Origin of the sequence: Phytomonospora sp. NPDC050363 (genome assembly GCF_040655735.1) — a bacterium.
In the GTDB taxonomy this organism is placed as follows: Bacteria; Actinomycetota; Actinomycetes; order Mycobacteriales; family Micromonosporaceae; genus Phytomonospora.
In genome coordinates, this window is record NZ_JBFAKK010000004.1 from 404,488 (window position 1) to 458,361 (window position 53,874).

58 protein-coding genes and 1 pseudogene (2 of these 59 cut by a window edge) are annotated in these 53,874 nt (G+C 71.2%); 28 read left to right on the plus strand and 31 right to left on the minus strand.

Annotation, left to right across the window (positions count from 1 at the left end):
* The 4 genes from AB0I28_RS13265 to mltG form a co-directional block, all read right to left on the minus strand.
* Positions 1 to 48, minus strand: partial view of a hypothetical protein gene (locus tag AB0I28_RS13265; protein ID WP_357492818.1) — the beginning only. 609 nt of this gene lie to the left of the window's left edge; the window shows 48 of its 657 coding nt (coding positions 1-48); it begins with the start codon at positions 46 to 48; its stop codon lies off the left edge, out of view.
* Between the two features lie 56 nt (positions 49 to 104).
* Positions 105 to 341: a hypothetical protein gene (locus AB0I28_RS13270; protein ID WP_357492820.1), complete on the minus strand. Its 237-nt coding sequence runs from the start codon at positions 339 to 341 to the stop codon at positions 105 to 107.
* On the minus strand, positions 338 to 1,588 hold the full coding sequence (locus tag AB0I28_RS13275) for an MFS transporter (protein WP_357492822.1): 1,251 nt from the start codon (positions 1,586 to 1,588) through the stop codon (positions 338 to 340). Before AB0I28_RS13275 ends, AB0I28_RS13270 begins: the two co-directional genes overlap by 4 nt.
* A 98-nt stretch (positions 1,589 to 1,686) precedes the next feature.
* Entirely contained in the window at positions 1,687 to 2,838 is a 1,152-nt protein-coding gene (gene mltG / locus AB0I28_RS13280) for an endolytic transglycosylase MltG (protein ID WP_357492824.1), read from the minus strand.
* Positions 2,839 to 3,700: 862 nt separating this feature from the next.
* Here mltG and AB0I28_RS13285 point away from each other — a divergent pair.
* Entirely contained in the window at positions 3,701 to 3,880 is a 180-nt protein-coding gene (locus tag AB0I28_RS13285) for a hypothetical protein (protein ID WP_357492826.1), read from the plus strand.
* A gap of 46 nt (positions 3,881 to 3,926) precedes the next feature.
* Here AB0I28_RS13285 and AB0I28_RS13290 read toward each other — a convergent pair whose 3' ends face one another.
* The 4 genes from AB0I28_RS13290 to AB0I28_RS13305 all read right to left on the minus strand — a co-directional run bounded on the left by AB0I28_RS13290 (position 3,927) and on the right by AB0I28_RS13305 (position 6,542).
* Positions 3,927 to 4,577: a response regulator transcription factor gene (locus AB0I28_RS13290; RefSeq protein WP_357492828.1), complete on the minus strand. Its 651-nt coding sequence runs from the start codon at positions 4,575 to 4,577 to the stop codon at positions 3,927 to 3,929.
* A complete protein-coding gene (locus AB0I28_RS13295; RefSeq protein ID WP_357492830.1) occupies positions 4,562 to 5,872 on the minus strand; it encodes a histidine kinase in 1,311 nt (436 codons plus the stop codon). Before AB0I28_RS13295 ends, AB0I28_RS13290 begins: the two co-directional genes overlap by 16 nt.
* 45 nt (positions 5,873 to 5,917) lie before the next feature.
* Positions 5,918 to 6,160: a hypothetical protein gene (locus tag AB0I28_RS13300; RefSeq protein WP_357492832.1), complete on the minus strand. Its 243-nt coding sequence runs from the start codon at positions 6,158 to 6,160 to the stop codon at positions 5,918 to 5,920.
* Positions 6,161 to 6,359: 199 nt separating this feature from the next.
* Positions 6,360 to 6,542 (minus strand): hypothetical protein, encoded by a 183-nt coding sequence (locus AB0I28_RS13305; RefSeq protein ID WP_357492834.1) that lies wholly within the window; start codon positions 6,540 to 6,542, stop codon positions 6,360 to 6,362.
* A gap of 173 nt (positions 6,543 to 6,715) precedes the next feature.
* Between AB0I28_RS13305 and AB0I28_RS13310 the strand changes: the two genes are divergently transcribed.
* The gene (locus AB0I28_RS13310; RefSeq protein ID WP_357492836.1) at positions 6,716 to 6,943 is read left to right on the plus strand and encodes a DUF2188 domain-containing protein; all 228 of its coding nucleotides are present in this window, start codon (positions 6,716 to 6,718) and stop codon (positions 6,941 to 6,943) included.
* Between the two features lie 45 nt (positions 6,944 to 6,988).
* A complete protein-coding gene (locus AB0I28_RS13315) occupies positions 6,989 to 7,216 on the plus strand; it encodes an EF-hand domain-containing protein (protein ID WP_357492838.1) in 228 nt (75 codons plus the stop codon).
* Here AB0I28_RS13315 and AB0I28_RS13320 read toward each other — a convergent pair.
* Positions 7,201 to 9,039, minus strand: a complete 1,839-nt coding sequence (locus AB0I28_RS13320) for a serine/threonine-protein kinase (protein ID WP_357492840.1) — start codon at positions 9,037 to 9,039, stop codon at positions 7,201 to 7,203. The two genes, AB0I28_RS13315 and AB0I28_RS13320, sit on opposite strands and share 16 nt — an antisense overlap.
* Before the next feature lie 182 nt (positions 9,040 to 9,221).
* On the opposite strand from AB0I28_RS13320, the gene AB0I28_RS13325 reads away from it, so the two are divergent.
* Entirely contained in the window at positions 9,222 to 9,674 is a 453-nt protein-coding gene (locus AB0I28_RS13325; RefSeq protein ID WP_357492842.1) for a VOC family protein, read from the plus strand.
* A gap of 105 nt (positions 9,675 to 9,779) precedes the next feature.
* Positions 9,780 to 10,376 carry a hypothetical protein gene (locus AB0I28_RS13330; RefSeq protein WP_357492844.1) on the plus strand — a complete coding sequence of 199 codons (597 nt, stop codon included), beginning with the start codon at positions 9,780 to 9,782 and terminating at the stop codon, positions 10,374 to 10,376.
* A 15-nt stretch (positions 10,377 to 10,391) separates the two neighbouring features.
* Here the strand turns inward: AB0I28_RS13330 and AB0I28_RS13335 are convergent, their stop codons facing one another.
* Entirely contained in the window at positions 10,392 to 10,604 is a 213-nt protein-coding gene (locus AB0I28_RS13335) for a DNA-binding protein (protein WP_357492846.1), read from the minus strand.
* 128 nt (positions 10,605 to 10,732) lie between these two features.
* On the opposite strand from AB0I28_RS13335, the gene AB0I28_RS13340 reads away from it, so the two are divergent.
* Complete coding sequence (locus tag AB0I28_RS13340) at positions 10,733 to 11,413, plus strand: TetR/AcrR family transcriptional regulator (RefSeq protein WP_357492848.1); 681 nt, start codon at positions 10,733 to 10,735, stop codon at positions 11,411 to 11,413.
* Positions 11,414 to 11,422: 9 nt separating this feature from the next.
* Here the strand turns inward: AB0I28_RS13340 and AB0I28_RS13345 are convergent, their stop codons facing one another.
* Positions 11,423 to 12,541 (minus strand): hypothetical protein, encoded by a 1,119-nt coding sequence (locus AB0I28_RS13345; RefSeq protein WP_357492850.1) that lies wholly within the window; start codon positions 12,539 to 12,541, stop codon positions 11,423 to 11,425.
* A 437-nt stretch (positions 12,542 to 12,978) separates the two neighbouring features.
* On the opposite strand from AB0I28_RS13345, the gene AB0I28_RS13350 reads away from it, so the two are divergent.
* From AB0I28_RS13350 to AB0I28_RS13360, 3 genes are read left to right on the plus strand one after another with little or no spacing between them, the layout of a single operon-like run.
* Complete coding sequence (locus AB0I28_RS13350) at positions 12,979 to 13,884, plus strand: alpha/beta hydrolase (RefSeq protein WP_357492852.1); 906 nt, start codon at positions 12,979 to 12,981, stop codon at positions 13,882 to 13,884.
* The gene (locus tag AB0I28_RS13355; RefSeq protein WP_357492854.1) at positions 13,881 to 15,491 is read left to right on the plus strand and encodes a long-chain-fatty-acid--CoA ligase; all 1,611 of its coding nucleotides are present in this window, start codon (positions 13,881 to 13,883) and stop codon (positions 15,489 to 15,491) included. The genes AB0I28_RS13350 and AB0I28_RS13355 overlap by 4 nt, the downstream gene beginning before the upstream one ends.
* Positions 15,488 to 16,450, plus strand: a complete 963-nt coding sequence (locus tag AB0I28_RS13360; RefSeq protein WP_357492856.1) for a PHB depolymerase family esterase — start codon at positions 15,488 to 15,490, stop codon at positions 16,448 to 16,450. Before AB0I28_RS13355 ends, AB0I28_RS13360 begins: the two co-directional genes overlap by 4 nt.
* A 67-nt stretch (positions 16,451 to 16,517) precedes the next feature.
* On the opposite strand, the gene AB0I28_RS13365 is transcribed toward AB0I28_RS13360, so the two are convergent.
* The 3 genes from AB0I28_RS13365 to AB0I28_RS13375 are packed head-to-tail and all read right to left on the minus strand — an operon-like array spanning position 16,518 to position 17,803.
* Positions 16,518 to 16,964 (minus strand): SRPBCC domain-containing protein, encoded by a 447-nt coding sequence (locus AB0I28_RS13365; RefSeq protein ID WP_357492858.1) that lies wholly within the window; start codon positions 16,962 to 16,964, stop codon positions 16,518 to 16,520.
* A gap of 27 nt (positions 16,965 to 16,991) precedes the next feature.
* Positions 16,992 to 17,345: a metalloregulator ArsR/SmtB family transcription factor gene (locus tag AB0I28_RS13370; protein WP_357492860.1), complete on the minus strand. Its 354-nt coding sequence runs from the start codon at positions 17,343 to 17,345 to the stop codon at positions 16,992 to 16,994.
* Positions 17,342 to 17,803 carry an SRPBCC family protein gene (locus tag AB0I28_RS13375; protein WP_357492862.1) on the minus strand — a complete coding sequence of 154 codons (462 nt, stop codon included), beginning with the start codon at positions 17,801 to 17,803 and terminating at the stop codon, positions 17,342 to 17,344. The genes AB0I28_RS13370 and AB0I28_RS13375 overlap by 4 nt, the downstream gene beginning before the upstream one ends.
* 152 nt (positions 17,804 to 17,955) lie before the next feature.
* On the opposite strand from AB0I28_RS13375, the gene AB0I28_RS13380 reads away from it, so the two are divergent.
* Positions 17,956 to 18,705, plus strand: a complete 750-nt coding sequence (locus tag AB0I28_RS13380) for a GNAT family N-acetyltransferase (RefSeq protein ID WP_357492864.1) — start codon at positions 17,956 to 17,958, stop codon at positions 18,703 to 18,705.
* 6 nt (positions 18,706 to 18,711) lie between these two features.
* Here the strand turns inward: AB0I28_RS13380 and AB0I28_RS13385 are convergent, their stop codons facing one another.
* Positions 18,712 to 19,293, minus strand: a complete 582-nt coding sequence (locus AB0I28_RS13385; RefSeq protein ID WP_357492866.1) for a helix-turn-helix domain-containing protein — start codon at positions 19,291 to 19,293, stop codon at positions 18,712 to 18,714.
* A 62-nt stretch (positions 19,294 to 19,355) separates the two neighbouring features.
* On the opposite strand from AB0I28_RS13385, the gene AB0I28_RS13390 reads away from it, so the two are divergent.
* Together AB0I28_RS13390 and AB0I28_RS13395 are read left to right on the plus strand one after the other, a co-directional pair.
* Complete coding sequence (locus tag AB0I28_RS13390; protein WP_357492868.1) at positions 19,356 to 20,141, plus strand: ABC transporter ATP-binding protein; 786 nt, start codon at positions 19,356 to 19,358, stop codon at positions 20,139 to 20,141.
* Positions 20,142 to 21,440, plus strand: a complete 1,299-nt coding sequence (locus AB0I28_RS13395) for an FtsX-like permease family protein (RefSeq protein WP_357492869.1) — start codon at positions 20,142 to 20,144, stop codon at positions 21,438 to 21,440.
* Positions 21,441 to 21,485: 45 nt separating this feature from the next.
* Here the strand turns inward: AB0I28_RS13395 and AB0I28_RS13400 are convergent, their stop codons facing one another.
* The gene (locus AB0I28_RS13400) at positions 21,486 to 21,881 is read right to left on the minus strand and encodes a hypothetical protein (RefSeq protein ID WP_357492871.1); all 396 of its coding nucleotides are present in this window, start codon (positions 21,879 to 21,881) and stop codon (positions 21,486 to 21,488) included.
* Positions 21,882 to 22,195: 314 nt separating this feature from the next.
* Here AB0I28_RS13400 and AB0I28_RS13405 point away from each other — a divergent pair, with 314 nt between their 5' ends.
* A complete protein-coding gene (locus AB0I28_RS13405; RefSeq protein WP_357492873.1) occupies positions 22,196 to 23,401 on the plus strand; it encodes an MFS transporter in 1,206 nt (401 codons plus the stop codon).
* Positions 23,402 to 23,487: 86 nt separating this feature from the next.
* Positions 23,488 to 23,682, plus strand: a complete 195-nt coding sequence (locus AB0I28_RS13410; protein WP_357492875.1) for a hypothetical protein — start codon at positions 23,488 to 23,490, stop codon at positions 23,680 to 23,682.
* A 78-nt stretch (positions 23,683 to 23,760) separates the two neighbouring features.
* On the opposite strand, the gene AB0I28_RS13415 is transcribed toward AB0I28_RS13410, so the two are convergent.
* Positions 23,761 to 26,007 (minus strand): MMPL family transporter, encoded by a 2,247-nt coding sequence (locus AB0I28_RS13415; RefSeq protein WP_357492877.1) that lies wholly within the window; start codon positions 26,005 to 26,007, stop codon positions 23,761 to 23,763.
* 139 nt (positions 26,008 to 26,146) lie between these two features.
* Between AB0I28_RS13415 and AB0I28_RS13420 the strand changes: the two genes are divergently transcribed.
* Positions 26,147 to 26,734: a TetR/AcrR family transcriptional regulator gene (locus tag AB0I28_RS13420; protein ID WP_357492879.1), complete on the plus strand. Its 588-nt coding sequence runs from the start codon at positions 26,147 to 26,149 to the stop codon at positions 26,732 to 26,734.
* Here AB0I28_RS13420 and AB0I28_RS13425 read toward each other — a convergent pair.
* From AB0I28_RS13425 to AB0I28_RS13440, 4 genes are read right to left on the minus strand one after another with little or no spacing between them, the layout of a single operon-like run.
* On the minus strand, positions 26,706 to 27,371 hold the full coding sequence (locus AB0I28_RS13425; RefSeq protein WP_357492881.1) for a response regulator transcription factor: 666 nt from the start codon (positions 27,369 to 27,371) through the stop codon (positions 26,706 to 26,708). The two genes, AB0I28_RS13420 and AB0I28_RS13425, sit on opposite strands and share 29 nt — an antisense overlap.
* Positions 27,368 to 28,633: a sensor histidine kinase gene (locus AB0I28_RS13430; protein WP_357492883.1), complete on the minus strand. Its 1,266-nt coding sequence runs from the start codon at positions 28,631 to 28,633 to the stop codon at positions 27,368 to 27,370. The genes AB0I28_RS13425 and AB0I28_RS13430 overlap by 4 nt, the downstream gene beginning before the upstream one ends.
* A 22-nt stretch (positions 28,634 to 28,655) precedes the next feature.
* Positions 28,656 to 29,438, minus strand: coding sequence for an ABC transporter permease (locus tag AB0I28_RS13435; protein WP_357492885.1), 783 nt, complete (start codon positions 29,436 to 29,438; stop codon positions 28,656 to 28,658).
* 30 nt (positions 29,439 to 29,468) lie between these two features.
* Complete coding sequence (locus AB0I28_RS13440; RefSeq protein ID WP_357492887.1) at positions 29,469 to 30,383, minus strand: ABC transporter ATP-binding protein; 915 nt, start codon at positions 30,381 to 30,383, stop codon at positions 29,469 to 29,471.
* Positions 30,384 to 30,654: 271 nt separating this feature from the next.
* Here AB0I28_RS13440 and AB0I28_RS13445 point away from each other — a divergent pair, with 271 nt between their 5' ends.
* On the plus strand, positions 30,655 to 31,872 hold the full coding sequence (locus AB0I28_RS13445; protein ID WP_357492889.1) for a cytochrome P450: 1,218 nt from the start codon (positions 30,655 to 30,657) through the stop codon (positions 31,870 to 31,872).
* Between the two features lie 4 nt (positions 31,873 to 31,876).
* Here AB0I28_RS13445 and AB0I28_RS13450 read toward each other — a convergent pair whose 3' ends face one another.
* Positions 31,877 to 32,269, minus strand: coding sequence for an ASCH domain-containing protein (locus AB0I28_RS13450; protein WP_357492891.1), 393 nt, complete (start codon positions 32,267 to 32,269; stop codon positions 31,877 to 31,879).
* A gap of 65 nt (positions 32,270 to 32,334) precedes the next feature.
* Positions 32,335 to 32,631 (minus strand): metalloregulator ArsR/SmtB family transcription factor, encoded by a 297-nt coding sequence (locus AB0I28_RS13455; RefSeq protein ID WP_357492893.1) that lies wholly within the window; start codon positions 32,629 to 32,631, stop codon positions 32,335 to 32,337.
* Positions 32,632 to 32,702: 71 nt separating this feature from the next.
* Here AB0I28_RS13455 and AB0I28_RS13460 point away from each other — a divergent pair, with 71 nt between their 5' ends.
* Positions 32,703 to 33,770 carry a questin oxidase family protein gene (locus AB0I28_RS13460; RefSeq protein ID WP_357492895.1) on the plus strand — a complete coding sequence of 356 codons (1,068 nt, stop codon included), beginning with the start codon at positions 32,703 to 32,705 and terminating at the stop codon, positions 33,768 to 33,770.
* Between the two features lie 427 nt (positions 33,771 to 34,197).
* Here the strand turns inward: AB0I28_RS13460 and AB0I28_RS13465 are convergent, their stop codons facing one another.
* Entirely contained in the window at positions 34,198 to 35,169 is a 972-nt protein-coding gene (locus AB0I28_RS13465; RefSeq protein ID WP_357492897.1) for a helix-turn-helix domain-containing protein, read from the minus strand.
* A 51-nt stretch (positions 35,170 to 35,220) separates the two neighbouring features.
* Here AB0I28_RS13465 and AB0I28_RS13470 point away from each other — a divergent pair, with 51 nt between their 5' ends.
* Complete coding sequence (locus tag AB0I28_RS13470; RefSeq protein WP_357492899.1) at positions 35,221 to 35,610, plus strand: cupin domain-containing protein; 390 nt, start codon at positions 35,221 to 35,223, stop codon at positions 35,608 to 35,610.
* A 1-nt stretch (position 35,611) separates the two neighbouring features.
* Here the strand turns inward: AB0I28_RS13470 and narI are convergent, their stop codons facing one another.
* The 4 genes from narI to AB0I28_RS13490 are packed head-to-tail and all read right to left on the minus strand — an operon-like array spanning position 35,612 to position 42,371.
* Positions 35,612 to 36,340: a respiratory nitrate reductase subunit gamma gene (narI, locus tag AB0I28_RS13475; protein ID WP_357492901.1), complete on the minus strand. Its 729-nt coding sequence runs from the start codon at positions 36,338 to 36,340 to the stop codon at positions 35,612 to 35,614.
* On the minus strand, positions 36,337 to 36,978 hold the full coding sequence (gene narJ, locus AB0I28_RS13480; RefSeq protein WP_357492903.1) for a nitrate reductase molybdenum cofactor assembly chaperone: 642 nt from the start codon (positions 36,976 to 36,978) through the stop codon (positions 36,337 to 36,339). Before narJ ends, narI begins: the two co-directional genes overlap by 4 nt.
* Positions 36,975 to 38,657 (minus strand): nitrate reductase subunit beta, encoded by a 1,683-nt coding sequence (gene narH / locus AB0I28_RS13485; protein ID WP_357492905.1) that lies wholly within the window; start codon positions 38,655 to 38,657, stop codon positions 36,975 to 36,977. The genes narJ and narH overlap by 4 nt, the downstream gene beginning before the upstream one ends.
* 15 nt (positions 38,658 to 38,672) lie before the next feature.
* On the minus strand, positions 38,673 to 42,371 hold the full coding sequence (locus AB0I28_RS13490) for a nitrate reductase subunit alpha (RefSeq protein ID WP_357492907.1): 3,699 nt from the start codon (positions 42,369 to 42,371) through the stop codon (positions 38,673 to 38,675).
* 185 nt (positions 42,372 to 42,556) lie between these two features.
* Here AB0I28_RS13490 and AB0I28_RS13495 point away from each other — a divergent pair, with 185 nt between their 5' ends.
* Positions 42,557 to 43,801 carry an MFS transporter gene (locus tag AB0I28_RS13495; protein ID WP_357492909.1) on the plus strand — a complete coding sequence of 415 codons (1,245 nt, stop codon included), beginning with the start codon at positions 42,557 to 42,559 and terminating at the stop codon, positions 43,799 to 43,801.
* A gap of 523 nt (positions 43,802 to 44,324) precedes the next feature.
* Positions 44,325 to 44,942 (plus strand): dihydrofolate reductase family protein, encoded by a 618-nt coding sequence (locus tag AB0I28_RS13500; protein WP_357492911.1) that lies wholly within the window; start codon positions 44,325 to 44,327, stop codon positions 44,940 to 44,942.
* Between the two features lie 63 nt (positions 44,943 to 45,005).
* On the opposite strand, the pseudogene AB0I28_RS13505 reads toward AB0I28_RS13500, so the two are convergent.
* Positions 45,006 to 45,228 (minus strand): annotated as a pseudogene (locus AB0I28_RS13505) (cation transporter); the annotation flags it as partial.
* A gap of 240 nt (positions 45,229 to 45,468) precedes the next feature.
* On the opposite strand from AB0I28_RS13505, the gene AB0I28_RS13510 reads away from it, so the two are divergent.
* The 5 genes from AB0I28_RS13510 to AB0I28_RS13530 all read left to right on the plus strand — a co-directional run bounded on the left by AB0I28_RS13510 (position 45,469) and on the right by AB0I28_RS13530 (position 50,035).
* Positions 45,469 to 46,389, plus strand: a complete 921-nt coding sequence (locus AB0I28_RS13510) for a sporulation protein (protein ID WP_357492913.1) — start codon at positions 45,469 to 45,471, stop codon at positions 46,387 to 46,389.
* A gap of 93 nt (positions 46,390 to 46,482) precedes the next feature.
* Entirely contained in the window at positions 46,483 to 47,769 is a 1,287-nt protein-coding gene (locus AB0I28_RS13515; RefSeq protein WP_357492915.1) for a hemolysin family protein, read from the plus strand.
* Positions 47,770 to 47,928: 159 nt separating this feature from the next.
* The gene (locus tag AB0I28_RS13520) at positions 47,929 to 49,107 is read left to right on the plus strand and encodes a PHB depolymerase family esterase (RefSeq protein WP_357492917.1); all 1,179 of its coding nucleotides are present in this window, start codon (positions 47,929 to 47,931) and stop codon (positions 49,105 to 49,107) included.
* 119 nt (positions 49,108 to 49,226) lie between these two features.
* A complete protein-coding gene (locus AB0I28_RS13525; protein WP_357492919.1) occupies positions 49,227 to 49,562 on the plus strand; it encodes a metalloregulator ArsR/SmtB family transcription factor in 336 nt (111 codons plus the stop codon).
* Positions 49,559 to 50,035 carry an SRPBCC domain-containing protein gene (locus AB0I28_RS13530; protein ID WP_357492921.1) on the plus strand — a complete coding sequence of 159 codons (477 nt, stop codon included), beginning with the start codon at positions 49,559 to 49,561 and terminating at the stop codon, positions 50,033 to 50,035. Before AB0I28_RS13525 ends, AB0I28_RS13530 begins: the two co-directional genes overlap by 4 nt.
* A 31-nt stretch (positions 50,036 to 50,066) precedes the next feature.
* Here AB0I28_RS13530 and AB0I28_RS13535 read toward each other — a convergent pair whose 3' ends face one another.
* Both AB0I28_RS13535 and AB0I28_RS13540 read right to left on the minus strand, forming a co-directional pair.
* Complete coding sequence (locus AB0I28_RS13535; RefSeq protein ID WP_357492923.1) at positions 50,067 to 50,849, minus strand: hypothetical protein; 783 nt, start codon at positions 50,847 to 50,849, stop codon at positions 50,067 to 50,069.
* A 98-nt stretch (positions 50,850 to 50,947) separates the two neighbouring features.
* Positions 50,948 to 52,129, minus strand: a complete 1,182-nt coding sequence (locus AB0I28_RS13540; protein ID WP_357492925.1) for a hypothetical protein — start codon at positions 52,127 to 52,129, stop codon at positions 50,948 to 50,950.
* Positions 52,130 to 52,325: 196 nt separating this feature from the next.
* On the opposite strand from AB0I28_RS13540, the gene AB0I28_RS13545 reads away from it, so the two are divergent.
* From AB0I28_RS13545 to AB0I28_RS13555, 3 genes are all read left to right on the plus strand, one after another.
* Positions 52,326 to 52,982, plus strand: a complete 657-nt coding sequence (locus AB0I28_RS13545; protein WP_357492927.1) for a maleylpyruvate isomerase N-terminal domain-containing protein — start codon at positions 52,326 to 52,328, stop codon at positions 52,980 to 52,982.
* A gap of 161 nt (positions 52,983 to 53,143) precedes the next feature.
* Positions 53,144 to 53,455, plus strand: coding sequence for an STAS domain-containing protein (locus tag AB0I28_RS13550; RefSeq protein ID WP_357492929.1), 312 nt, complete (start codon positions 53,144 to 53,146; stop codon positions 53,453 to 53,455).
* Positions 53,456 to 53,857: 402 nt separating this feature from the next.
* A protein-coding gene (locus AB0I28_RS13555) for a pectate lyase (protein WP_357492931.1) crosses the window boundary here: on the plus strand, positions 53,858 to 53,874 show its start. 1,534 nt of this gene lie beyond the right edge of the window; 17 of the gene's 1,551 nt are visible here — the first part of the coding sequence; it begins with the start codon at positions 53,858 to 53,860; the stop codon falls past the right edge of the window.

Consider the following 53,874-nt stretch of genomic DNA (forward strand, 5'->3'; position numbering starts at 1 on the left):
GTTGCCGGTGCTGTGCAGTGGTTGCAGCCTCGGGTCGACGACGATCACGTCGAAGGTGGTCAGGCAGACGGCGTGGTCGACGGCTGCGGAGAAGCGTTCGCAGGTCAGCGCCGAGACCCGCCGGGTCGCGGCCGGGTCGCGGCCGGGTCGGCGGCGGGCACGACCGCGACGCGGCCGGTGCCGAGGTCGCGGAAGTACAGGTTGCCGGCGGCCAGCGTCACCGGCTCGCCGGATGCCTCGGGGGCGGTCCGGTCGATCGCGGTGACGGTGTAGATCGCGGCGACGGCGAACAGCGCCAGGCCCGAGCCGAGCGCGATCCACAGCTTGAGACGCGCGGTCATGATCTTTCCTCCGTTGCGGTGGTGCCCGGCCGCAGCGCCACCGCGGCCACGCCGATTCCGGCCGCGAGGGCGATCAGTGCGGCCCACAGGACGCTGTCGACGCCCAGGTACATCCAGCCCCATCCCAGGGCGACCGAGGAGACCAGCCGGGCGACGGCCTGCCCGGTCTGGGCAAGGGCGAGGCCACTGGCCTTGACCGCCGCTGGGAGCAGCGGGCCGGCCAGTGCCATGAGGACACCGTCGCTGGCCGCGTAGTAGGCGCCGTGCAGGGCCACGACGGCGATCACGGCCGCCGTCCCGCCCGACGAGCCGGTCGCGAGGAGCACGCCGTAGGCCGCCAGCAGTGCCACGTGGCCGCCGAGGAAGACCGGGAAGGCGCCGACGGCGTCGGCGAGTCTGCCCAGCGGCCAGGCGAGCAGCAGGAAGGCCGCCGCGGTTCCCAGGGGCAGCAGGGGGAAGACCGTCGGCGTGAGCCCCGATCGGTCCGAGAGGAGCAGGTAGAGGAACCCGTCGCTGATCGTGACCAGTCCGAGCAGCGTCGCCACGAGGCACACGCGGCGAAACGCCCGGCCGCGCAGCAGTCGCAGGCCGGCCCGCAGTGTCACGGCGCGAGCCGGGAGCGCCTGGCGGTGGTCGCGGACGAACAGCGCCAGGAGGACCACCGCGAACAGGGCCACGCACAGGCTCACCACGAACACCGCGTCGTAGGCGTTTGGTGAGGTGTAGAGGATCCCGAAGGCCACCAGCGGCCCGAGGAAGGCGCCGACGGTGTCCATCGCGCGGTGCACTCCGAAGGCGCGGCCCTGCGCGGAGGCGTCGCTCGACAGGGAGATCAGCGCGTCGCGCGGCGCCGTGCGCAGTCCCTTGCCGGCTCGGTCGGCGACCAGGGCAGCGCCGATCCACGGCACCGAGGAGCCCGCGGCCAGCAGCCCGAGCTTCGCCGCCGCCGAGATCCCGTAGCCTGCCCCGGCGACGGCCTTGCGGCGCTGGAAGCGGTCGGCGACATGTCCGCCCGCCAGTCGCGCGAGCGCCGTCGCCCCCGCGTAGAGACCGTCGAGGAAGCCGAACAGTAAGGGGTTGAGGCCCAGGCCGATGACGAAGTAGAGCGGCAGGATCGCGGTGACCATCTCGCTGGAGACGTCGGTGACCAGGCTGACGGCGCCGAGGGCCACGACGTTCGCCGCGACCTTCCCGGCGCCTCGGCCCGGACCGGTCGCCTCGGGGCGGCGCGCGCTGGCGATGTACACGGGCTCAGCGGTCCGGATCGGTGGGGATGCGGGCGCGCAACGGATCTCCTTTGTCGGGGGCGCAGCGATATTACTGCGCCCCCGGAGCCCGGCCCGCGTCAGTAAGCCCCGTTCGCGATCGCCTTGTCGACATTGGCCTGATGCTCCTCGGCGGTCACCGCGAAGGCCGAGTTGCCGTCCTTGTCGATCTTCACGAAGTAGAGCCAGGGGCCGTCCTCGGGAGCGAACGCGGCGTCGAGGGCGGCCTTGCCGGGGTTGCCGATCGGGCCCGGGGGAAGGCCGAGGTTGCCGTAGGTCTGGTACGGGTTGTCGGGGTCGTGGTTCTCCTCGTCGGTGAGGTTGTCCTTGCGCTTCTCGCCGTTGAGTTCGCGCCAGTAGTTCGTGGTGGAGTCCATGTTCAGAAACGGCGGGTCCCACTGTTCGGGGTCGAGGCGGTTCCAGATGACGCGCGAGATCTTGGCGAAGTCCTTCTCGATGCCCTCGCCCTGGATGATGGAGGCGATGATCAGCGCCTCGTAGGGCGCGACGTTCTTCGCCTCGGCGAGTTCGCGCAGGCCGTCGGTGTCGGCGGTCTCCATGAACTCGGTGACCATGGCCGTGAGGATCTCGCCGGCCTCCATGCTCTCGTCGATCTCGTAGGTGGCGGGAAAGAGGAAGCCTTCGAGGCCCTCGGCGGCTTTCCCACCGTCCTGGCGGGTGTACCAGGACGGGTCGATGCCCAGCTCACCGGTGTCCTCGGCGGCCTTCTCGAAGTCCTTGACGGGGATGTCGAACTCGGCGGAGAGTTCCTTGTAGATGCGGAAGGTCTGCCAGCCCTCCTTGACGGTGAAGCCGTCGACCTGGCGGCTGTCGGGCGACAGCAGCCGTTCCAGGGCGGCCTCGGCCGACATCCGCAGGCGCATCGCGTACGTGCCCGGGCCGATGCTCGTCGCCGCGGGAGTGTCCATGGTGGCCTCGACGAAGGCCCCGGCGCTGGCGACCACGTCGGCGGCGGCGAGGACGCCGCCGATGTCGCCGAGGTTCGCGCCCGGCTCGATGGTGACCAGCACCTCGCCGGTTCCGGCGCCCTCGTAGTCGGCGGCCTCGCCGAACAGGCGGTCGTAGGCGAGCACCCCGCCGATGGCGACTCCGGCGCACAGCGCGATCACCAGCGCGACGATGAGCCCCGTGCTCCGCTTCTTCTTCCGGCGGTGGCCTCGCGGTCCGCGGGCGCCTTTCGCCGGACGCCGGCGCTCGTCGTACTCGGACACGACGTCCTCCCCAGGTGTCATGCGGTCGGCGGCCGAACGCCGTGTGGGAGGTCGTCACGCTCTCCGGCGGCCACTCGCCGGTCAGCCTACGGCCAAGGGCCCCGGGGTGTGGGGGTCCTTTGGCGAACCCGGCCGTGACGCTGGAGCGGGCACGCGGCCCCCGCCGCCCCGTCCGGCGGCGGGGACCTGGCCGTGCTTCCCCGACCACGGGCCACTCGTGCCCGTGGTGTTCGCCGAGGCTATGGCCCGGGGTTGTCACAACGGCTTCATCCGTGCGTCGTCGCAGGCCGGGGGAGTGCTGGACCGGGCCCACACAGGCCCCACGCGGCCGCTTCCGCGGTTCGGGAGGAGGGGCCGTGCCAGTTTGACGGTGAAGGTCCTCGGGGCCTTGGGAGGTCGACGTCGCCGGACGGACTCGGAGCTTCCTCGCCGCATCCGGACAGGGCGCCACAGCTCTGCGCCGACCCCCTCGACGCGGCCCCGGTCGTCCGGAGCTTCCTCGGCGCCCTCGGCGTGCCGGCCGACGGGCTTCCCTTCCGCCGCGAGGCCTGGGGCGCCTGTACCGGCCGCTCACCGCCGGCGGGCGGTGCTGTCGCCCTCGCGGCGCCGTCGAGGCTCACGAGCCTGTGACCGCCGGGCCCCTGAGCGGCGATGACGCGGGAATGAAAGGGATCTGACGCGCCGGCGGGCTTCACTGGCGGCGTCGGTGGCCGCAGGCCGCCGGCGAGCCGGGTCAGGGGGCGGGTCCACCGCCCGGGCCGCCGAGTGCGGCCACCGGCCCAGCGGCCGCGCGGCGAGGGCCGGCGTACCGCCGCCGTGACCGGCTCAAGGCAACGAGAAGACCGATCTGGAGGAGACGAGAATGGACCGGATCATCGGCAAGGTCGGCGACTGGATGCTTCGCCGGGTAGTCCCCAAGACCGCGGCACGGGCCTGCGCCGTGGAACTGGCGGGCTGCTGCGACTTCAAGATCTGCCGCTTCTGCTGCTCCGGCACCGGCGACTGCTGGTGCGCGGGCTGCACGGGCCCACGTTGCGCCTGATCACTGCGGCATGAGGGCGGACCGGCCGAAAGGTCCGGTCCGCCTCTCACGTCTCCCGGGTCTGCGACAGGTAGGCGAGCACGGCCCGTACCCGGCGGTTGGTGTCGTCGTCGGCGGTGAGGCCGAGTTTGCCGAAGATCGCGGTCGTGTACTTGCTGATCGCGCCCTCGCTGAGGAACAGCCGCCCGGCGATCGCCGCGTTCGAGAGCCCTTCGGCCATCAGCTCCAGTACCGACCGCTCGCGTTCGGTGAGGGCGGCGAGCGGGTCGGCGCGGCCGCCGAGAAGCTTGGCGACGACCGCGGGGTCGAGGGCGGTGCCGCCGTCGGCGACCCTCTGGAGCGCGTCGACGAACTGGTCGGCGTCGAAGACGCGGTCCTTGAGCTGGTAGCCGATGCCGCCGTGGCCGTCGGCGAGCAGTTCTCGCGCGTAGAGCTGCTCGACGTGCTGGGACAGGATCAGGACCGGCAGGCCGGGCACGGTCTTGCGGGCGGTGAGCGCCGCTTGGAGGCCTTCGTCGCTGAAGGTCGGCGGCAGGCGCACGTCGACCACGGCGACGTCGGGCCGCAGGGCGAGGAGCGCGTCGAGGGTGGCGGGCCCGCTGTCGACGGCGGCGACGACCTCGTGTCCGTACGCCTCGACGAGGCGGACCAGGCCGTCTCGCAGGAGGAACAGGTCCTCGGCTACGACAACGCGCACGGCACGGTCACCTCGATCCGGGTCGGCCCGCCGGCCGGGCTGTCGATCCGGACGCTCCCGTCGAAGGCCGCGAGTCGCCGCTCGATGCCGCTGAGGCCGGAACCGGGCGAGCTAACCGCGCCGCCGGAGCCGTCGTCGGTCACCGTCGCGGTCAGCACGCGACCACCATGGTCGAACTCGACCGTGACCCACGCGGCGTCGGCGTGCTTGGCCGTGTTGGCCAGCAGTTCGGCGACGGCGAAGTAGACCGCGGCCTCCACCGGGCGCTCGGGCCGGCCGGAAAGGCCGCTTCGCACCGTGACCGGGATCGGGGCGTCGAGCGCCAGCGCCCGCACCGCGTCGACGAGTCCTCGTTCGGTGAGGACGGGAGGGTTGATGCCCCGGACCAGCGACCGCAGCTCGTCGAGCGCGGCGGCCGACGCGGCCCGGGCGTCGGCGAGGACCTTCCGGGCGGCGGCCGGGTCCCGCTCGATGAGCCGCTCGGCGGCGCCCATCGACATGCCCAGCGCGACCAGCCGCGCCTGCGGCCCGTCGTGCAGCCCGCGTTCGATCCGCTCCAGCTCGGACAACTGGGTCCGGGTCAGATCCGCCCGGATCGCTTCGAGCTCCTCGACCCGCTGAGGCGGCTGGGAACCGCGGGGAGGCGTCAGCAGGCGGGTGGCGAGCGGCCCGGCGACGCGCCACGCGAACGGCGCACCGGCCAGGCCCGCGACGACGAGCCCCGCACCGACGGGCCGGAGGCCAGGCGGCGGCCAGAGCCAGACCCCGAAGGCGATGGACGCGAGAGGGAGGGCCGCGACCGGCAGTACGGTGATGCCCGCGGCCAGCAGCCAGGCGGCGTCACGGCGGGCCTGCGGATCACGCCGGAGGCCGTCCAGGAGCGCGCGGCGGCGCGCCTCGCGCTCGCTGCCGTGATACTCGTGGCCGTTCCACCAGTAGCCCGTCGCCATCCGCGTCACCGGCGCGACCGGCAGGTAGCTCGACTCGATCGGCGCACCCCGCCAGCGGCCGAGGACCCTGCGGGCCGCCTCGCTGAGCGCGCGCCCGGCGAAGACCCACGTGAGCCACACCGCGACGCTCGTCCACAGCAGCGCCATCAGCATCTCGCCGCCGAGGGCGAGCAACCGGACCGCCAAGGGCGGCGACGAGCCGTCGGACCAGGACAGGGCGAACAGCAGACCGGGCACACCGACCCCGGCGGCGACCAGCGCCACGGGCCCGGTGAGCGCGACCAGGACCGCCGACCGGTAAAGGCCGACCGGGATCGCTCCACCCGAACGCAGCCGCGATGCCATGGTCTTTCCTTCCGCCGTGATCGACTCAGTGTTCACCACGCCGGTTCACCGCCCGTCGCCGTGGCCGGCGGGAGTGACCTCGCCGTCCGGACGCGCCCGCCGGCGGCCGATCACACCGCTGATCCACAGGACGGCACCGGTCACGGCCGTCACCAGGCCGTGCACGGCGAAGCCGGGCGCCACCGCCAGGGCCACGACGGTCCAGGCGAGGCCGGCGACGGTGAACGACGCGCCGGCGAGGACTCGCCGGCGCGGCTCGATCCGGCCGAGCAGAAGCAGTACGAACATCGCGTTCCTCCAGGTCCCGGCGGTGCGGGGGCACCGAACCGGTCCTTGAAGACGCTATGGACGCGCGCCCTTCACCGGTATCCGTCCAGACCCCCGGCCGGGTGGGTCCAGACCCACCCCAGGTGCACCGGCGCACAAAGAACTCCGGTGCCGACCGCGGCCGCGGTCGGCACCGGAGTGCGCTGAGATGGCGTTCGCTCTAGAGGATCGTCAGCCGGGCCTCTTCGCGAAGTTCGCGCTCGACGTCGTTCACGTCCGGAAGGGTGTCGAGCACGACGGGGACCGCCGTGTCGAAGTCGGCGTCCTCGAACGCGGGATCACCGTCGTCGAGCAGACGGGCGGCGGCGACATGGTGGGCGGCGCTGAGCGTTCCAAGAGTCATGGTGGGCCTCCAAAAGGGGTAACAGGGTCTTACCCGCAAGATCGACCTTTTATGCCTTGAGAGCGTCGTCACACGCTTTTCGCCGTTCGTCCGCGCGGTTGACCGGACCCGTTGTGGGTAAGACCCCTGAGGAGCCGCCACCAGGAGGCTGACGACACGAGAGGAGATCGACCATGACCAGCGAGATCCACACCGTGTGGGACGCGGAGCGCGAGCAGTGGAAGAACCTCCGCGAGGGCGGCGGCCGCGCATCGGCGTACTTCGACCTCAAGAGCGACGCGGTGGAAGCGGCACAGGGTACCGCCGAGCGCGAGGGCCTCGAATGGATCGGCCACCGCAAGGATGGCGAGATCAACGAACGCAACACCTACCGCAAGGACCCGCACCCGCCCACAGGGTGATCGCCCGAACGCCCCCGATACCTACCCCCGCAAAGGAACGAGACCATGAGCGAACTCGAGGACGCCGTCCGCGCCTTCAGTGAGATCGACCTCGACGGCGACGGATTCATCACCCCTCGCGAGATGAAGAAGTACTACGAGGGCATCTTGGCCAATGAGCAGATCGATCTGATCTTCAAGCTCACCGACGCCGACCACGACCGCCGCATCGACTTCGAGGAGTTCGCGCCGGCGCTCGCCGCGACCGTGGCCGCCGGTCACCAGTCGTCGTAATAGTTCTGAGGGCCCGCCGCGCTCGCCGCTTCGTCGGCGGCCGCGGTGACCCACTCCGTGATGCTGCCGTCCTCGCTGAGGTTGATGTAGAGCGCCGTGGAGTGGATCAGGTACCGGTGCGACTGCGACATGTAACCGGCCATCTCGGCGTCCGACCAGTACTGGTCCTCGTCGCAGATCTCGTGGCCGGGCTCGGGGTCGGCCGGGCACCAGATCCCCCAGTCCTGGGTGTAGGTGTCGACCGCACGGTCGTAGGCGTCCTCGGCGCCGGCGGCGTCGTCGAGCGGCATCACCATGACCGACACGAGGATCTGGTCGGTGTGGTCGACATAGCTGCCGACGACCATCTCGTCGCAGCCGTAGTCGTCGAGGATGTCCTGGATGTCCGCGGTGTGCGAGTCCTGCTCGCAGCCGACCTCGCCCGCCGAGCGCAGTGTGTAGAGCACTTCCTCGGAGTCGGTGAAGGAGTCGGGGAGCAGCGCGGTCGAGGTGATCGGCGTGTCGTCGGTGGAGACGTCGTCGAGGTCGGTGGGGTCGAAGGTGGGCGTCGGCTCGGTCGTCGGCGTCTCGGTGTCCTCGGTCGCCGGATCGTCCCAGTAGTCGGTGGGGGTCTCCCCGGCGGTGTCCAGCGTTCCCGAGTCCCCGTCGCCGCTGACGGCGATGACGACGGCGATCACGATCAGCAGGACGAGCACGAACGCGCCGCCGACGATCGACATGTCCCGGGCCGTGGTCGACTTCGGCGGCGGCGGTGCCAGGAACGGCGGCCCGCTCGGCGCCGGCCACCCGCCCATGGGTGTGATCGACGGGGGAGGCGGGGCGTACTGCCAGGCCGGCGCGGTCTCGTAGTGCGCCATCTGATCGAGCCGCGCGCTCTCGTCGGCGAGCGCGTACTCCTGAACCGTCGGCGCGGCGGGCGGACCGCCCGGTGACCAGGAGGCGAAGTAGCCGATCGCGGCGTTCTGCTCGCCGATCATGTGCTGCACCGGAGGGGTCCACGGCTGCCCGCTCGGCGCGACCATGCCGACGGCCCGCTGGATCTCGTCCGGGGTCGGGCGCGCGGCGGGATCCTTGGCGAGGCAGCGTTCGACGATCGCGCGGACCGTGGGTGCGATCGCGCTGAAGTCGGGATGGCCGTTGACGACCTGGTAGAGGACCTGCATGGGGGTGGCGCCCTCGAAGGGCGCCCGCCCCGTGCAGGCGAGGTAGAGCACGCAGCCGAGGGAGAAGATGTCGCTCGCCGCGCTCACCGGCTGCTCGCCGGCGTGCTCGGGGGACATGAAGGACGGTGAGCCGACCACCCAGCCGGTGTGCGTCAGGGCGCTGCGGCCGTCACCGTCGGCGGCCCGGGCGACCCCGAAGTCGATGACCTTGGGGCCGTCGGGGGAGAGGATCACGTTGGAGGGCTTGAGGTCTCGGTGCACGATCCCCGCGCGGTGGACCTCGGTCAGCGCGGCGGCCAGGCCGGCGGCGAGGCGCAGCGCCTGGTCTTCGGGGAGAGGGCCGCTCGCCGCGACCGCCTGTTCGAGAGACGGCCCTCGCACGAATTCCGAGGCCAGCCACGGTGTCGGCGCGTCGGCGTCGGCGTCCACGACGGCGGCCGTGTACGGTCCCGCGACCTGCCGGGAAGCGTCGACCTCGTGCCGGAAGCGGGTGCGGAAGCCCTCGTCGGCGACGAACTGGGGCCGGATGAGCTTGAGCGCGACGAGTTTCCCGTCCGGCGCGGCGCCGAGCAGGACGCGGCCCATCCCGCCTTCGCCGATCTCGGCGAGCACCCGGTATCTTCCGACGGTGCGCGGATCCGAGTCCTGCAAGGGCTTCACGGGCGTTCCCCTTCTGGGTGGCGGGACGTAGGCCGCTCGGGCCGGCGCCTCACTATCATGAGTAGAGCATATTTCTAGAACACTGCTCTAGTCCAGTCCTCGCCGCGGTGTCGGTGGCCGCCCTACGAGTGAGTTCCTGTTCCGCTTGCGCGCGCTCCCGTGTAACCGCTATAAATAGTTACATGGCACTGAACTGGAAGCTCGTCATCGACAGCGAGAACGCACCCGCCCTGGCCGACTTCTGGGCCGCCGCCCTCGAATACGAGGTGGAGGATCCGAGCGCGCTCATCGAGCAGCTGCTCGCGGCCGGCCACCTCCCCGAGGAAGCGGTCACCGAGCACGGCGGCGGCAAGATCTTCCGCGGGTACGCGGCGGTCCGGCACCCCGAAGACCCCTTCGACGAGACCAGTGGCGTCGGAAAGGGCCGGCGGCTGCTCTTCCAGGACGTCCCGGAGGGCAAGACGGTCAAGAACCGCCTGCACATCGACGTCCACAGTGAACCCGGCGGGCTCGACGCCCTCGTCGAACGCCTGGAAGGTCTTGGCGCCACCCGGATCCGCGAGTTCGACAAGGGCCCGGCCGGTCACTGGTGGCTCATGCAGGACCCCGAGGGCAACGAGTTCTGCGCCGCCTAGGGCTTGGCGGAGACCCACTCGAACACGCCCTTCGGGCTCGGTGAACTTGTTCTGCGGCATGGTGGGTATACGGAGAGGCACACCGCCGCGACCCGAGGAGTCCCCATGACGACCACCCCTCCACCCGAGATCGCCGACGAGCACCCGGCCGCCGCCGCGGCGAGGCTGGCCAGCGTCGAAGGCACCGACGCCGCACTCCGCCTCGACGGATCGGTGATGCCGCCGCACGTCCACTTCTTCTTCGACGACCGGGAGGAGCCCTACGGAGGCCACATCCGCTCGCGTCCCTACCAGCGCGGTGAGGACGCCGCCGAGGCCGTCGCCCGCCTGGGTCTGCTCCCGTCCGTCCTTCGCGCCGACCGGATCCTCGTCGTCTGGGAGCACTGCGACCTCCACGTCGCGCTCGAAGCGCCTGAGGCGCACTCGTTCCCCTTCGCGGTGATGTCGGTCGAGGCCACGCCGTCGACCGAACTGACGATCGGCCACGCCTTCGAACTCGACTTCGCGCCCGGCACGCCGATGGAGCCCTTCACGCCGACCATCCCGCAGTGGGGGAGTCCGAAGGTCCAGACCCGCTACCGTCTGCCCGCGCCCATCACCCGGCTCATCGAACTGTGGCTGGAACCGCGGGCAGGCGACCCCGAGGAGACCATGGACGCGCTCCAAGAGGAGGGGTACCGCATCGCCTTGGCCGTCGCGTGAGTCGCCGGGGCGCGGTCATTCCTCCGCGAAGGCCAGTCCCCGGTCGGCCAGCTCCTCGCCGAGGATCCGGATCGACTTCGGACCGATCCCGTGGAGTCTGAGCAGAGCCGCCGCCGACACGCCGGTCAGCTGCTCGTAGCGCGTGTACCCGTGCGCGGCCAGCTCGCGCCGGGCCACCTTGCCGATGCCGTGCGGGAACTCCGTCTCCACCTGATCACCGCTCGCCATCCCGGGTCCCCCTGTCGTCGGCGCCTGCCCGGCCAGGGTAGGCGCCGGATCCGACGAAAAGGCCGCAACCCGCCGACCCCTCGCAGCTCACGGGTCCCCGTCCGCGTGCCGCCCACTAGACTCCGCCCGTGACCACCAAGCCGGACGGCCGCCCCGACCGCGCCGACCTCCTGCGCCTGGCCGCCGACCACGGCCCGCCCATCGAAGGCGCCGCCGGCGACGTGCTCCCGCCGCGCGTCACCGCCACCGGAACGATGCGCCGGCTACTGGAAGAGGCGCTGCGGCAGATCGCCGCGCGCGGGTTCCACGCCGTGTCCGTCCGCGATCTCGCCGGCTCCGTCGGCATCCACCCGAGCACCGTCTACGCCCACGTGAAGTCCAAAGAGGACATCCTCGCCGAACTGATCCGGCACGGCCACGACGAGCACCTGGAAAGACTGACCACCGCGCTCGCCGAAGTCGGCGAGGATCCCGCCGGCCGGCTGACCGCGCTCGTCGGCGCCCACGTGCGGCTGCACGCCGAGTACCCCCTGCTGGCACGCGTGTGCAGCCGTGAACTGGAGGCGCTGACGGGAGACACGCGCAGGCAGGCGTACGCCATGCGCGTGCGGGCCGAGGAGCTGTTCCTCGACGTCGTGGTGCGCGGTCAGCGCGCCGGAGTCTTCCGCGAGTGCGAGCCGCTGCTGGCGGTGACCGCGCTCGGGTCGATCGGCATCCGCGTCGCCGAGTGGTGGCGCCCGGAGTTCGGGGTCGACGTCGACGAGCTGGTGGAGACCTACACGGGCTTCGCGCGGGGGATGTTGGCTTGAGGGGCGGCGTCAGCCCGTGGGCAGTACGGCCGCGGGCCGGCCGCCCCCGGTGAAGCTGATCGCCACGTGGCCGTTGAGGGCGTACGGCGCGAAGAGGATGTCGGTAACCCAGTCGGCTCCAGTGCGGGCGTCGAGGATGACGCCTTGGTCGCCGGTATGTCCGTAGACGGCACCGTGCCAAGTCGCGGTGACCTGAGGCGCGATCCGGGACGCGTCGGAGTCGTCGAAGTCCCACAGTGACTCGCCCGTCGTGGCTTCGAAGGCGCCCACGGCCCGGTCGGCGAGGTGGCACACGACGATGGAGAGGTCGTCATAGAGGCAACTGTCGTAGACCGGTGTGCCGGTGACGTCGTTGCGCATTTCGCCCGTGGCCGCGTCGTACAGCTCGAACGAGCTGTACTGGCCCCATCCGGAACCCTTCTCCAGCGCGAAGAGATGCGGGCCGGCGGGCACGATCGGCGCCCAGGCGAAGCTGCTGTCCCGGAGGTTCCAGAGCACCTTCCCGTCGGCGATCGCCAGACCGGCCTGGCCGTATTCGGGCAGTGCGGCGTCCGGTACGGCCACTCTTCCGACGACCGCGTCCGAGGCCACCGTGATGGCGTCGAATCCCGTACGGCGCCAGGTCTCCTTCTGGGAGCGCAGGTCGATGACGGCGACTTCGAGTGCGTCGTGGACCGTGAGAGCCAGCACGGCCCGCTCTTTCGCGGCACCGACGAGTCGAAAGCTCAGCCGCGACGCCTCGAAGGACGCCGCGGGCATGTCCACGACGGCACGGCCCACCACCGCGTGGCTCTGGGCGTCGATGGTGAGGAGTTCGACAAGGTGCCCGCCGCGCTGAGTGCCGGTCACCGGCTTGTCGACGAGGAACGGCGCCAGCACGACATCCTTCCCGTCGAGGTTCATGAGGATTGGAGCGATCGGACGGTTGAGCGCCATGTGCTCCCGGAGCTCGACTCCGATGCCGTTCTCCGGTGAGATGGTCGCAAGTGTCCCGCCCGTGCGGGAATCGATGATCGTCAGTGCCAGCGTGGAAAGGGCGTAAGTGATCGGCCCGCGCAGCGCGACGGGAAAACTGCTCTCGATTCCGTTCGGACTTCCCGGGTGTGCGGCCATCACCTCTTCGGGCATCGGGACGGGATTCTCAAGGTCGAACGCCAATGGCGGTTCATACGCTCGCGATTCGGCCGGGTCCGCCGGCATGTCGATCGTTGCCGACTGTGCGGCACAGGAACTCGTAGCGGCTAAGGCGAACGAGAGGAACGTCGAACAGAATAGACGTTTGGCTTGCATGGCCGCTCCCATTGTCGATCTTGTTCGTACGAGTCGATCGGCGATTCGACGCCTTAGTTTTCACGACTGGGGTGATCTTCGATGCTCGGGTTCCTATTACCGAGCGGTAGCCGTTGAACCGGACCGAAGATCACCGGGTGAATGTCCGCGGCGGACCAAAGAGTCCGCATCGCCCTTCTCCGCCCACCACTACCCGTCCCACCTCTTGACACCCGCCCAACACCGCCCCACACTGGCTCCCACCAGTACCAAACGATCGTTCGTATGGGAGCCCCATGGCCATCATCCCCGACCACCCCGCGCAGGGCCGCGTCACCGGCGACGGCGCCGAACTCGCCTTCGGCCACTGGCCCGGCCAGGGCCCGGCCGTCGTGGCGCTGCACGGCCTCACCGCCTCGCACGTCAATTTCGCCGGCATCGCCGAACGCCTTGCCGGCCGCCGCCCGCTCCTGGCCTTCGACCTGCGCGGGCGCGGCCGCTCCGACAAGCACGGCCCGTACGGCATGGCCCAGCACGCCAGGGACACCGCCGCCGCGATGGTCTCCTTCGGCCTCGGCGAGAGCGTCGTGGTCGGCCATTCGATGGGCGCGTACGTGGCGGTGGCGCTCGCGGCCATGTACCCACAGCGCGTCGGCGGCCTGGTGCTCATCGACGGCGGGGTCCCCGTCCCCGCGCCGCCGGTCCCGGTCGAGCAGCTCCTCGCCCCGCAGCTGGCCCGCCTCCACCAGACCTTTCCCGACACCGAGTCCTACCTCGACTTCTGGCGTGCCCTCCCGGTCTTCCCCGAGGCGAGCTGGGACGGCCCCGGCCGGCGCTGGGTGGAGGCCTACCTGCGCTACGACCTCGGCGGTGAGCCGCCCGCCCTGCGTCCGCGGGCCTCGGCCGACGCGGTCCGGGCCGACCTCGTCGACAGCCTCGCCCCTGAGGTCCTGCGTGAACGCCTCGCCGGACTGTCGGTGCCGGTCCTGCTCCTGCGCGCCGAGCACGGTTTCCTTCCCGGCCAGCCGGGCCTCATCCCCGACGCGTCGGCGGCCGCCGAGCTCGTCAAGGACTTCACCGACCGGCTCCTGCCCGGCACGACCCACTACACGATCGCGATGGACGAGCCGGGCGCCACGACCGTCGCCGACGCCGTCGTCGAGTTCGCGCGCCGCTGCGACCGCTTAAAGGAGCACGGATGAACCTCAACATCTGGGCGCTGTTCGGTCACGCCGCCCGCCATCACCGCGAGGTCGAGATCGTCACGGGCCTGCCCGGCGGCGCGGTGCACCGCTATACCTACGGCGACTTCTGCGACCGCGCGGAAATGCTCATGGCCGCCCTCGACGGTCTGGAACTGGCCGAGGACGCCGTCGTCGGCACGCTCGCGTGGAACTCCCACCGGCACCTGGAGGCCTACTTCGCCGTCCCGGGCACCGGCCGCGTCCTGCACACCCTCAACCTGCGGCTCTCCCCGGCGGAACTGGCCAGGGTGATCGAGCACGGCGGCGACGAGGTGATCCTCGCCGACGCCGATCTCCTCCCGCTCCTGGTGGCGGCCAAGGCGGCCGGCGGTCTGGGCCGGGTGCGCCACGTGCTGGTCCTCGGCGACACCGACACCGACGCCGTCGACCTGCCGGGCCTGGTGTCCTACGAGGACCTGATCGCCGTCCATGAACCGGGCTACCCGCGCCGGGAGTGGGACGAGCACCGTCCACTGGGGATCTGCCACACCTCGGGGACCACCGGCGATCCCAAGGGCGCCGTCTACACGCACCGTTCGACCGTCCTGCACGCCTTCGGCGTCGCCGCCGGCTCGGGACTGGGCCTGGGACCCGGCGACTGCGGCCTCGCGGTCGTCCCGATGTTCCACGGGAACGCCTGGGGAATGCCGTACGCGGCGACCATGGTCGGCGCCAAGCAGGTCTTCCTCGCCGGCCCGCTGACACCCGCCCGCCTCGCCGAGCTGATGCTCACCGAGGAGGTCACCGTCTCGGCGGGCGTCCCGACGGTGTGGCTCGACTTCGCCGAGCACCTCACGGCCACGGGGCTGAGCCTGCCCGACCTGCGGCACGTTGTCTGCGGCGGCGCCCGGCCGCCGCGATCCCTGGTGGACCGGTACCGCCGGGAGTTCGGGATCCCGCTCGTCCAGGCGTGGGGCATGACCGAGACCTCGCCGCTGGGCAGCGTCGCCTGGCCCAAGCACCACATGCGCCACTGGGACGACGAGCGCCTCCTCGACGAGGCCGGCGCGCAGGCCGGGATCGCCTCTCCCGGCGTCGAGGTGTCCATCAGGGACGGACGAGGAGAGGAGGTTCCCTGGGACGGCCGGACGATGGGCGCCCTGCACGTGCGCGGCATGTGGGTCGTCGACGGATACCTGCACGGCGAGGCACCCGGCCAGTTCACCGACGGCTGGTTCGCCACCGGCGACGTCGCGGTCGGCAGCCCGTACGGCTACATCCGGATCGCCGACCGCACCAAGGATCTGATCAAGTCCGGCGGCGAGTGGATCTCCTCGGTCGACATGGAGGCCGCCCTCATGGGGCACCCCGACGTCGCCGAGGCCGCCGTCGTGGCGATCCCCGACCCGCGCTGGCAGGAACGGCCGCTCGCCTGCGTGGTCCCCGCGCCCGGACGCGAGCCGCGGCTGGAGTCGCTGCGCGAACACCTGCTGGGCAACGGATTCGCGCGCTGGCAGCTTCCGGAGCGGATGGAGTTGCTGGAGGCCATCCCGCGCACCGGCGTCGGCAAGTTCGACAAGAAGGCTCTGCGCACATCCATCGACGAGAAAGGAACCCTCCGATGATCAAACGGGCGATCGCCCTCGCCGCGGTCTTAGCCGCCCTGCTCACCGCCTTCGCCGTCCCGGCTCAGGCGGCGAGCGGGAGGTACTTCTACGGCGTCCACGCCGGCCTCGCCGGCGTCCGCGACTACCACGGCTACGTGCCCTCCACATACCGTCCCGGCACGCCGATGCCGCTGCTGGTCGCGCTGCACGGCTGCACCGAGAACAGCTTCGGCTTCGACCTGCTCACCGGTTTCAGCGCCCTGGCCGAGGAGCGCGGCTTCATCGTCGTCTTCCCCGACCAGAGCACCCTCGCCAACCCCGCGCAGTGCTGGAACTGGCCGCTGCCGACCAATCAGCACCGCGGTCTCGGCGAGCCCTCGCTCATCGCCGGGATCACCCAGAAGGTCCGCTCGCAGTACACCGTGGACAGCGCGCGGATCTATGCCACCGGCATCTCGGCCGGGGCGGTGATGTCGGGGATCCTGGGCGTGACCTACCCCGACGTCTTCGCCGCCGTGGCCATGGGCGCCGGTTGCGAGTACCAGTGCGACATCCTCGCGCAGCGCGATCCCGACGAGCAGGGCCGGGCGGGCTGGCGTGAGATGGGCTCGCGGGCCCGATCGGTTCCCGTGCTGGTGTTCCAGGGTTCGGCCGACCCGGTCGTGCCGCCCGCGACCGCCGGGCGGGTGATCGAGCAGTGGGCGCAGACCGACGACCTCGCCCTCGACGGCGCCGACGACGGCGACATCGACGCCGTCGCCGAGTCGGTCGTGCGGGGGAGCGTCCCCGGTGGCCGGACGTACACGCACTCGGTCTACTCGGGCCCGGGGCAGGGTTCGGTGCTGGAGCTGTACATGATCGACGGCGCCGGGCACTCCTACCCCGGTGGCTGCTCGTGCAGTCTTTACGGCGATCCCTCGGGCCCCGACGCCAGCGGCATCACCTGGGACTTCTTCCTGGCGCATCCCCGGCGCTGAGCACGGGACGGACCCGGCCGGGTGGGATGTCGCCCACCTGGCCGGGTCCGCAGGCCCCTCGCGGGGCTCAGTTGAAGTCGTCGATCTTGACGTCGTTCGGCGCCGGAGCGCCCTTACCGGTCTCGATCATGGCCTTCAGACTCATCAGGAACACCGCCCACTTGGTGCTGCAGTGGTGCATGAACATCACCGGTTCCTTCCAGCCCGCGTGCTTGAACTGCACCGAGGCGTAGTCGGCGGACTGTGACAGATCGAAGCCCACGTGCGTCCCCACCCACTCCTCGGGACCGTCGATGACCTCCCAGAGCACCTTCTCGTCGGGGACGAGTTCGACGACCTTCATGTCGAATCCGCCGAGGTCGCCGAACCGGAATTCGAGCCGGCCGCCGACCGTGTCGCCGACACCGCTGGTGTCGGTCGTCCACCAGCCGGCCAGACCGTCGGCGGTCGTCAGGGCCTTGAAGACCTCGTCGACGCTCGACCGGACGCCGACCTTGTGCAGGATGTCCACCATTGTCTTCTCCTTCGCCGTGTGTCGTGCCTACGGGTTGTGCTGTGGCCTGTGCTGGTCCGCGGTGCGCTGAATCGCCTCGGCGATCTCCTTGATGCGCCGCAGACGCGCGTCCCAGGTCGCCCCCACCGACGACAGCTGCGCCACCGCGCGGGCGAGTTGCCGCTCGTCCACCCGGTATCGCCTCTCCCGCCCGGAGGGTGTCGCGTGCACCAGTCCGACGCGGTCGAGCACGCCGAGGTGTTTGGCGATCGCCTGCCGGGTCACGGGAAGCCGTGTGCTGAGGCTCGTGGCCGTGCCTTCGCCGTCGGCCAGGAGCAGGTCGAGCATCCGGCGCCGGGTCGGATCACCGACCGCCGACCAGAGTTCGTCGTCGACGGTCACTTCGCGGATCCGAGCCGGTTGGCGTACTCGTCGAGGCGGGGGACGAAGGTGTCCCAGCCCTTGACGTGGTCGGCGTACAGTTCGGCCGCCTTGGCCTCGTCCCAGCCCAGCTCGCGGAAACCGGTCTCGGTGAGCCGGATCGTGGTGCCGCTTCCCGAGGGAGTGAGGTCGAAGGTCACCAGCAGCGACTTCGCGCTGTCGGAGACGGTGCCGTCGGGGTAGGCCCAGCGGAAGGCGAACCGCTTGTGCGGGTCGGCCTCCACGATGGTCAGCGGCTCGACGCCCTCCCTGTCGCCCCAGACCAGTTCGCCCACCGCTCCCGGCTTCGACTCGAAGCTCGCGTCGTCGGACCACCACTGGGAGATGTGCTCGGGGCGGCTGACGACCTGGTAGGCGATCTCGGGCGAGGCCTCGACGTGGATCTCGCGCTCGATGCTGCCGTATTCCATGCTCTTCATGATTCCTCCATGTGCAACGTTTGGTTGCACATCACGTTAGTCGAGGATTCGCCGTCATGCAACCATTAGTTGCATGTTCTTTCGGGTGGTCCCAACGAACGGGCCCGGAATGGCGCTTTCGGCCGGTCCGCTCGGCGCCTACCGTGATCGGCATGAAGATCCAGACGAACCCGCCCGCCCTCGCCGAGGCCCCGCTTCGCCAGGCCCGCAATTCCGCCGCGTTCTGGACGGCGACCGCCCGTTCACGCGGACACGAGGTCCTCGCCCGCCGTGCCTTCCTCGCCGTGGTCGGCGACGAACGCGCCGGCACGCGCGTCCTCATTCAGGAACCCGATCTCGACGAGGCCGAGATCGCCGAGATCACCGCCCTCGCGCGGGGCGCCGCCGGGCCGGTCGACGCCGAGGATCCCTTCAGCGCCACCGATCTGAGTCTCCTGGGCATGCGTCACTGGCGGATGCCGGTCATGCTGCGCCTGCCCGGGCCCGTCGCGGCGCCCGCGATGGAGGTCGTCGCGGTGCGCGACGAGGAGGACCTCCGGGCGGCCGAGCGGGCCGTGATCGACGGCTTCGAGCTGGCCAGGTTCGAGCCGTACCGGCCCGGTGAGCTGTTCCCCACGGCGCTGCTCGAACAGCCCGGCGTGGACGTCTTCGTCGCGGTTCTCGACGGTTCCGTCGCCGGCGCGTGCGTCACCGTCGTCGCCGACGGCATCGGCAGTCACTACTGGGTCGCGACGCCCGCCGCCCACCGCTCGAAGGGCGTCGGCCGCGCGGTCATGCTCGGATCCACGGCGGGCCTGGCGCAAACGCCGCTCACGCTCACCGCGTCCCGGCTGGGGCGGCCGCTCTACGAGTCGCTGGGGTTCGTCGAGGCGTCTTCGTCGACGTGGTGGTCGACAAGCTGAGGGTGGTCAGGCCCACTCGTGAGTTTCCCGGCGGGTGTCCGCCGCGACGATCTCGGCGGCCGTGGGCGCGGCCGCCGGGTCGGTCAGCCACTGGAGGGCCGTCCCGACCAGTAGCGAGTAGTAGTGCGAGCCGGCGGCGTGCGCGTGCTCGGGATCGGCGTCCTCGCCGAGGTCGGCGAACGCCGCGGCGAGGGCCGTCCGCGAGGTCTTCTGCGCCTCGGCGTTCATCGCCTTTATCGCCGGGTCGTGCTGGGTGTAGGCGACCGACTCGAAGTTCACGAACCACAGCTCGCGGTTGGCCTGGATCGAGTCGATGATGCGCTCCCAGCGTCCGCGGTCGGCCTCGGCCCGATCGGCGCCCACGCTGTCCTTCGGGCCCTCCAGGGCGAGGAACAGCAGCTCGCCCCACTCGGTGTTGAGTTCGATGAGCGCTCGGGTGAGAAGCGCCTCCTTCGAACCGAAGTGGTAGTTGATCGACGCCTGGTTGGCCCCCGAGGAGGCGACCAGTTCCCGCACCGTGGTGCGCGCGTAGCCCGTACGCAGCAGACATTCGCGCGCGGCGCGGATCAGATTCTCCTTGTGGCCCATGGTGCTACCGTATCAGGTAAACGTTCGTTTCAAACGAACGTATGTATCTGAAAGAGGACATCATGTCGCATCCCTCGCGCACCCCGGGCACCCCGCCCGTCGTGCGAATCCATGACCTGCGCTGCCGCTACGACGGCGAGGCCGGCCCGGTCGACGCGCTTCGCGGCGTCGACCTCGACGTGCCGCGCGGGTCCTTCACGGCCATCATGGGACCGTCCGGGTCGGGCAAGACCACGCTGCTGCACTGCGCCGCGGGCCTCCAGAAGCCCACGTCCGGCACGGTCGAACTCGGCGGCGCCGACCTCTCCCGCCTCGACGAGACCGCCCTGACCCGGCTCCGCCGCCGTCGTGTCGGCTTCGTGTTCCAGGCCTTCCACCTGCTCGCCGCGCTCACCGCGCGCGAGAACGTCGAGCTTCCGCTGCGCCTCGACGGCCGCCGGCCCGATCCGCGCCACACCGCGGCCCTCCTCGACCGCGTCGGCCTCGGCGCGCGCGGCGGCCACCGCCCGCACCAGCTCTCCGGTGGGCAGAAGCAGCGGGTGGCGGTCGCTCGCGCCCTGATCACCGGCCCGGAGGTCGTCTTCGCCGACGAACCGACCGGCGCGCTCGACATCCGCAGCGCCCGCGACGTCCTCGGCCTGCTCCGCGACCTCGCCGACAACGGGCAGACGATCATCATGGTCACGCACGACCCGGTCGCCGCCTCCTTCTCCGACCAGGTCCTCTTCCTCGCCGACGGCATGATCGTCGACCATCTGCGGCGACCCTCGGCCCCCGACGTCGCCGCCCGCATGGCCACGCTCGTCGAGTCCGCCGAACGCGCCGCCGACACCGCCGGGGTGGTCTGAGTGCTCCGCTCACTGGCCCATCACCGTGGCGGAGCCGCCGCCAGCGGGCTCGTCGCCTTCATCGGCACCGTCCTGGTGACCGCCATGGCGGCACTCCTGGCCACCGGCTTCTCCGACACCACCCACGTCGCCGACCGCAGCTTCCTCACCCAGTTCCCGATCATCCTCGGCGGGTGGGTCGTGGCGATCGTGCTGTTCGCGATGGTCTCCACCGTCGGTGTCGCGCTCGCCGGGCGCGCCGGGGAGATCGCCGGGCTGCGCCTGGTCGGGGCGACCCCGCGCCAGGTGCAGACCAGGATCGCGGGGGAGACCCTCACGGTCGCGACGATCGCCGCCGTCCCGGGCCTGGCCGTCGGCCTGCTCACCGGAGCGTTCGTGCTGGATCGCATGCACGATGCCGGCCTGATCGGGAGCGGCACGGTCTACGCGCCCGGCGCCGCCCTGCCGGTGATCGCGGCGCTGCTCGTGCTCGTCGTCAGTGTCGTGGCCGCCTGGATCGGGAGCCGCACGCTCGCCGCCCGCAGTCCCGTCGCCGACCCTGAACCGACCGCGCTGGGCGGGCGTGGCGGCGACCGCTTCCGGCGCACGGCGGCGGTGGTGCTGCTGATCGCGGGACTCGGGTCGTCCTCGGCCGTGCTCGGCATGGACGCCGACAGCATCCTCACCACCGCCATGACCGGTCCGGCCGTCGTGCTGGTCGCCGTGGGTCTGTGCATGCTGGCCACCGAACTGCTGGCGCTGGCCAACCGGCTCGGCCGCGCCGGGGCGAGCGCTCCCGGGCACGTCGCCCGCATCAACGTGTCCGTCGTCCCTCGCCGGATCCGGCCGCTGGTGACCTTCCTGACGCTGTTCGTCGGGATCAGCGCGGGCACCCTCGCGATGCAGGACGTGGAGAACCGCCACGCCGTCCCCGGCGGGACCGCGCAGCTCCTGGCGGCGATCAACTACCTGGTCGTCGTGCTGATCGCGGCCTTCATGGCCATCGCGCTCACGAACAACCTCGTGGCGTCGATCGGCCAGCGGCGCACGGAGTTCGCGACCATGTCGCTCGTCGGTTCCACACGTGCGCAGACCCTGCGGATGCTCCTGCGGGAGGTGGGCACGGGAATCGCCGCGAGCGTGGTCGCCGGGACGATCGGCGCGATGGCGTGCGTCGTCCCCTTCGCCGTCGCCAAGACGGGCTCACCGGCGGCGGCCTTCGCGCCGCTCCCGTACGCGGCCGCCGTGGTCGTGGGCGCGGTCATCGCGCTGCTCGCCGCGGCGCTGGCGGGAAAGCGGGTGATCCGCACTGCCGCCTGACGCGGGAAGGGGCGCGCGATGCGGCGCGCCCCTTCGCCGGTCACATCACGCGATGGCGCTGCGGATCGCCGAGCAGGTGCCGGTCTTCACCGAGCCGTTGTCGCTGACGCAGACCTGGAAGCGCACCTGGAGGCCGTCGGTGACGGACTTGTTGAACGTCTTGCTGGTGTTGGCGCCGCCGCCGTTGTACATCTCGCCCTGGTAGGTGCTGCCGATCCACCAGTACGCGATGACGCCCGCACCGTCGGCGTGGTTGTCCTCGACGTAGAAGATCTCACCGTCGTGGGCGAAGAACAGCGTCCCGGCGTTGGCGGTGAAGCTGCCGCTGCCGATGGTCCCGGCGTCGCCGTTGGTGCCCGCGTGGGCAGGGGCCGCCGCCGCCAGGCTGATCGCCAGCGCCGCGGCGGTCGTGGCGAGGAGGGGGAGGATCCGCTTGCGCATGTGTCCTGCTTTCGTCGTGGGCCCGGGCCGTTCGGCCCGCGAGGATTTATACGTGATCGCCGGTGCGGAAAGTTGCTCCCCCGGTGATCCTTTTCGAGCGATGTGCGGCGAGTGTGCGGTTGGGGCACAGGTCACGCACGCCTTCACGAAGGAGCGCATGGCGGCCGGTATCCCTTGTGGACACCCGATCGCCGACGCCGTTTCCCCAGGCCATCGCACCGCCGCCACAATGCCGTGAGGGTCGACACGTGGATCGGCGCCCCCGCCGCCTGACGGACGGAAAGAGCACTCGGGAAGGCGGTACGTTCGAGATCATGACCGTCGACGCCGCAGCCCGCCCGTCCGCGGCGCTCCGGCGAGCCAGAGCCGCCGTCGCGGCCCTCTTCCTCACCAACGGGACCCTCTTCGCCAACCTCGTGCCCCGGCTCCCGCAGATCAAGGCCGACCTCGCGCTCGACAACTCCGCCTACGGCCTCATCGTGGCCGCCTTCCCCGCCGGAGCCATCGCCGCCGGACTCGCCGCGGCCGCGCTCATCCGCCGCTTCGGATCGGCGCGCATGGCCGTCGCCGGCACCATCCTCACCGGCCTCGGCCTCCTGGCGGCCGTCCTCGCGCCCACCCCGGCGGCGCTCGCCGCGCTGCTGTTCCTGGCCGGCGCCACCGACTCGGTCACCGACGTGGCCCAAAACGCCCACGGCCTGCGCGTTCAGCGGCGCTACGGCCGCTCCATCATCAACTCCCTGCACGCCGTGTGGTCCATCGGCGCGGTCCTCGGTGGCGCCATGGCCGCCGGCGCGATCGCCGTCGGCCTCAGCCGCGGAGTCCACCTCGGCATCGCGGCCGCGCTGTGCACGACGATCGCGCTGGTCGCGCAGCGCTTCTGCCTGCCCGGACGCGACGAGGACGCGACTTCGGGCGCGACCCCGCGCGAGACCGGCCGATCCGCCATCGGAGCCCGGACCCTGCTGATCCTCGGTGCACTGGTCCTCATCGCGATGGGCGGCACCCTCGTCGAAGACGCCGGCAGCTCCTGGGCGGCCCTCTACCTCTCGGTCGACCTCGGCGCTCCCGCCGCGCTCGCCGCGACCGGGTTCATCGCGCTCGTCGCCGCCCAGTTCGTCGGGCGCTTGATCGGCGACCGTCTCGTCGACCGTTTCGGGCAGCGCGCCGTCGCGCGATCCGGCGGCCTGCTGGTCGCCGCCGGCATGGGCCTCGCGCTGGCCTTCCCGACCGTCCCCGGCACGATCGCCGGTTTCGCCGCGGCCGGATTCGGTGTGTCAACGCTCGTCCCGGCGGCCATGCACGAGGCCGACGAACTCCCCGGCCTGCGGGCCGGTACCGGCCTCACTCTGGTGTCGTGGCTCATGCGGCTGAGCTTCCTGCTGTCACCGCCGCTGGTCGGCCTCCTCGCCGACGCCGCCGGGCTGCGCACGGGCTTGCTGGTCGTACCGGCCGCCGGTGTCGTCGTGGTCCTGCTCGCCGGCGTGCTCCAGCCGCGACGGCGCACCGGGCGCGCATGAGATCGCGGCGCGCCACCGGCCCTGAACGGCCGCCGGGCGTGCCACGATGAGCGAACCCCAAGAAGCACTCATGTCTGGAGTCGTCGATGCGCTGGGTTTGGCTGATCCTCGGAACGCTGCTCGTCCTGGCGGGCGCCGTCTGGACACTTCAGGGGCTGGACCTGCTCGGGCAGAGCGGCGGCATGAACGGACAGAAGATGTGGGCGGTGATCGGGCCCGTCACGGCGATCCTGGGGCTCGTCCTCATCGGCCTCGGTCTGCGCAAGAAGCGGGCGCCCTGACCTTTGGGCGAGATCCCCTCGTGAGACGGCGAAGCGGGAGCGGCGCACCGGCACCGCCCCCGCTGTGAGCCGAGGGCTCTAGACCCGGGCGTCCACCCGCTCGGGTTCGACGTCGGCGCGGCGCTCCAGTGAGGCGCCCTCGATGTCGACGTTCGGCAGGATCCGGTCGAGCCAGCGCGGCAGCCACCACGCCGAGCGGCCGAGCAGCGCCATGACGGCCGGGATCATGGTCATCCGCACGACAAGCGCGTCGATGGCCACGCCCAGGCCCATCGCGAAGGCGATCGGCGCCATGACGGCCGAGCCGGAGAACACGAAGCTGGAGAACACCGCGACCATGATCAGCGCGGCGGCCAGCACGACCCGGACGCCGTGGGCGTAACCGGAGCGCACCGATTTCAGCGGTGGGTCGTCGGTGGCCAGGCCGTGCACGTAGTCCTCGCGCATGCGCGACACCAGGAAGACCTGGTAGTCCATGGCGAGGCCGAACAGGATGCCGACCAGGAGCACCGGCATGAACGACAGCAGCGGCCCGGTCGCCGTCACGTTGAACACGTCCGACAGCCAACCCCACTGGTAGACCGCCGTGGTGGCGCCGAAGGCGGCCGCGACGGTCAGCAGGAACCCGAGGGCCGCGGTCAGCGGCACCAGCAGCGAGCGGAACGCGATCAGCAGGAGGATCAGCGCCAGCCCGACGACGATGGCGAGGAACACCGGCAGCGCGTTCTCCAGCTTCTCGGTCACGTCGATGTTGGCCGCCGCCGACCCGGTCACCCACACCGTGGTCCCCGCACCCGCCTCAAGTCCGCGGACCGCGTGCACGAGGTCGGCGGTCGCCTCCTCGTTGGGTCCGGTCTCGGGGAGGACGTAGATGAGCGCGGCCGAGGCGCCGTTCATGGTCGGCAGCCCGTTGGCGTCGGGCGTCCCGTTCGGCATCGGCGGTGCCACGTAGGCCGTCCCGGGGAGGTCGTCGATGGCGGTCTGCGTCGCGACCATCGCGGCGCCGAGGCCCTGCGGGTCGCCGGCGTCACCGTCGACGAGCACCACGAGCGGACCGTTGATGCCGGGACCGAAGCCCTCGGCGAGCATGTCGTAGGCCTGCCGGTCGCCGCTCTCCTCAGCCTCGCTGCCCTTGTCGGGCAGACCGAGGCGCATCGACACCACGGGGGCGGCGATCGCGCCGAGGAAGATCACGCCGAGCAGCAGCGTGACGACCGGATGCGCGGTGACCCAGTGGCCCCAGCGGTTGTCGGCGGAGTGCACGCGCTCGGCCGTGCGGGCCGCCCGGCCGCGAGGCACGAGCCGCTTCCCGGCGAAGCCGAGGATCGCCGGGACCAGCGTCACCGCGACCAGCACGGCGACGGCGACGGTCGCCGCCGCGGCCAGACCCATGATGGCCAGGAAGGGAATACCGGTGACGGCCAGGCCGGCCAGCGCGATGACGACGGTCAGGCCGGCGAAGACGATCGCGCTTCCCGCCGTGCCGACGGCCCGCCCGGTCGACTCGGCCGGATCCATGCCCGTGGCGAGCTGCTGCCGGTGCCGTGAGAGCAGGAACAGCGCGTAGTCGATGCCGACGGCCAGGCCGAGCATCAGCGCGAGGGTCAGCGTCGCCGAGGAGATCTCCACGACCGCCGACAGCGACAGCACGCCGCCGACGCCGATGCCGACCCCGAGCAGCGCGGTCAGCAGCGGCATCCCGGCGGCGAGCAGCGAACCGAAGGTCACCACGAGCACGATCAGGGCGATGAGCACGCCGATCGCCTCGGTCGGGGACAGGATCTCCAGCGCCGCCTTGAACGGGCCGCCGCTGAGGGCGACGGTATAGCCGCTGTCCTCAAGGGTGTCGGCGATCGCCTCCATCGCGTCCTTGGTACCGGCGTCGACGTCCTTGGCGGGGCCGCCGAACTGGACGTCGACATAGAGGACCGAGCCGTCGGGTGCGATGGCCTGGGACTCGACGGGGTCGGAGACCTCGACGACGTCGGCGGCGTCCCCGAGAGGCGCGACCGCGCCGAGCACGGCGGGCAGCCCGTCGCCGGTGGTGAAGTCGACGCCCTCGGGCGCCTGCACGACGATCCGCGATGAGGCCGGCGCGGTCTCGTCGTGGTCGTCACCGCCGCCGGCGACGCGGCCGAACTTCTCCTCCAGGATCTCCTGGGCACGGGCGGAGTCGGTACCGGGAATGGTGAACGCGTCGGTCATCTTCAGGCCGGAGGCGACCGCGCCGACGCTGATGCCGGCCACGGCGACCAGCCAGATGATGAGGACGAGCCACCGCCGGTGGAACGCGGCGCGTCCGAGACGGTAGAGGAAAGAGGCCATGGTGATCCTTGATTCGGGCGGACACAGGGGACCGCGAGAGGGGTACGGCTTCCGCAACGGTAAACCAACGCCTGTTGGTTATCCAACGCGTGTCGGATTACCATCCGGGGTCCGGCACATGACCTGAGAGAATGATCGAGTGGACCGTCGCATCGCCCGTACGCGCAACCTGCTCCAGGAAGCGCTGCTCGCGCTCGCCCGCGAGAAGGACCTCGACGCGATCTCGATCGCCGACATCACCGAGCGGGCGACGGTCAATCGGAGCACCTTCTACCAGCACTATCCCGACAAGGACACGCTGCTGGCCGACGCCCTCGACGAACAGGCGGCCAAGGCGGGTGCCGGTGTGCTCGACATGGAGGTGAAGTCGGAGCCGCAGACGCTGGCGCTGCTGCTGCGGTACGTGGAGCACCTCGCCGACCACGCCTCGCTCTACCGCAAGACCCTGGGACCCCACGGCTCCCCGCTGGCCACGGCGAGGCTGCGCCGGAGGATCGAGTTGATCGCGACTCTCGCCATCGAGGCCTTCGGGCGCGGGAAGGTGTCGGGCCTGCCCCCGGAGATCGCGGCGGCGGGCATCACCGGCGCGCTCATGGGCGTGCTGACCGCCTGGCTCGAACTCGACCCGATGCCCGCGCCCGAGGTCGCCGCCGACTGGGCGTGGCGCGCGGTCGGCGGCCCGGACTCCTTGAGCGCGGTCAGGTTCCTTCCGGCGACTGGGGAGTGAGCAGTCGCCGGTTGAAGGCCTCGGCGACGGCTGCCGCCCGGTCGCCGACCCCGAGTTTGGCGTAGATGTTGAGCAGGTGGCTCTTGACCGTGGCCTCGGTGATGAACAGCTTCGCGGCGGCCTCGCGGTTGGTGTTGCCGCCCGCGACCAGTTCGAGGACCTCCAGTTCCCGGCGGCTGAGCACCTGCCGGGAGGGCGTCTTGACGCGGTTCATCAGCCACGCCGCCACCGACGGGGAGAGCACGGTCTCGCCTTTCGCGGCGGCCCGCGCGCCCCGCAGCAGATCCTCGCGGGGAGAGTCCTTGAGCAGGTAGCCGGTGGCGCCCGCCTCGATCGCGGGCAGCACGTGGGAGTCGGTGTCATAGGTGGTCAGGACCAGCACTCGCGCGGTGACGCCGAGCCGGGCCAGCTCGGTGATCGCCGCGAGCCCGTCCATGCCCGGCATGCGCAGGTCCATCAGGATCACGTCGGGTTCGAGTCGCCGGGCCATGCGGACGGCCTCGGCGCCGTCGGCGGCCTCGCCCAGCACCTCGAACCCAGGGGCGGAGGCGAACATGCTGCTCAGCCCGTCCCGTACGACGGGGTGGTCGTCGGCGATCAGGAGCCGCACGGGCGTCTCGGCGGTGTCCTCGGTCATCGACGGTTTCCGTTCGGTGTGGGGACGGAGGCCGAGACGCCGGTTCCGGTGCCGGGCTCGGATTCGAGCCGCAGCGTCCCGGACAGGCTTTCGACCCGTTCGCGCATGATCGTAAGCCCGAAGCCGCCGGAGGAGTCCGAGGTCGAGGCGGACGGCGACCGGAGCCCCGCGGGATCGAAGCCGCGGCCGTCGTCGCGCACGTCCAGGGCGACCTCGTTATCCAGGTACGACAGGGTCACGCCGGCCCGGGTCGCGCCGGCGTGCTTGGCGACGTTGGCCAGTGCCTCCTGCGCCGTTCGCAGCAGCACGAACTCCGTCTCGGCCGAGACCGGCCGCACCGTTCCCGTCGTCGTCACGTGCGCGGTGACCCCGTGCAGCGCCGACCAGCGGTCGGCGACCTCGGCCAGCGCCTCGCTGAGCCGCGCGGTCTCCAAGGTCCGCGGCCGGAGCGCGTCGACGGAGCGCCGGGCCTCCGTGAGGCTGTCGCGGGCGAGTCCTTTCACGGCCTCGAAGGGGCGGCGCCACTCGTCGGGGGTCTCGCGGATCTGCTCGGCGGCCTGGAGCTGGGTGATGATCCCGATGAGGCCCTGCGCCACGGTGTCGTGGATCTCGCGGGCCATGCGCCGCCGTTCGTCGAGGGCGCCGGACTCCCTTGCCTGGGCGAGGAGACGATCGTGGAGCGCGGCGTTCTCGGCGAGCGTGGCCTCCAGCAGGCGGTTGGTGCGGCCCAGTTCGGCGAGGGCGTCGTCGAGTTCGGTCCGTTCGGTCTCGTCGAGCCGGAGGAACCAGGCCATGCCGACCATGATGACCATGTTGCCGACGACGATGGCCAGGTGGAGCGCCAGGCCCTGCGGACCGGACAGGTCCACACTGGACGCCTGCGCGGTTCCGGCGACGATCGACACGGCCGCCACCGCCGGAACCCGCCAGGGCCAGGTGAGCACGGCGAAGGCGTGGATGAAGGGGGCGGTGGTGAAGAAGCCGAAGGTGGGGTCGAGCAGGACGAGGGCCGTCGTCAGCGCGAGCAGGCCGCAGAAGAAGACCCCCATCAGGACCGGGCGCTCCCACCAGCCCTCTCGCAGGGTGAACATGGTGAGCATCCACACCGCGGTCGCCGCGCACAGGCCCAGGATCAGCAGTGCCCTGCCGCCTTCGGGCCGGTTCACCACGATCGTGAAGACCGCGAGGACGGCCAGCAGCGAGTACGGGATCACGTTCACCAGCAGGCGCGGGGGCCGTCGTTCCGGCGTTCTCGTCTTCACGTCCCCTCCTTCGGCTTCGGGTCTACTGCCAGCGGAACCAGCGGATCGCCGCCGCTGAACAGATGATCGCGTACCCCAGCAGGGCGAGTACGGGCTGGACATGCGGGAACGAGCCCTCGTAGGCGTCCTGGAACACGCGCATCGCGGCGCCCAGCGGTGTGTAGTGGCTGATGTCACGCAGCAGCGGGGGCATCTGGGTGATCGGGATCCACAGCCCGGCGAAGAACATCATCGGGAAGAACAGCACCGTGCCGATCGCCGAGGCCGAGTGGCGTCCGGGCGCCAGTGCCGTGATCAGCAGGCCGATCGACAGCATGGCGACCGCGACCAGCGCCCAGCCGACGGCGAAGGCGGCGATGCTACCGGGGAGGTGGACACCGAAGGCGATGACGGCCACGCTGTAGAACAGGACCGCGGCGACGATCGCGATGGCGAGGTTCGCCGCGAGTTGGGCGGCGAGCACACGGATCGAGCCGATGGGAGTGGTCTGCATACGCCGGAGCACGCCGTGTTCGCGATAGCCTGCGAGCGTGCCCGGCAGCGCGATGAGGGCCAGCAGGGCCAGGGTGAACAAGATGATCACCGGCACGTAGATCTCGAAGGCGGCGAGGCCGCCGTTCTCCTCGCTGGGTTCCCGCAAGGAGGGGATGCTGCCGAGGATGATCATCAGGACCAGGGGGAAGCCGACGCCCCAGAAGGGACCGACCTTCTCGCGGACGTTGAGTTTCATCTCGGCCCGGATGAGGCGCCACGTCGCCGAGCCGCCCTTGGCGGCCGGCGGAGCGGTGGTGTTCGGTGCTGACATCGAACTGCTTCCTTTCTCAAGACGGTGGGGTCAGTGGGCGTCGAGGTGTCGGCCGGTCAGCGCGACGAACGCGTCCTCCAGGCTCGCCTGCTCGACGCGAAGCCGCTCGGCGGCGATCCGGCGGTGGGCCAGGACGGCGGTCACGGCGTTGAGGGCGTTGTCGTTGCCGTCGACGATGACCAGCTCCCCCTGGCGGGTGAGGCCGGTGACGTCGGGAAGGCCGGTCAGCAGTTCGTCGGCGAAGGGCGCCGAGGGGCGAAACCGGATCCGCTGGCCGACGCGCGCCAGCGATGTCAGGCCGGCGGGGGTGTCGACGGTGACGACGCGGCCGGCGTCGATGAGGGCGAGGCGGTCGCAGAGCCGCTCGGCCTCCTCCATGAAGTGGGTGACCAGCACGATCGTCACGCCGCGGGAGCGCACGCCCTCGATCAGCTCCCAGGTGTCGCGCCGGGCCTGCGGGTCGAGGCCGGTGGTGAGTTCGTCGAGGATGGCCACCTTCGGGTCCCCGACGAGCGCCAGGGCGATGGACAGGCGCTGCTTCTGACCGCCGGAGAGCTTGTCGTACCTGGTCGCGGCCTTCTCGCCGAGGCCGAGGCTCTCCATGATCCAGCGCCAGTCGGCGGGGGCGGGGTAGAAGGAGCTGTAGAGCTCCAGTGCCTCGGCGACCTTCATGCGGTCGGGCAGCCGTCCGTCCTGCAACTGGACGCCGAGCCGCCTGGTGAGTTCGGCGCGGTCGCGGAGGGGGTCGAGGCCGAGGACCTTGATCTCGCCCCGGTCGGGGGCCCGGATTCCCTCGACGCACTCGACGGTCGTGGTCTTCCCGGCGCCGTTCGGGCCGAGGATCCCGAAGATCTCGCCCTCCTCGACGGTGAGCGAGACGTCGTCGACGGCGATCTTGTCCCCATGGCGTTTGTGGAGGTTGCGTACCTCGACGACCGTTGGCATGTGCTGTCCTCTCGGGTCGGGTTCCGGTGTTCTTCGGCCGTGTTCAGCCTCGCAAGGAGTGCCCGAAAGCGACATTGACCAGGGGACGGGACCTGGCCGCCGGTCGGCGGGCCGGTGCGGGTGGCCGGGCGGGGGAGGGGTATCAGCCGATCGGTGGGGTCGACGTTCGCGGCGGCGCCGGTACTTCCCGGTCGGTGACCGGGCAACGCCGGATTGTCGCCATCACGACCGCATGGTGGCGATCATGTTTCGAGGAGTGCTTGGCTGCGCCATGACCACCTCCATCACCCCCGTGACCCTCGACTCCACCGGAACCCGCCTCCACGAGCAGACCGCCGAACTGCGCGCCCACTCGGCTGTGCGCGTCAACCTCCGCGACGGCGTCAGCGCCTGGGCGGTCACCGACGGCGCCCTGGTCAAGAAGCTGCTCACCGACCCGCGCGTGTCCCGCGACGCGCGCCGCCACTGGCCGGACTTCGACCCCGAGGCACCGCCGAGCTGGCTGGTGCCGTGGACGGCGCCGAGCATGTTCAACGCCTATGGGGCCGACCACGGCCGGATGCGCCGCCTCGTCGCCAGGGCCTTCACCGTCCGCAGTATCGAGGCGATGCGCCCGGCCGTCGAGCAGATCGTCAACGGCCGCCTCGAAGCCCTCGGCGACACCCCGCCCGGCGCGGTCGTGGACCTGCGCCGCGCCTTCTCCTACAAGATCCCCATCACCGTCATCTGCGACCTGTTCGGTGTGCCCGAGCACAAGCGGTCGTCGACCCACGAGATCCTGGACCGCACCAACGACACCTCGCTGTCCACGGAGGAGGCCAACGCCACCGGCGCCCGCCTGATCGCCGAGATGGCCGCCCTCATCGAGTACAAGCGGGAGAACCCCGGCGACGACCTGACCACAAGGCTGCTGGCCATGCAGGACGAGAACGGCGACGCGCTGACCGGCGAGCAGCTCGTCGGCACGCTGATCCTGTTCGTCGGGGCGGGCGCCGAGACGGCCGTGTCCCTCATCGACCACGCCGTCGTCAATCTCCTGAGCCACCCCGAGGCGCTGGAGGCCGTCCGCCGCGACCCCGCGCGCTGGAACGACGTCATCGACGAGACATTACGGCTGGACTCGCCCGTCGGCTACCTGCCGCTGCGCTACGCGATCGCCGACATCGAGCTGCCCGACGGGACGGTCGTCGCCGCGGGTGACCCGCTCATCATCGGGTTCCTCGCGCACGGCCGCGACCCCTCGGTCCACAGTGAACCCGAACGATGGAACCTCGACCGCGCCGACACCGAGCACCTCGCCTTCGGGCACGGCGTGCACTTCTGCATCGGCGCGCCCCTGGCGCGGCTGGAGGCGAACGTGGCGCTGCGGGGACTGTTCGCGCGCTTCCCGGATCTGGCGCTGGCCGTTCCCGTCGGTGAGCTGCGAAAACTGCCGTCGTTCATCAACAACGACTACGCGGCCCTGCCGGTGCGCCTGACGCCGGGGTGAGCGGTCAGTCGGCGAGGCGGAAGTGCAGGCACACCACCGGCGTCTCCGCCGTGACCGGCGTGCCCAGTTCCGCCCAGAACTCCGCGTGCGTCTCGCGCCAGTGCTCCACCGACGTGTAGCCCTCGCCCTCGTCGAACGCGAAGGCCATGTCGACCTCCCCGAAGGGGACGGTCTCGACGGCTGTCACCTCGACGACGGCGACGGGCTCCCCGGCGTCGTCGAGCAGGGCGAGGCGTTCACCGACCTGTTCGAGGACTTCCCGCTCCTGGCCGTACTCGTCGAGGAGGGACGCCGTCGCGGTCTTGTCGCCGGACAGGACGAGCGAGTTCAGCCGCGCCCGCAGTCTGCCGGGCGTGCCCAGTTCGAGTGCGCGCAGACCGTTGACGCGTGGCCACATGGCGGTGTCCTCTCCGGCGCGCCCCGGCACGCCACGATGATCATCGTAGGCGGGCGCTGCGGTCCTCAGGCCGCGACCGGTGCCCCCATCAGCTCACCGAGCAGTTCGGTGAGCGGCCGGAGCGCGTCGGGCGCCAGCGAGTAGCAGATCGTCGTTCCCTCCCGCCGGGTCGTGACGAGGCCCGCTTCGCGCAGGGTGCGCAGGTGCGCCGAGATGGTCGGCTGGGCGACGCCGAAGACCTCGGTGAAGTCGCACGCGCAGGTGTCGGGGTCGGTGGCGAGTCTGCGCAGCACACCGAGCCGGATCGGGTGCGCCATGGCCTTGAGGATCTCGATCTGGCGCTTGCTCTCCTCTGTTCCCACCCGCACAGTCTATCGTGAGGCAGCTATATATGGTTTACTCAATATAGCGAGTTGACTATATAGGAGCTGTCATGAGTCCCACCCCCAACAGCCAGGGCATCCTCGACGAGGCCTACGACCGCCTTCACACATCCGGCCCCGAACGCGTCGGAGGCTGGCTCACCAACCACGCCCCCATGACCGTCGAGGCCCTCGCCCGCAACGGTCACGCCGACGCCGTCCACCACTGGATCGACGTCTACGCGCCCGGTCTCGACGAGGTCCCGCGCGGACTCGACCCGGTCACCGACGACAACTGGCGCGAAGCCTTGGGCGACGGCAAACGCCTCGGCGACTGGCCCGCCTGGTTCCGCCGCCATCTCGCCGAACGCGAATGGACCGACGTGCTCGCCGAATGGTGGCCGCGACTCCTCCCCGGCATCGCCGCCGGCGCCACCCATGGCGTCATCCGCGTCGGGCACGCCGTGCGGACGCTTCGCGAGGACGGCGTCAACGACATCCGCGTCGAGGAACTCGTCCAGGCCCTCGCCTACTGGGCCGCCCGATGGCAGCCCGTCACCGGTGTCGCGGCCCCCTCCGGCCGCCTCGACCCCCAAGCCGCGCTCGACGACGTGCCGCGCATTCCCGACCAGACCGGCGGCATCAACACACGCCTCGACCAGCTCACCGGCCTGAGCGGCTGGAGTGCCGCGCTCGCCGCCCTGCGTCCCGCCGACGACCCCGATGAGGGCCACCGCAGGCTCACCGACGTCGTCACCGCCGCCACCCGCAGGTACCTCGACTTCGGGCACGGCAACCCCACGATGCTCGTTCACGGTGCCACCGCCCCCAACGCGGTGCTGCGCGTCCTGCCGTCCCTGCCCCGCGACCAGTGGGTCACCAGCGCGAACATCGGCTGGGCCGCCTCCGCCGCGGTCTTCGCCGTGTACGCCCCGACGGCCCCCGCCGACCCCGACGGCCTGCCCACCGTCCCCGACGCCACCGACCCCGCCGACATCTTCGCCGCCGCCGCCGCGCACGGCGACGAACACGTCGTCAAGTTCGCCGACACCGCCCTCGACGTCTTCGGCTGGACCGGTTCCCCGACGGCCCTCGCGGCGGCCCTGCGCGCCCGCGACCTGCACGAGCCGACGATCTGAGCCCGCGACCCCGGCCCCTCACGCGGTGAGGGGCCGGTGTGCGGTGAGGGTGGGGGTGGTGTGATGGCGTGGAGTCCCGGCCCGCTCGCGTACCCCAGCGGCAGGGTTCCCGTGGGACGCCGAGGTGCGCCGGCCGCGCGCGGGTGTCAGCCTGTTTGTCCCCCGCTGATCGCGCTGTTTCCTGCACGCGGACAGCAGGCACTCAGGCGGTCGCGGTGGGCGGGAAACCGTCCACTTCGCGCTGCGGCGCCAAGTGGCGAAACCAGTCGCCCTCGGAGGCGAGCGCGCCCCGCAGGAAGCCGGCGAGGTCAGCGGCGACGCGGTACCGCGCGTCCGTCTCGTGGTCCCAGACGATGATTTCCGGTGGTGGCGAACGGAGACGACGCCAGGAACCACTCCCACATGTCCCAGATCCTCCCGCCCCGCCCTACCCCGCCCCGAAGCGCCGCCGGTATCCCGTCGGGCTCAGCCCCGTCTGCCGCCGCAGCCTCAGCCGCAGGTTCGCCGCCGTCCCCAGCCCGCTGCGCCGTGCCACCACGTCGAGGCGCTCCTCCCCGCGTTCGATGAGGCGACAGGCGAGCGCGACGCGCTCGGCGGTCAGCCACGCCAGCGGCGTGGTGTCGAGCTGCGCGCGGAAGCGGCGGTGGAGGGTCGCGGTGCTCACGGCCGCGCGGGCGGCCAGGTCGGCGACGGTCAGCGGCTCGTCAAGGCGTTCGGTGGCCCAGGCCAGCGCCGGAGCCAGCGACTCGTCCGGCACTTCGGGGACGGGCCGCTCGACGAACTGCCGCTGCCCGCCGTCGCGGTGTGCGGCGAACACCAGGCGGCGGCTCACCGAGTTGGCGACCTCGTAGCCGTGGTCGCGGCGGACGATGTGCAGGCCGAGGTCGAGGGCCGCCGCGCTTCCCGCCGAGGTGAGGATGTCGCCGTCGTCGACGAAGAGCACGTCGGCTTCGAGCCGCACGGCGGGAAACCGCTCCCGGAACGCCTCGGCCCACTGCCAGTGGGCGGTGGCGCGGCGGCCGTCGAGCACCCCGGCCTCGGCGAGGGTGAAGGCACCGCTGCAGAAACCGACGAGCCGCGCCCCGCGCGCGTGCGCCCGCCGCACGGCGTCGAGGACCTCCGGACGGCGCGGCGCCTGCGTGTCGGGCCGGTTGGGCACGATCAGGGTGTCGGCGCCGTCGGCCAGTTCGAGCCCCCCGACACCGGTGAGCGCGAAGAACCCGTCCCTCATCGGCGTGCGCGGCTCGGGCGAGCAGAGCGCGAAGTCGTAGAGCTCGCGACCCAGCTCGGGCCGCCGCAGCCCGAACACCTCGGTCGCGCAGCCCAGCTCGAAGGGGTTGGAGTTCTCGTCGACGATGACGACGACCCGATGCGGCGGCTGCGAGGATCCTTGCGGCATGTGCGATTTCTAGCACTCGCGGACCGCACTCGCCACGGCGAGGATGAGCCCATGGCCAACGAACCCATCGCCCTCGCCGGCGCGCTCGCCTCCTTCGACGCTCTGTGGAGCCCTCGCATCGTCACCACCGTCAACGACTACGACGTGCGCGTCGCCAAGGTCGAGGGCGAGCACGTCTGGCACGTCCACGACCACACCGACGAGTTCTTCTGCGTCCTGGACGGCGAACTGCGCATCGGCCTGCGCGAAGCGGCCGGCGAGCGGACCGTCGTCCTGCCCAAGGGCTCGGTCTTCACCGTCCCGCGCGGCACCGAGCACCGGCCCTCATCACTCTCGGGCGCCTCGATCCTCATGTTCGAGCCGACCGGCACGCCGACCGTCGGCGACCGCCACGAGGCCGTGCCCGGCCACGTCGACGCCACGACCGGGCACGCGCTCTGAGTCAGCGCTGGCGCTCCCAGCCGCGCGCCGCGGGCCGCGCGGCCGGGCCGCCCTCGCGTGAGCGGTAGACGATGTAGGGCCGGAAGAGATAGGCGACCGGGGCGGTGAAGGCGTGCACGAGCCGCGTGAACGGCCAGATCGCGAACAGCGCCATCCCGATCAGCGTGTGCAGGTGAAAGCCGGTGCTCGCCTCGCTCATCAACACGACATCGGGCTGCAGCACGAACAGCGAGCGAAACCACGGCGAGACGGTGAGCCGGTAGTTGTGCTCCTCCCCGCCGGCCGCGCCGAGCAGGGTCGTGGCCAGACCCGCGACGAGGGCGGCCACCAGGACCAGGTACATCAGCTTGTCGTTCCTGGTGGTGGCCCGAAAGACCGGGCCGGTGGTGCGGCGCCGGTAGACCAGGATCGCCACGCCGATGAGCGTCGAGATCCCGGCGATGCCGCCGAGCGCGAGCGCCTGCACGTGGTAGGCGTGCTCGCTCAGGCCCATGCGGGCGGTCAGGCTCTCGGGGATCACCAGACCGATGAAGTGGCCGATGATGACCACGAGCAGTCCGAAGTGGAACAGCGGGCTGCCGATCCGCAGCAGCCGGGACTCGTAGAGCTCCGACGAGCGCGTCGTCCAGCCGAACTTGTCGTAGCGGTAGCGCCAGACGGTCCCGCCGACCAGCACCGCGACCACCACGTACGGCAGGATTCCCCACAGGAGCAGGTCGAGCCAGTTCATCGCACGGCCTCCGGGCGGGTGGTGCTGAAAGGAAGCAGTTCGAGGCCGACCTGCTCACGCGGCGGGCCGCTGCGGGCGAGGGCCTTGGCAGCCGCGACATCCCGCGGCGACGGCCCCGGTAGGAGCGCGCACACCGCTTCCACGGGTGCGGCGTAGACGCTGGCCACGTCGACCAGCGCCAGGCGCAGCAGTTCGAGGCCCGCGCGGTGCTCCTGGAGCAGCTCAAGACCACCGGCGAGGTCGGCGGTGGCGGCGAACTCGCAGACCACGGGCAGGAAGTCGGGCAGCTCCGCGCCGTCGAACTCCACGCCCGACTCCCGGTAGCGGGCCTTGAGCCCGGCCAGCGACGAACCGCGGCGGCGGGTCTCGCCGTCGGTCCACCAGGTCAGGTACAGGCAGCAGCGCCGCCGCGTGTCGAAGACCTCGACATAGTGCTGCGCCGACGCGCTCGCGGGCTGGGCCGCCATGGCGTCCAGGAAAGCGCTGAGCCGCCGTCGCGCAACGCCGCCGGTGAGTTCGCCGACGGCGGCGCGGACCGTCGGAAGATGCGCCAGCAGCGCCTCGTCGGGGTATTGGAGACACAGCGAGGCCGCCTGGAGGACGACGGCCTGCTCGCGTGCGCCGAGAGTCGCGGTCATGGCTTCGGCTCCTCGCCCTCGGGGGTCCGCGCGGGTGGGAAGAGCCCCGCCGGCGTGCCCTTGCCGTCCCAGTTGAGCAGGTTCACGCGCGCGCCCGGGCGTCCCGGATCGGTCACCCGATCGCTCGTCTGCCGGTCGCGCAGGGCGTGGAAGGTCTCCACCGACACCGGTGTCGCCCGCCCGGAGCCCTCCCCGAAGGGACCGCTGTCGATCATCCCCGGCCCGCCCTCGGTGTCGAGACTGCAACCGAGCTCCTCCAGCTGGTGCGCCTCACCGGTGTAGGCGGTCGGGATGACATAGCGCTCCTCGTACTTGGCGATGCCCAGCAGCCGGTACATCTCGACGAGCTCGCCGCCGCTCATGCCCACGGCCGAGGCGATCGACTCGTCGCGCGGCCGGTCGAGGCTGACGTCGCGCATGTAGGAGCGCATCGCGGCGAGTTTGCGCAGGACGAGCCGGACCGGCTCGGGGTCTCCGGCGGTGAAGAGCTCGGCCAGGTAGGAGACCGGGATGCGCAGCGCGTCGATCGCGCCGAACAGGTTCCCGGCGGCCTCGCCGTCGTGGCCGGTCTCGGTGAGGCGGTCCACGACGGGCGACAGCGGCGGGATGTACCAGACCATCGGCATCGTCCGGAACTCCGGATGCAGCGGCAGCGCGACCCGGTACACCTTCGCCAGCTTGTACACCGGCGAGCGGCGGGCGGCGTCGAGCCAGTCCTCGGCGATCCCGTCGCGGCGGGCGGCGGCGGCCACCTCGGGGTCGTTCGGGTCGAGCAGCACGTCGAGCTGGGCCTCGTAGAGCGCCTTCTCGTCGGCGACCGACGCGGCCTCGGTCACCCGGTCGGCGTCGTAGAGGAACAGCCCGATGTAGCGCAGGCGGCCGACGCAGGTCTCGCTGCACACCGTGGGCAGCCCCACCTCGACCCTCGGGTAGCAGAAGGTGCACTTCTCGGCCTTGCCGGTGCGGTGGTTGAAGTAGACCTTCTTGTACGGGCATCCCGTCACGCACATGCGCCACCCACGGCACTGGTCCTGGTCGACGAGGACGATGCCGTCCTCCTCGCGCTTGTACATCGCCCCCGACGGGCACGACGCCACGCACGAGGGGTTGAGGCAGTGCTCGCAGATGCGCGGCAGGAAGAACATGAACGCCTGCTGGTAGGTGAACTTCACCTTGTCCTCCGACTCCTTGCGGAGCCGTTCGACGATCGGGTCGCGCGGCCCGTGCTCGGGCGCCCCGCCGAGGTCGTCGTCCCAGTTGGCGCTCCACTCGACGGCCATCGGGTCGCCGGTGAGCAGCGACTTCGGTTGCGCGACGGGGAAGTCGTCACCGAGCGGCGCGTCGGTGAGGGTCTCGTAGTCGTAGGTCCACGGCTCGTAGTAGTCGCGGATGTTGGGCAGGACCGGGTTGGCGAAGATGGTGAAGAGCTTGTGCAGCCGTCCGCCCGCCTTGAGCCGCAGGCGCCCCCGCCGGTCGCGGACCCAGCCGCCCTTCCACTTCTCCTGGTCCTCGTAGCGGCGCGGATAGCCCTGCCCGGGGCGGGTCTCCACGTTGTTGAACCAGACGTACTCGACGCCGCCGCGATTGGTCCACGCCTGCTTGCAGGTGACCGAGCAGGTGTGGCAGCCGATGCACTTGTCGAGGTTCATGACCATGCCCATCTGGGCCATCACCCGCATGCCTGGTTCCTCTCGTCAGTACTGGACACGCTGGCTCCTGCGGCGGATCACGGTGACCTCGTCGCGCTGGTTCCCGGTCGGGCCGAGGTAGTTGAAGGCGAAGGAGAGCTGGGCGTAGCCGCCGATCAGGTGCGTCGGCTTGACCAGGATCCGCGTGAGCGAGTTGTGGATCCCTCCCCGCCGGCCGGTCGCCTCGCTCTTCGGCACGTTCACGACGCGTTCCTGCGCGTGGTAGACGAAGACCGTCCCCGGCGGGATCCGGTGGGTGACGATCGCGCGGACGACCATGACGCCGTTGCGGTTGACCGCCTCGACCCAGTCGTTGTCGCCGACCCCGATGGACGCGGCGTCCCGGTCGTTCATCCACACCACGGGCCCGCCGCGCGACAGCGACAGCATGAACAGGTTGTCCTGGTACTCCGAGTGGATCGACCACTTCGAATGCGGGGTGAGGTACCGGACGGTGACCGAGGCGCCGTCGCCCTCACCCAGCTCGGGTTCCCCGAAGAGCCGGTGCATGTTCAGCGGCGCCCGGTAGATCGGCAGCGTCTCGCCCATCTCGTGCATCCAGTCGTGGTCGAGCAGGAAGTGCATCCGGCCGGTCAGCGTGTGCCACGGCTTGAGGCGCTCGACGTTGACGGTGAAGGGCGCGTACCTGCGGCCGCCGGTCTCGCTGCCGGACCATTCCGGGCTCGTGATGACCGGCACCGGCTGCGCCTGGGTGTCGGCGAAGGTGATCCGGCGCTCCTCGCTGCCTTCGGCGAGGTCGGCCAGCCGCGTGCCCGTGCGCCGCTCCAGTTCACGGAAGCCCTGGACGCTGAGCCGTCCGTTGGTCGTCGCCGACAGCGCCAGGATCGCCTCGGCCATCTTGGCGTCGGTGTCGAGCGCGGGCCGGCCGTCGCCGGCGCCCCCGAGCATGACGCCGTTCTTCGCCGCCAGCCGCGCGACCTCCTCGTCGGGACGGTAGGTGACGGCCTTGGTGGTCACGCCGAGCCGGTCGACGAGGGGCCCGAGGCTCGCCATCTTGTCGGCGACGGCCGGGTAGTCGCGCTCGACGACCACGAAGTTCGGCATCGTGCGGCCCGGGACCGCCTCGACCTCGCCCGCCCGCCAGTCGAGGACGCTTCCGCCCGGCTGCGCGGTCTCGCCGGGCGTGTCGTGCTGGAGCGGGACGGCGACGACGTCACGCCGCACCCCGAGGTGCTCGGCGGCCAGTTCGGAGAACCTGCGCGCGATGGCGTGGAAGGCGTCGAAGTCGGTGCGGGACTCGAACGGCGGGTCGATGGCCGGCGTGAACGCGTGCACGAAGGGGTGCATGTCGGTGGTGTTGAGGTCGTGCTTCTCGTACCAGGTCGCGGCCGGCAGGACCACGTCGGACAGCAGCGTCGAGCTGGTCATGCGGAAGTCGAGCGACAGCAGCAGATCCAGCTTTCCGCGCGGCCCGTCCTCGCCGCGCCACGCGACGTCGCGCGGCCGGCTCTCCGGGGGAGTCTGCTCCGCGTTGAGGTTGTCGTGCGTCCCGAGCAGGTGCTTGAGGAAGTACTCGTCGCCCTTGGCCGAGGAGCCGAGCAGGTTGGCGCGCCACAGCGTCAGGCAGCGCGGCCAGTTCCGCGGGGCGTCGGGGTCCTCGATCGCGAAGGACAGTGAGCCGTCCTGGAGGCTGCGCGCGACGTGCCCGGCGACGTCGTCGCCCGCCTCGTCGGCGAGGTCGAGGGGGTTGCGGTCGAACTGCGGGTAGGACGGCATCCACCCGAGGCGCGCCGACAGGGCGATGGTGTCCATGGTGTGCATGCCCGACAGCTTCCCGGCGGCCAGCGGCGAGGCCAGGGCGTCGGCGCGGTAGCCGTCGTAGCGCCACTGGTCTGTGTGGGTGTACCAGTAGGCGGTGCCGATCATCTGGCGCGGCGGGCGCTGCCAGTCGGTGGCCATGGCCATCGTCGCCCAGCCGGTGGCGGGCCGGCACTTCTCCTGCCCGACGTAGTGCGCCCAGCCGCCGCCGTTGCGGCCCATGGAGCCGGTGAGCATGAGCAGCGCCAGCACCGCCCGGTAGGTCGCGTCGCCGTGGAACCACTGGCAGATCCCGGCGCCCATGATGATCATGGTGCGGCCCTCGGACTCCTCGGCGTTGGCCGCCATCTCGCGGGCGACCTTCGTGACGTGCGCGGCGGGCACCGAGGTGATCGTCTCCTGCCAGGCCGGCGTGTAGGGCTCCTCGGCGTCGCCGTATCCCTTCGGCCACTTCCCGGGCAGGCCGTCGCGGTGGACCCCGTACTGGGCGAGCATCAGGTCGTAGACGGTGGTGACCTTGCGGCCGGCGACGGTGCGCACCGGCACGCCGCGCCGCAGGACGCCGCCGGTGCCGTCGAGGGCGTCGAAGCGGGGGAGGAGGACCTCCGCGGTCTCGGCGGCGGGATCGAGCATGGTCAACCGCGGTGAGACCTCGCCGAGGTCGAGGTTCCAGCGGCCCATGCCGCTCTCGGTGTAGCGAAAGCCCATGGACCCGTTGGGCACGGTCGCCTCGCCGTCGCGGTCGTCGACGAGGGCCGGCTTCCACTCGGCGCCCTCACCGGTGTCGCCGAGGTCGGCGGCGGTGAGGAACTTGCCCGGCACGTGGGCGCCGTCGTGCTCGTCGAGGGTCACCAGGAACGGCAGATCGGTGTAGCGGCGGACGAAGTCGGTGAAGAAGGGGACCTGGCGGTCGACGAAGAACTCCTTGAGCATGACGTGGCCCATGGCCATCGCCATGGCCCCGTCGGTGCCCGGCTGGGCGGGAAGCCAGGTGTCGGCGAACTTGGTGTTGTCGGCGTAGTCGGGGGAGACCACCACGACCTTCTGGCCCTTGTAGCGCGCCTCGGCCATCCAGTGGGCGTCGGGCGTGCGGGTGACCGGGACGTTGGAACCCCACATCAGCAGGTAGGTCGCGTTCCACCAGTCGCCCGACTCGGGCACGTCGGTCTGGTCGCCGAAGACCTGCGGGGAGGCGACCGGCAGGTCGGCGTACCAGTCGTAGAACGAGGTCATCGCCCCGCCGATGAGTTCGATGAAGCGCGAACCGACCGCGTGGCTGACCATCGACATCGCCGGGATCGGCGAGAAGCCGGCGACGCGGTCGGGTCCGTAGGCGGCGATGGTGTGCACGTGCGCGGCCGCGACCATCTCGGTGGCCTCGTCCCAGGAGACGCGCACGTGGCCGCCTTTGCCGCGCGCCGACTGGTAGCGCAGCCGCTTGTCGGGGTCGCCGGTCACCTCGGCCCACGCCGCGACCGGGTCGCCGAGACGGGCCTTGGCCTCCCGGTACATCTCGACCAGCACACCGCGCGCGTACGGGTAGCGGACCCGCGTCGGCGAGTAGGTGTACCAGGAGAACGCGGCCCCTCGCGGGCAGCCGCGCGGCTCGTACTCGGGGGAGTCGGGACCGACCGACGGGTAGTCGGTCTGCTGTGTCTCCCAGGTGATGATGCCGTCCTTGACGTAGACCTTCCACGAGCACGAGCCGGTGCAGTTGACCCCGTGCGTCGAGCGGACCACCTTGTCGTGGCTCCAGCGGTCCCGGTAGAAGACGTCGCCGTCGCGGCCGCCGGTCTTGAAGACCGCGCGCAGGTCGGCCGAGGTCTCGCGCCGGGTGAAGAAGCGGCCGGTCCGCAGCAGCGCGTCGGCGGCGGGGCCGTCCGTCCCACCGCCGACGGGCTTGCCACCTGCTTGTCCGCGGCTCATGGGCGTCCTCTCCTCGGGCTCGTCCCCAGTAGACGATCGCCGTCGGCGATCATTCGAAACTATGCCAAAAGACCCATGTCGGGATGGTCGAATGCTGTATTGACGAGGGAGCGGCCGACCTGGGCCGCGGTTCTAGGACGGCCGAAGTCGGCCGCTCAAGGGACTTTCGAGGACGGGGGAGCCCCATGACGAGGTCTGCGGCGGACAGCGCGAAGGCGGGCACCGACGGGCGGCAGGGCTTCATGCTGGCCGTGGCCACGATCGGCTTCGCGGTGACCTTCTGGGCCTGGGCGCTGCTGTCGCCGCTGGGCGCCTCGCTGCGCGAGGACCTGGGGCTGAGTTCTTTCGAGCAGTCGCTGCTGGTCGCCGTCCCGGTCATCGTCGGCTCGCTGGGCCGCATCCCGGTCGGCGCGCTGACCGACAAGCTCGGCGCCCGGCGCATGTTCCCCGCCGTCGCGCTGCTCACCGCCGTGCCGGTGCTGTACCTCGGGCACGGCGCCGACTCGCTCGCCGGCTACCTGGCCGGGGGTTTCCTGCTCGGGCTCGGCGGGACGACCTTCGCCATCGGCGTCCCCTTCGTGAACTCCTGGTACCCGCCGCAGCGGCGCGGGTTCGCTCTCGGCGTCTTCGGCGCGGGCATGGGCGGCACGGCCATCTCGTCGTTCACGACCGTCCGGCTCAGCGACTCCTTCGGCCGCAGTTTCCCCTTCGACCTCGTTGCCGTGATCCTCGTGGTCTACGCCGTCGCCGCCTACCTCCTGCTGCGCGACCGCTCCGGCCGGGCCGTCGCGACCGGCGGCATGCTCGCCCGCCTCGCCATGACCTTGCGGCTGCCCGTCACGCTGCAGATGTCGTTCCTGTACGCGGTGGCCTTCGGCGGTTTCGTCGCGTTCAGCGTGTACCTGCCGACCTACCTGGTGACCGCCTGCGAGCTGGAACGCGAGGACGCCGCCGTGCGCACCGCCGGGTTCGTCGTGCTCGCGGTGATCATGCGGCCGGTCGGCGGCTGGCTGTGCGACAAGGTCGACCCGGTGAGCGTGCTGACCGTCGCCTTCGGAGTGACGGCGCTGCTGGCGGTGGTCGTCGCCTTCGAGCCGCCGCTGGTTCCCTTCGGGACCATCGCCTTCCTCGGCATGGCCGCGGCCCTGGGCACCGGCACCGGCGCGGTCTTCGCGCTCGTCGCGCGGCTCGTCCCGCCCGAGCGCGTCGGGTCGGTGACGGGAGTCGTCGGCGCCGCCGGAGGACTGGGCGGCTTCTTCCCGCCGCTGGTGATGGGCGCGGTATACGGGGTCACCGGCGGGTACATGCTGGGTTTCCTGCTGCTGGCGGTGACGGCGCTGCTGGCGGCGGTGTTCACCGCGACGACCCTCCGCCGCCGAGTGGCCGCGTCGGGGGCGGCCTTAGCCGGCAACCCGGCTTGGTCCCGGTAGCCGGGCGATGGTGTCCACGGCGTTGAGCGCGGGCCGAGCACCGGGTCCGGGGGCGGAGCCTCGGGCCCCCGTGCCCGCGTCCGTCCTCTTCATGTCGATGTCCCTCGACGGCTACATCGTCGGCCACCGGGGCGGCGACCACGGCCGCGGCGTCCCCATCGTCCCAAGGCACCGTCCCGCCGGCGTCTCTTCGGCGTCCTATCCGGCCGCGTCGAGCTGGGGATCCTCCGCGTGGTCGACACGCTCGAGGCCACCCACATCCGCTACCGCGTCCGCACCTGAGCCTCGAACGTCGTCTCCCGCAATTCCCCGTCGCGCTCCACCCACTGATCGCACGGTCCGACCGCGAGTCGGGGATTCACCGGAGAAATCTCCCCGATGGGTGTCGGATTGACCCGGCGCCGTTCGTGGAAACAGTGAGAGGCAGCCGAACAGGCCGCCCCACACGACCGGAGACGGCCCCCGCGGCGCAGTGCGCCCCGGTGGATCGCCCGCCGCGTCCGAGGAGAAGGGAACCGCGATCATGAAGCTCACCACCATCACGATGGTCACCGTCGACGGGGTCATGCAGGGACTCGGCGCGCCCGGCGAGGACCGCCGCGGCGGCTTCGAACGCGGCGGATGGGTCGCGCCCGCGTTCGACGACGAGGCCATGGCCTACCTCAGCGGGATCTACCAGCGCGCCGGCGCGTTCCTCTTCGGCCGCCGGACCTACGAGATCTTCGCCGGCTCCTGGGGCGCGATGGAGGACCCCGGCGCCCACCCCGTCGCCGACGCCCTGAACACCAGGCCGAAGTACGTCGCGTCGGGCACGCTGACCGAAGCGGCCTGGCCGGGCACGACCGTCCTGTCCGGCGACCTCGCGACGGCCGTCGGTGAACTGAAGGCGCAGGGTGAGGGCGAGCTCCAGGTGCACGGCAGCGGCGAACTGGTCCGGGCCCTGCTCGGCCACCGGCTCGTCGACGAGATCACGCTGCTCACCGTCCCGGTGGTCGTCGGCCAGGGGACGCGGCTGTTCCCCGCCGACGGCCCGGACGCGGCGCTCGAACTGGCCGAGTCGCGGACAACGCCCGCCGGCGTGACGATCGGGGTCTACCGGCCCACCGGCCGCCCGAAGTACGAGACCGCCACCGCCGACTAGGGACCACGCGGCGAAGTGGGGAACGCGGCTCAAGCCGCAGGGCAGTCGCACCCCGCTTCGCAAAGCGACGGCCGCGGCCGAGGAGACCTCAACGACCGAGTCGAGTCCGAACCCGATCAGGGCCGTCGACGACGCGACGGTCCCGGCGGTCACGGCCACCACGGCTTCGACGACGTTGTACGTGATCGTGGGCGAACACCAGCGCCCGGATGAGGCGGGTCAGCCGCGCCCGCCGCCGCGGAGAGGGCCCGGGCGGGCGTGAACCCAGCGATATCGGTGTGGCCATGGGCGGCTGTCCTTCCCGGCGAGAACGCGCTACTACAGCCGATCCCCGGCGCCCCCCGCGTGTTAATCTGCCTCGCATGCCAGACGACGACATAGAGGGGTGTAGTCCCCAGCCGGGTGCGGCCCGGCGGTCTCTTTCTGGTGGTCGGTGTCCTCGTCCCGGCCTGGTGTTCCCCCTCGTTCTCGCGTGTGGGGCACCGCCCCGCACGCTCCCCTCGCGTTTCCCGATTAGGAGCGGTTCGTGGTTTTCAAGAAGCTGATGCGCGCGTTCGGTGTCGGCGGTCCCAGTGTGGACACGATTCTCGACCGGCAGGACGTCCGGCCCGGTGGCACGGCGTCCGGACGGGTCGAGATCCTCGGCGGTGATCACGACGTGGAGATCGAGCACGTGGCCCTCGGCCTGGTCACCCGCGTCGAGGTCGAAGGCTACGAGGACGACTACGACGCCACGGTGGAGTTCCACCGCACGGTCGTGTCGGGGCCTTTCCGGCTCGCCGCCGGTGAGCGGCGCTCGATCCCCTTCTCCTTCGAGGTGCCCTTCGAGGCGCCGATGACGCACGTCTACGGCCGCCAGCTGCGCGGCATGACCATGGGCGTGCGCACCGAACTGTCGGTCGCCAAGGCTGTCGACAAGGGCGACCTCGACGCCCTGGCGATCTACCCGCTCTCCTCCCAGGAGCGGGTCCTCAACGCCTTCGGCCAGCTCGGCTTCGGCTTCCGGAAGGCCGACCTCGAGCGCGGCCGGATCCGCGGCCTGCTCCAGGAACTGCCGTTCTTCCAGGAGATCGAGTTCGACGTACCGGAGAGCTTCGCGGGCGGCGTCGGCGAGGTCGAGCTGACCTTCATCGCCGACCCCCACCACCTCGCCGTCGTCCTGGAGGCCGACCGCCGCGGCGCCGCCTTCGGTGACGGTGGTGACGGCTTCGGGCGCTGGATCTTCCCGCACGAGGTGGCGCTGCGCACCGACTGGGAGCGCGAGGTGGGGGAGTGGTTGACCGCCCTCGCCGACCGCGCCGGACAAGACCGCGGTTTCGGCGGATCCGGCCGTGGGCATCACGTAGCGGGCGCGGTCACCGCCGGGGTGGCCGGAGGTCTGATGGGCGCCGCCGGAGTCGGCGACGCCGCCGACTCGGCCCACGGCGACGACGAGGACACGCCCTAGCCGCTGACACCCGCACGGTCCCGGCCGCGACCCCGGCCGGGACCTCGCGCGTGCCCTACTGTTCACACATCCGACCGTGGGAGGTAGACCGCCGTGAGCGGCTATACCGGGCAGATCCTGCTCGTGTTCGTCCTGGTGCTGCTCAACGCCGTCTTCGCCGGCAGCGAGATGGCCCTCGTCACCTTGCGCGACAGCCAGTTGCAGCGCCTTGAGCGGACCAGTCGCAACGGCAAGGTACTCGCCAAGCTCGCCCGCGACCCCAACCGCTTCCTGGCGACCATCCAGATCGGCATCACCCTCGCCGGGTTCCTCGCCTCCGCCGCGGCCGCCGTGTCGCTCGCGCAGCCGCTCGTCGAACCCCTGTCGTTCCTCGGATCGGCCGCCGAACCGGTCGCGATCGTCCTCGTCACGCTCGTCTTGACCTTCTTCACCCTCGTGCTCGGCGAGCTCGCGCCGAAGCGCATCGCGATGCAGCGCGCCGAGACCTGGGCGCTGGTCGTGGCCCGCCCGCTCGACTGGCTGGCGACGCTGTCACGGCCGGCGGTGTGGCTCCTCGGCAAGTCGAGCGACCTCATCGTCCGCGCCGGCGGCGGCGACCCCGAGGCCGGACGCGAGGAGGTCTCGCCCGAGGAGATCCGCGACCTGGTCGCCGCGCAGCGCGCGTTCACCGCCGAGCAGCGCACCATCATCTCCGGCGCCTTCGAGATCACCGACCGCATCGTCAAGGAGATCATCGTCCCCCGCCGCGACGTCGTATTCCTCGCCCGCGAGGTCTCGGCCGAGGAGGCCCTGCGGACCCTCCTCGAATCCGGCCACTCACGCGCCCCGGTCACCGGCCCCGGCGGCCTCGACGACGTCTTCGGCGTCGTCCACCTCCGCGACCTGATCGGCGCCACCGGCTCCGTCGCCGAACGCGCGCACGACTGCATGGTCGTGCCCGACACCCTCGCCGTGGCCGACGCGTTGCGGCAGATGCGCTCGCGGCGCGAGCACTTCGCCGCCGTCGCCGACGAGTACGGCTCGATCACCGGCATCATCACCCTCGAAGACCTCGTCGAGGAGGTCATCGGCGAGATCTACGACGAGTCCGACCGCGACGTCCTCTCGGTGACCCGCAACGAGGACGGCACCCTGACGCTGCCCGGCACCTTCCCGCTGCACGACTTCCCCGACATCGGCATCGACCTCGACGACGAGCACGATGACGCCGACTACACCACCGTCGCCGGACTCGTGCTCGCCCAGCTCGGCCACATTCCCACCGCGCCGGGGGAGTCGGTGAGCCTGCCGGGTGTCACGGCCACCGTCACGGCCGTGGCCAACCGCGCCATCACCGAGGTCCGGCTCCGCCGGCATCCCAAGCGGGAAACCGAGGAGTGACCACCGCCGTGGCCAAAACCCCGGGAGACGACGCCGTCGGCCGAGTCCCCTTCCCGTCGTCCGTCCTGTGTGGATCGTCCACATAGCCCTCGTCGCCGGTGGCTCCTAACCTGACGTTGACCCGGCCGAAACGCCCGGTTCACAACGGAAGGCGCGACCATGACCAGACGCCTGCTCCCGGCAATCGGGGGCGTCCTCTTACTGATCACCGCGACGATCCTCATCACGGCCGCCCCGGCGCGGGCCGCGACCCTGCAACCCGTCGCCTCCTTCGGATCCAACCCCGGCAACCTCGCGATGTACTCCTACCGGCCCGACGGCCTGCCGTCGGGCGCGCCGCTCGTCGTGGTCCTGCACGGCTGTACTCAGACGGCGGCGACCTACCACGCCAACTCCGGTTGGCAGAAGTTCGCCGACGCCTGGGGCTTCGCGCTCGTCTACGCCGAGCAGAAGACCGCCAACAACGCCAACCGCTGCTTCAACTGGTTCCTGCCCGGCGACACCGCGCGCGGGCAGGGGGAGGCGCTCTCCATCCGTCAGATGGTCGGCCACGCCGTCACCGGTCTCGGCAGTGATCCGGCCCGCGTGCACGTCACCGGCCTCTCGGCGGGCGGGGCCATGAGCGCCGTCATGCTCGCCGCCTACCCCGACGCCTTCGCGGCCGGCTCGGTGATCGGCGGGATCCCCTACCGCTGCGCGACCGACGTCGTGAGCGCCTACTCCTGCATGAGCCCCGGCGCCGACAGGACACCGGCCGCCTGGGGCGGTCTCGTGCGCAACGCCTATCCCGGCTACACCGGAAAGCGGCCCAAGGTCGCCGTCTGGCACGGCACCGCCGACGCCACCGTCGTCGTCCGCAACGCCGACGAGTCGCGCGACCAGTGGACCGATGTCGCCGGGATTCCCGCGACCCCGTCGGCGACGACCCAGCTGCCCGCCGGCACCACCGTGGAGACCTACTCCGGCGACAAGGTCCGCAGGTATCTCGTTGCGGGCATGGGCCACGGCACCCCCGTCGACCCTGGCACCGGGTCCAGCCAGTGTGGCGCGGCGGCCGCGTACTTCCTCGACACCGTCTGCTCCACCTACCACGACGCCGTCTACTTCGGGCTCGGCGGCGGAGGGCCCGATCCGACCCCTTCCCCGACGCCGACGACCACGCCCGCACCCGTGTGCGAGACCGCGAGCAACTACGCCCACACCGTGGCCGGTCGCGCTTATCAGTCGGGCGGCCGCGCCCGCGCGCTCGGTTCCGGCCAGGACATGGGCCTGTGGAACGTCTTCGTGATCACCTCACTGCGGCAGACCGGCCCCGCGTACTGGGTGATCGGCTGCTGAGCGCGGCGGGGCGGCCCCGGCCGCCCCGCCGGAAGTGCGCGAAAGGCCTCCCGGTCCCGCCGCTCCCCATCGATGCTCAGCCCTTGCGGAAAGTGTTCTTTCGAGCAATACTTAGCCACATGGCTAACCATTTCGCAGAGCTCGACGGGGTCTTCGCCGCCCTCGCCGACCCGACACGGCGCGGCATCGTCCGGCAGCTCGGCCGCGGCGCCGCCAGCGTCGGCGAACTGGCCCGGTCGGCGCCGATCGCGCTCCCGTCGTTCATGAAGCACATTCGCGCGCTCGAGGCCTCCGGCCTGGTCATCACGTCGAAGACCGGCCGGGTCCGCCGCTGTGAGCTCAACCGCGGGCGTTTCGCGCTCATCGACGACTGGCTGAGCGATCAGCGCCGCCTCTGGGAGGAGCGCACCGACCGCCTTGAGGCCTTCGTCACCGATACCGAGGAGGACACATGAACCCTGAACTGGATCTCACCATCGAACGCGTCATCCGCGCACCCCGCGCGAAGGTCTGGAACGCCTGGACGAAGCCGGAGAACCTGGGGCGCTGGTGGCTTCCGGCGCCGACGATCTGCCGGGTCGAGCGGCTCGAACCCCGCCCCGGCGGCGCGTTCGTGACATCGATGAGCGACGACGGCGCGAAGTTCACCGACCACCTCGACGCGTGTTTCCTCGTCGTCGAGGAGCTGGAGCGGATCGTCTTCACCAACGCCGTCGACAGCGGCCTGCGCCCCGCCGCCGGACTGCCGTTCACGATGACCGCCGACATCGCCCTGCTCGACCATCCCGACGGCACCGACTACCGCGTCGTCGTCCGCCACGCCGACCCCGCGACCCGAGCCGTGCACGAGGAGATGGGCTTCGCCGAGGGCTGGGGCACGGTGACCGCGCAGCTCGCCGAGGTCGCCGAGAACGGGCTGCCCGCATGAAGGCGCCCGCGGCCGAGGACGCGGACACGGCCTAAGCCGGACCCGGCTTCGATTCGCGCAACCCGTCGGGCAGCGCGAACGCAGCCAGCGCCTCCCGCAGCGCGACCCGGAGCCTCTCGTCCTCGGCGAGCGCGGCCTGGACGGCGTCGACGTCGGGCCAGCCGGGCAGCCGGTCGGCGAGTCCCCACCCGGCGATGCGTTCCAGCGCGGCCGCCTGACCGCCGGCGGTGAGCCCGAGCGTGCCCCACCGGCTCCGGTAGATCCCCCACCGATCGAGGTGGCCGCCGTCGGCGAGCCGGAGCGGGTAGTCGCGGCCGGAGACGGTGACGTGGCGGTAGTTGGGCTCGCTCGCGTCGAGCAGCGCGATCTGCGGCTCGTCGAGCCACAGCACGAACACCTCGGTGCGGCGGCCTTCGGCGTGCCTTGGCGCGTAGGGGAGGTAGCCGGCCCTGGCGACGTGGGCGCTGTGGCCGACGTTGATGCCCGTGGCGGTCGCCCGGGTCATCGGGATCGCGTCGACGGCGCCGGACCACTTGTGCCGCAGCTGACCGGCCGAGGCGTTCGATCCGATGGCCGCGACCGGTCGGCGGGCGCTCATCGGCGCGACGCCGAGTTCGGCGAGGGCATGGTCCAGGGGCATGCTGCCCCGGCGGGCGAGAGGGCCGCCGTCGAGGTCGAGGATCCGGGAACCCCCCGTGTCGGAGTGGAGCGGGTAGGACCACGTCCCGGCGAGCAGGCAGTCCCCGGGCACCGGTGTACCCGGGTACAGGTGAGGGTCGGCGGACGGGTTGGGGGCGCCGTCGGTGGTCGGCAAGACGGGACCTCCGTGGGACCGGCCGGAGCCACTGCGTTGTTGACGCTGTGATCATGCCGGGCGGTCCGCTCCGGGCGGTCGCCGAGGTGGCACCGTCCTCAGGTCAGCACGCGGTTCTGGTCGCGCGACCAGCCCGCGACCTTGAGCGCGTCGAGGCGCAGGTCGGCCCAGGTGACGCGGGCCGCGAAGAGCGAGCGGAACTCGAAGGGCACCCTCGGGTGACCGTGGGTGGCGTTGTCCACTCCGGTCTCGTTCATGCCCCCGAACAGCACCTGCTGGCTGATCCCGTTCTGGCCGTTGAGTCCGGAGGTGATGTAGACGGCCAGCGAGGTGGTCCCGGCGACGGCGTTGTTGAGCTGGAAGTTGTCGGGGAAGTCCAGACCGTGGCGGGTCTCGACCTTGGTCGAGAAGGCGTCGAGGACGGGGTCGACGTTGGCGGCGAGGATCTGCCGGGACTGCGCCGACAGCAGGCCGTACATCTGCGAGAGCCGGGCCCGGGGCAGCGCGGCGATCTTGTTCTTGGGCTGGCCGCCTTCGAACGGAAGCTGGTTCACGACGTTGGTGATCCGCGCCTGTGCGGCGTTGGCGGCCTGGAGTCCGTTGCGCTGGAGGGTCAGCGTCCGGTCGATCCAGACCGTGGCGTGCATGTAGAGCAACGCGAGGTGGCCGCGCAGTTCGGTGCGCACGGCCGCGGCCTGCCCGCCGGTGGCGTTGATCGGGCCGTTGACGACGTTGGTGACGATGTGGTCGGCGACGGCGAGACCGTCGTCGAGGTGCGTGCGGGCGCGGTCCTGGGTGCTGTCGGGGCGCACGACCGGCCGGATGCGTTCCAGCATCGTGCGCCACTCCGAGGGCTCGAAGCCGACGGTGTAGTGCACGTAGAGCCGCAGGTCGTCGTTGGCGGGACAGTCGCGCACCCGCAGGTTCCCCGTATTGCCGTAGGTGGCGTTGATGTAGAAGTTGATCGCCTGGTTTCCCGCCTGGGGATTGGAGACCAGGTTGGCCAGCAGGTCCTCGCCGGCGTAGAGCTCGTCGTTCATCATCAGCATCGCGCGGACCCGGTCGGTGACGAGGTCGGCGGCGTTCTGGTCGGTGCCGGCCATCTGGTCGAAGCGGCCGACCACGTACTCCATGTTGGAGTACTGGCCGTTTCCCGGGTTGAACTTGTCGCTGACCAGCCGAAACCAGGGGTGCTGCACCAACTCGGTGTCGCCGATCAGGACGGTCTGGTTGTTGTCGGTGATCCTGCGGCGGATCTCGACCTCGAAACCCATGGCCATGGTGCCTCCCGTGTTCGTTTCCCTCGACGCTATGGGTCACCGACCGCGATCATCCAGGTACGAAGGGCAGTCCTGTGCGTCTGGGTGCGCAGGCTTGGGGTGACGCGCGGGCAGGCCCGGGACCGTAACTCGGTCGCCCGCCGACCGGGCCTCGAATCGCCTTGCCCGCCCCCTCGCCGCGGCCTACGATGCGGCGGTGGACCTCTTCTCCCGTTCGTGGACGGCACTGCTCGAAGCGGTCGCCGCGACACCCGACGAGGACTTCGAGCGCCCGTCGGGCTGTGCCGGCTGGCTCGTCCGCGACCTGGCGTGCCACCTCGTGATCGACGCGCAGGACATCCTGATCACGCTGGCCACGCCCGCCGACGGCGAACCCACCGCCGACACCGTCACCTACTGGGAACTCGCCGAGGCGCCCCCGACCGGCGACGACCCCCTCGACGCGCTGATCCCGCGCCTCGCCGCCGCCTACGGCGAGCCCCGGTGGCTCAAGTTCCACCTCGACGACGTCGGCTCGGCCGCAGGGCGCGCCTGCGCGCTCGCCGATCCCGCCGCCCGCGTCGGCACCCGCGACAAGGTTCTCGCCGTCGGCGATTACCTGTCGGTGTACGTGGTCGAGGCGACCCTGCACCACCTCGACCTGATCGCGCACCGGCCGGGTGCCGCCGCGCCGCCAACCGAGACTCTGGCGGCGACCCGCGCCGCTTTGGAGAAGATCGCCGCGACGTCGTTCCCGGCCTCGTTCACCGACACCGACGCGCTGCTGGTCGGCACCGGCCGACGCGCGCCGACGAGCGGGGAGACCGCCGAGCTGGGTGATCTCGCCGCCAGGCTCCCGCTCATCCTCGGCTGAGCCGGCCCGCGGGGCGACCCTCGTCGGCCGGTTTCCTTACCCGAAAGGGTGGGAGACGCCGTTCGCCCCGGATCCGGGCATCGACGCGGGTAGATTGGCCTCCTGTCCGGCGGGCCGGCGAGCGCCGCTCCGTCGCGGTATCCACCCGTCCTGAAGGCCTCATGTTTCTCAAGATCACCAGTACGGGCACCGGCAGCCGGCGGGTCGTGCGCCTCGAAGGCGAACTGGACGTCACGACCGCCAATTCGCTCAGCACCGAACTGGCCGGGCTGATCACGTCGACCACTCCGCCGCGGATCGTTCTCGACCTGTCGGCCCTGGCCTTCTGCGACAGCACCGGTCTGGGCGTGCTCATCACCGCCGCCCACGAGTGCCACATCGCGGGTGGGTGGCTGCGTCTCGACAACGTCCATCCCGCCGTGGAGCGCCTGCTCACCATCACCGGCATGACCGAGTTGACCGGCCGCGACTGAACCGACGGCGGTCGCATGGGCAAGCGCGCCGTGAGCCGCGGTCGCCCGCTCGGCGCGGTCCGGCCGTCGCAGAACGCCGCCCTCCCGAATGCAGGCTTGTTGCAGGTTTGTTCCCAACCGTTGACACGGCTCCTCGGGCGTCTCTATGGTCGCCCATATGGAAAGCGCTTTCCAGACCTAGTGGACCAAGAGAGCCTTCGGCGGGCGTCGACCGGTTCCCTCCCTGCTTCGGCGGCGTGCGCCGCACCCGAATCGCCGGCCCCCGTGTCGTTTCGCGCGTCCATTCGCGCCTCTCCCCGATCAGCACCCCGCACAGCACTCCGCACGCTCCGGCGTGCCGACTCGCCGTGGACGGACGTGCGCGGAACGCAGCAGCACTCGAAGACGAAAGCGAGACGAGAAATGAGACGACCACTCGT

What these genes read in the sequence shown, in the direction of transcription:
- AB0I28_RS13270 (WP_357492820.1), bottom strand. Translation starts at nt 341, where the DNA reads ATGACCGCGCGTCTCAAGCTGTGGATCGCGCTCGGCTCGGGCCTGGCG.
- AB0I28_RS13285 (WP_357492826.1), top strand. Translation starts at nt 3,701, where the DNA reads ATGGACCGGATCATCGGCAAGGTCGGCGACTGGATGCTTCGCCGGGTA.
- AB0I28_RS13295 (WP_357492830.1), bottom strand. Translation starts at nt 5,872, where the DNA reads ATGGCATCGCGGCTGCGTTCGGGTGGAGCGATCCCGGTCGGCCTTTAC.
- AB0I28_RS13300 (WP_357492832.1), bottom strand. Translation starts at nt 6,160, where the DNA reads ATGTTCGTACTGCTTCTGCTCGGCCGGATCGAGCCGCGCCGGCGAGTC.
- AB0I28_RS13305 (WP_357492834.1), bottom strand. Translation starts at nt 6,542, where the DNA reads ATGACTCTTGGAACGCTCAGCGCCGCCCACCATGTCGCCGCCGCCCGT.
- AB0I28_RS13310 (WP_357492836.1), top strand. Translation starts at nt 6,716, where the DNA reads ATGACCAGCGAGATCCACACCGTGTGGGACGCGGAGCGCGAGCAGTGG.
- AB0I28_RS13315 (WP_357492838.1), top strand. Translation starts at nt 6,989, where the DNA reads ATGAGCGAACTCGAGGACGCCGTCCGCGCCTTCAGTGAGATCGACCTC.
- AB0I28_RS13325 (WP_357492842.1), top strand. Translation starts at nt 9,222, where the DNA reads ATGGCACTGAACTGGAAGCTCGTCATCGACAGCGAGAACGCACCCGCC.
- AB0I28_RS13330 (WP_357492844.1), top strand. Translation starts at nt 9,780, where the DNA reads ATGACGACCACCCCTCCACCCGAGATCGCCGACGAGCACCCGGCCGCC.
- AB0I28_RS13335 (WP_357492846.1), bottom strand. Translation starts at nt 10,604, where the DNA reads ATGGCGAGCGGTGATCAGGTGGAGACGGAGTTCCCGCACGGCATCGGC.
- AB0I28_RS13345 (WP_357492850.1), bottom strand. Translation starts at nt 12,541, where the DNA reads ATGCCCGAAGAGGTGATGGCCGCACACCCGGGAAGTCCGAACGGAATC.
- AB0I28_RS13350 (WP_357492852.1), top strand. Translation starts at nt 12,979, where the DNA reads ATGGCCATCATCCCCGACCACCCCGCGCAGGGCCGCGTCACCGGCGAC.
- AB0I28_RS13355 (WP_357492854.1), top strand. Translation starts at nt 13,881, where the DNA reads ATGAACCTCAACATCTGGGCGCTGTTCGGTCACGCCGCCCGCCATCAC.
- AB0I28_RS13360 (WP_357492856.1), top strand. Translation starts at nt 15,488, where the DNA reads ATGATCAAACGGGCGATCGCCCTCGCCGCGGTCTTAGCCGCCCTGCTC.
- AB0I28_RS13365 (WP_357492858.1), bottom strand. Translation starts at nt 16,964, where the DNA reads ATGGTGGACATCCTGCACAAGGTCGGCGTCCGGTCGAGCGTCGACGAG.
- AB0I28_RS13375 (WP_357492862.1), bottom strand. Translation starts at nt 17,803, where the DNA reads ATGAAGAGCATGGAATACGGCAGCATCGAGCGCGAGATCCACGTCGAG.
- AB0I28_RS13380 (WP_357492864.1), top strand. Translation starts at nt 17,956, where the DNA reads ATGAAGATCCAGACGAACCCGCCCGCCCTCGCCGAGGCCCCGCTTCGC.
- AB0I28_RS13385 (WP_357492866.1), bottom strand. Translation starts at nt 19,293, where the DNA reads ATGGGCCACAAGGAGAATCTGATCCGCGCCGCGCGCGAATGTCTGCTG.
- AB0I28_RS13390 (WP_357492868.1), top strand. Translation starts at nt 19,356, where the DNA reads ATGTCGCATCCCTCGCGCACCCCGGGCACCCCGCCCGTCGTGCGAATC.
- AB0I28_RS13400 (WP_357492871.1), bottom strand. Translation starts at nt 21,881, where the DNA reads ATGCGCAAGCGGATCCTCCCCCTCCTCGCCACGACCGCCGCGGCGCTG.
- AB0I28_RS13405 (WP_357492873.1), top strand. Translation starts at nt 22,196, where the DNA reads ATGACCGTCGACGCCGCAGCCCGCCCGTCCGCGGCGCTCCGGCGAGCC.
- AB0I28_RS13410 (WP_357492875.1), top strand. Translation starts at nt 23,488, where the DNA reads ATGCGCTGGGTTTGGCTGATCCTCGGAACGCTGCTCGTCCTGGCGGGC.
- AB0I28_RS13415 (WP_357492877.1), bottom strand. Translation starts at nt 26,007, where the DNA reads ATGGCCTCTTTCCTCTACCGTCTCGGACGCGCCGCGTTCCACCGGCGG.
- AB0I28_RS13425 (WP_357492881.1), bottom strand. Translation starts at nt 27,371, where the DNA reads ATGACCGAGGACACCGCCGAGACGCCCGTGCGGCTCCTGATCGCCGAC.
- AB0I28_RS13435 (WP_357492885.1), bottom strand. Translation starts at nt 29,438, where the DNA reads ATGTCAGCACCGAACACCACCGCTCCGCCGGCCGCCAAGGGCGGCTCG.
- AB0I28_RS13440 (WP_357492887.1), bottom strand. Translation starts at nt 30,383, where the DNA reads ATGCCAACGGTCGTCGAGGTACGCAACCTCCACAAACGCCATGGGGAC.
- AB0I28_RS13445 (WP_357492889.1), top strand. Translation starts at nt 30,655, where the DNA reads ATGACCACCTCCATCACCCCCGTGACCCTCGACTCCACCGGAACCCGC.
- AB0I28_RS13450 (WP_357492891.1), bottom strand. Translation starts at nt 32,269, where the DNA reads ATGTGGCCACGCGTCAACGGTCTGCGCGCACTCGAACTGGGCACGCCC.
- AB0I28_RS13460 (WP_357492895.1), top strand. Translation starts at nt 32,703, where the DNA reads ATGAGTCCCACCCCCAACAGCCAGGGCATCCTCGACGAGGCCTACGAC.
- AB0I28_RS13465 (WP_357492897.1), bottom strand. Translation starts at nt 35,169, where the DNA reads ATGCCGCAAGGATCCTCGCAGCCGCCGCATCGGGTCGTCGTCATCGTC.
- AB0I28_RS13470 (WP_357492899.1), top strand. Translation starts at nt 35,221, where the DNA reads ATGGCCAACGAACCCATCGCCCTCGCCGGCGCGCTCGCCTCCTTCGAC.
- narI (WP_357492901.1), bottom strand. Translation starts at nt 36,340, where the DNA reads ATGAACTGGCTCGACCTGCTCCTGTGGGGAATCCTGCCGTACGTGGTG.
- narJ (WP_357492903.1), bottom strand. Translation starts at nt 36,978, where the DNA reads ATGACCGCGACTCTCGGCGCACGCGAGCAGGCCGTCGTCCTCCAGGCG.
- narH (WP_357492905.1), bottom strand. Translation starts at nt 38,657, where the DNA reads ATGCGGGTGATGGCCCAGATGGGCATGGTCATGAACCTCGACAAGTGC.
- AB0I28_RS13490 (WP_357492907.1), bottom strand. Translation starts at nt 42,371, where the DNA reads ATGAGCCGCGGACAAGCAGGTGGCAAGCCCGTCGGCGGTGGGACGGAC.
- AB0I28_RS13495 (WP_357492909.1), top strand. Translation starts at nt 42,557, where the DNA reads ATGACGAGGTCTGCGGCGGACAGCGCGAAGGCGGGCACCGACGGGCGG.
- AB0I28_RS13500 (WP_357492911.1), top strand. Translation starts at nt 44,325, where the DNA reads ATGAAGCTCACCACCATCACGATGGTCACCGTCGACGGGGTCATGCAG.
- AB0I28_RS13520 (WP_357492917.1), top strand. Translation starts at nt 47,929, where the DNA reads ATGACCAGACGCCTGCTCCCGGCAATCGGGGGCGTCCTCTTACTGATC.
- AB0I28_RS13525 (WP_357492919.1), top strand. Translation starts at nt 49,227, where the DNA reads ATGGCTAACCATTTCGCAGAGCTCGACGGGGTCTTCGCCGCCCTCGCC.
- AB0I28_RS13530 (WP_357492921.1), top strand. Translation starts at nt 49,559, where the DNA reads ATGAACCCTGAACTGGATCTCACCATCGAACGCGTCATCCGCGCACCC.
- AB0I28_RS13540 (WP_357492925.1), bottom strand. Translation starts at nt 52,129, where the DNA reads ATGGCCATGGGTTTCGAGGTCGAGATCCGCCGCAGGATCACCGACAAC.
- AB0I28_RS13550 (WP_357492929.1), top strand. Translation starts at nt 53,144, where the DNA reads ATGTTTCTCAAGATCACCAGTACGGGCACCGGCAGCCGGCGGGTCGTG.